General features: G+C 70.4%; 50 protein-coding genes and 1 pseudogene. 24 read left to right on the forward strand and 27 right to left on the reverse strand.

What is annotated here, in order from left to right:
• Window positions 1-331: 331 nt before the first annotated feature.
• From ACFY2Z_RS37055 to ACFY2Z_RS37090, 8 genes are all read right to left on the reverse strand, one after another.
• The gene (locus ACFY2Z_RS37055; protein WP_390748395.1) at window positions 332-685 is read right to left on the reverse strand and encodes a cytidine deaminase; all 354 of its coding nucleotides are present in this window, start codon (window positions 683-685) and stop codon (window positions 332-334) included.
• 101 nt (window positions 686-786) lie between these two features.
• On the reverse strand, window positions 787-2,094 hold the full coding sequence (locus tag ACFY2Z_RS37060; RefSeq protein ID WP_390748396.1) for a hemolysin family protein: 1,308 nt from the start codon (window positions 2,092-2,094) through the stop codon (window positions 787-789).
• The gene (ybeY, locus tag ACFY2Z_RS37065) at window positions 2,091-2,588 is read right to left on the reverse strand and encodes an rRNA maturation RNase YbeY (RefSeq protein ID WP_311698420.1); all 498 of its coding nucleotides are present in this window, start codon (window positions 2,586-2,588) and stop codon (window positions 2,091-2,093) included. The genes ACFY2Z_RS37060 and ybeY overlap by 4 nt, the downstream gene beginning before the upstream one ends.
• A gap of 12 nt (window positions 2,589-2,600) precedes the next feature.
• Complete coding sequence (locus ACFY2Z_RS37070) at window positions 2,601-3,677, reverse strand: PhoH family protein (RefSeq protein ID WP_355919436.1); 1,077 nt, start codon at window positions 3,675-3,677, stop codon at window positions 2,601-2,603.
• Between the two features lie 175 nt (window positions 3,678-3,852).
• A complete protein-coding gene (locus tag ACFY2Z_RS37075) occupies window positions 3,853-5,151 on the reverse strand; it encodes an MFS transporter (protein ID WP_390748397.1) in 1,299 nt (432 codons plus the stop codon).
• Window positions 5,148-6,473 carry a GH1 family beta-glucosidase gene (locus ACFY2Z_RS37080; protein WP_390748398.1) on the reverse strand — a complete coding sequence of 442 codons (1,326 nt, stop codon included), beginning with the start codon at window positions 6,471-6,473 and terminating at the stop codon, window positions 5,148-5,150. The genes ACFY2Z_RS37075 and ACFY2Z_RS37080 overlap by 4 nt, the downstream gene beginning before the upstream one ends.
• A gap of 65 nt (window positions 6,474-6,538) precedes the next feature.
• Window positions 6,539-6,805, reverse strand: a complete 267-nt coding sequence (locus ACFY2Z_RS37085) for a protealysin inhibitor emfourin (protein ID WP_390748399.1) — start codon at window positions 6,803-6,805, stop codon at window positions 6,539-6,541.
• 32 nt (window positions 6,806-6,837) lie between these two features.
• Window positions 6,838-7,905: a M4 family metallopeptidase gene (locus ACFY2Z_RS37090; protein ID WP_390748400.1), complete on the reverse strand. Its 1,068-nt coding sequence runs from the start codon at window positions 7,903-7,905 to the stop codon at window positions 6,838-6,840.
• A gap of 368 nt (window positions 7,906-8,273) precedes the next feature.
• Between ACFY2Z_RS37090 and leuA the strand changes: the two genes are divergently transcribed.
• From leuA to ACFY2Z_RS37105, 3 genes are all read left to right on the forward strand, one after another.
• On the forward strand, window positions 8,274-9,995 hold the full coding sequence (gene leuA / locus ACFY2Z_RS37095) for a 2-isopropylmalate synthase (RefSeq protein WP_390748401.1): 1,722 nt from the start codon (window positions 8,274-8,276) through the stop codon (window positions 9,993-9,995).
• 182 nt (window positions 9,996-10,177) lie between these two features.
• Window positions 10,178-10,882: a TerB family tellurite resistance protein gene (locus ACFY2Z_RS37100; RefSeq protein ID WP_390748402.1), complete on the forward strand. Its 705-nt coding sequence runs from the start codon at window positions 10,178-10,180 to the stop codon at window positions 10,880-10,882.
• A 197-nt stretch (window positions 10,883-11,079) separates the two neighbouring features.
• The gene (locus tag ACFY2Z_RS37105) at window positions 11,080-12,312 is read left to right on the forward strand and encodes an exo-alpha-sialidase (RefSeq protein ID WP_390748403.1); all 1,233 of its coding nucleotides are present in this window, start codon (window positions 11,080-11,082) and stop codon (window positions 12,310-12,312) included.
• A gap of 3 nt (window positions 12,313-12,315) precedes the next feature.
• On the opposite strand, the gene ACFY2Z_RS37110 is transcribed toward ACFY2Z_RS37105, so the two are convergent.
• Genes ACFY2Z_RS37110 through ACFY2Z_RS37130 form a run of 5 tightly spaced genes read right to left on the reverse strand, consistent with a single transcriptional unit; the run spans window position 12,316 to window position 18,946 of the window.
• Window positions 12,316-13,251 (reverse strand): dihydrodipicolinate synthase family protein, encoded by a 936-nt coding sequence (locus ACFY2Z_RS37110; RefSeq protein ID WP_390748404.1) that lies wholly within the window; start codon window positions 13,249-13,251, stop codon window positions 12,316-12,318.
• The gene (locus tag ACFY2Z_RS37115; RefSeq protein ID WP_390748405.1) at window positions 13,251-14,363 is read right to left on the reverse strand and encodes an oligopeptide/dipeptide ABC transporter ATP-binding protein; all 1,113 of its coding nucleotides are present in this window, start codon (window positions 14,361-14,363) and stop codon (window positions 13,251-13,253) included. Before ACFY2Z_RS37115 ends, ACFY2Z_RS37110 begins: the two co-directional genes overlap by 1 nt.
• A complete protein-coding gene (locus ACFY2Z_RS37120; protein WP_390748406.1) occupies window positions 14,360-16,339 on the reverse strand; it encodes a dipeptide/oligopeptide/nickel ABC transporter permease/ATP-binding protein in 1,980 nt (659 codons plus the stop codon). The genes ACFY2Z_RS37115 and ACFY2Z_RS37120 overlap by 4 nt, the downstream gene beginning before the upstream one ends.
• The gene (locus ACFY2Z_RS37125) at window positions 16,336-17,298 is read right to left on the reverse strand and encodes an ABC transporter permease (protein ID WP_390748407.1); all 963 of its coding nucleotides are present in this window, start codon (window positions 17,296-17,298) and stop codon (window positions 16,336-16,338) included. Before ACFY2Z_RS37125 ends, ACFY2Z_RS37120 begins: the two co-directional genes overlap by 4 nt.
• Before the next feature lie 19 nt (window positions 17,299-17,317).
• Window positions 17,318-18,946, reverse strand: coding sequence for an ABC transporter substrate-binding protein (locus ACFY2Z_RS37130; RefSeq protein ID WP_390748408.1), 1,629 nt, complete (start codon window positions 18,944-18,946; stop codon window positions 17,318-17,320).
• A gap of 238 nt (window positions 18,947-19,184) precedes the next feature.
• Between ACFY2Z_RS37130 and ACFY2Z_RS37135 the strand changes: the two genes are divergently transcribed.
• On the forward strand, window positions 19,185-19,934 hold the full coding sequence (locus ACFY2Z_RS37135; protein ID WP_390748409.1) for a FadR/GntR family transcriptional regulator: 750 nt from the start codon (window positions 19,185-19,187) through the stop codon (window positions 19,932-19,934).
• A 69-nt stretch (window positions 19,935-20,003) separates the two neighbouring features.
• Window positions 20,004-20,436: pseudogene (locus tag ACFY2Z_RS37140) on the forward strand (protein phosphatase).
• Window positions 20,437-20,490: 54 nt separating this feature from the next.
• Here ACFY2Z_RS37140 and ACFY2Z_RS37145 read toward each other — a convergent pair.
• Window positions 20,491-21,027 (reverse strand): GNAT family N-acetyltransferase, encoded by a 537-nt coding sequence (locus tag ACFY2Z_RS37145; protein ID WP_388966561.1) that lies wholly within the window; start codon window positions 21,025-21,027, stop codon window positions 20,491-20,493.
• A gap of 247 nt (window positions 21,028-21,274) precedes the next feature.
• Between ACFY2Z_RS37145 and ACFY2Z_RS37150 the strand changes: the two genes are divergently transcribed.
• From ACFY2Z_RS37150 to ACFY2Z_RS37175, 6 genes are read left to right on the forward strand one after another with little or no spacing between them, the layout of a single operon-like run.
• Complete coding sequence (locus tag ACFY2Z_RS37150) at window positions 21,275-22,060, forward strand: SCO2525 family SAM-dependent methyltransferase (RefSeq protein ID WP_390748410.1); 786 nt, start codon at window positions 21,275-21,277, stop codon at window positions 22,058-22,060.
• A 49-nt stretch (window positions 22,061-22,109) separates the two neighbouring features.
• The gene (locus ACFY2Z_RS37155) at window positions 22,110-23,951 is read left to right on the forward strand and encodes an SCO2524 family protein (protein WP_390748411.1); all 1,842 of its coding nucleotides are present in this window, start codon (window positions 22,110-22,112) and stop codon (window positions 23,949-23,951) included.
• A 4-nt stretch (window positions 23,952-23,955) separates the two neighbouring features.
• Window positions 23,956-24,870: an SCO2523 family variant P-loop protein gene (locus tag ACFY2Z_RS37160; protein ID WP_390748412.1), complete on the forward strand. Its 915-nt coding sequence runs from the start codon at window positions 23,956-23,958 to the stop codon at window positions 24,868-24,870.
• Window positions 24,867-25,850, forward strand: a complete 984-nt coding sequence (locus tag ACFY2Z_RS37165; RefSeq protein ID WP_390748413.1) for an SCO2522 family protein — start codon at window positions 24,867-24,869, stop codon at window positions 25,848-25,850. Before ACFY2Z_RS37160 ends, ACFY2Z_RS37165 begins: the two co-directional genes overlap by 4 nt.
• A gap of 1 nt (window position 25,851) precedes the next feature.
• Window positions 25,852-26,817 (forward strand): SCO2521 family protein, encoded by a 966-nt coding sequence (locus ACFY2Z_RS37170; protein ID WP_390748414.1) that lies wholly within the window; start codon window positions 25,852-25,854, stop codon window positions 26,815-26,817.
• Between the two features lie 57 nt (window positions 26,818-26,874).
• A complete protein-coding gene (locus ACFY2Z_RS37175; protein ID WP_355919031.1) occupies window positions 26,875-27,891 on the forward strand; it encodes a DUF6879 family protein in 1,017 nt (338 codons plus the stop codon).
• 44 nt (window positions 27,892-27,935) lie between these two features.
• Here ACFY2Z_RS37175 and ACFY2Z_RS37180 read toward each other — a convergent pair whose 3' ends face one another.
• Window positions 27,936-28,280 carry an N-acetyltransferase gene (locus ACFY2Z_RS37180; RefSeq protein WP_390748415.1) on the reverse strand — a complete coding sequence of 115 codons (345 nt, stop codon included), beginning with the start codon at window positions 28,278-28,280 and terminating at the stop codon, window positions 27,936-27,938.
• Between the two features lie 268 nt (window positions 28,281-28,548).
• Window positions 28,549-29,469, reverse strand: coding sequence for a helix-turn-helix domain-containing protein (locus tag ACFY2Z_RS37185; RefSeq protein WP_390748416.1), 921 nt, complete (start codon window positions 29,467-29,469; stop codon window positions 28,549-28,551).
• A gap of 147 nt (window positions 29,470-29,616) precedes the next feature.
• On the opposite strand from ACFY2Z_RS37185, the gene ACFY2Z_RS37190 reads away from it, so the two are divergent.
• The 3 genes from ACFY2Z_RS37190 to ACFY2Z_RS37200 are packed head-to-tail and all read left to right on the forward strand — an operon-like array spanning window position 29,617 to window position 31,941.
• Window positions 29,617-29,904, forward strand: coding sequence for a hypothetical protein (locus ACFY2Z_RS37190; RefSeq protein ID WP_390748417.1), 288 nt, complete (start codon window positions 29,617-29,619; stop codon window positions 29,902-29,904).
• On the forward strand, window positions 29,843-31,006 hold the full coding sequence (locus tag ACFY2Z_RS37195; RefSeq protein ID WP_390748418.1) for an aminotransferase class I/II-fold pyridoxal phosphate-dependent enzyme: 1,164 nt from the start codon (window positions 29,843-29,845) through the stop codon (window positions 31,004-31,006). Before ACFY2Z_RS37190 ends, ACFY2Z_RS37195 begins: the two co-directional genes overlap by 62 nt.
• Window positions 31,003-31,941 carry a 2-hydroxyacid dehydrogenase gene (locus ACFY2Z_RS37200; protein ID WP_390748419.1) on the forward strand — a complete coding sequence of 313 codons (939 nt, stop codon included), beginning with the start codon at window positions 31,003-31,005 and terminating at the stop codon, window positions 31,939-31,941. Before ACFY2Z_RS37195 ends, ACFY2Z_RS37200 begins: the two co-directional genes overlap by 4 nt.
• 160 nt (window positions 31,942-32,101) lie before the next feature.
• On the opposite strand, the gene ACFY2Z_RS37205 is transcribed toward ACFY2Z_RS37200, so the two are convergent.
• The gene (locus ACFY2Z_RS37205; protein WP_390748420.1) at window positions 32,102-33,061 is read right to left on the reverse strand and encodes a TIGR01777 family oxidoreductase; all 960 of its coding nucleotides are present in this window, start codon (window positions 33,059-33,061) and stop codon (window positions 32,102-32,104) included.
• Window positions 33,062-33,222: 161 nt separating this feature from the next.
• Window positions 33,223-33,930: a hypothetical protein gene (locus ACFY2Z_RS37210; protein WP_390748421.1), complete on the reverse strand. Its 708-nt coding sequence runs from the start codon at window positions 33,928-33,930 to the stop codon at window positions 33,223-33,225.
• Between the two features lie 670 nt (window positions 33,931-34,600).
• Between ACFY2Z_RS37210 and ACFY2Z_RS37215 the strand changes: the two genes are divergently transcribed.
• The 4 genes from ACFY2Z_RS37215 (at window position 34,601) to ACFY2Z_RS37230 (ending at window position 37,489) form a co-directional block, all read left to right on the forward strand.
• Complete coding sequence (locus tag ACFY2Z_RS37215) at window positions 34,601-34,816, forward strand: hypothetical protein (RefSeq protein ID WP_311697374.1); 216 nt, start codon at window positions 34,601-34,603, stop codon at window positions 34,814-34,816.
• Window positions 34,817-34,887: 71 nt separating this feature from the next.
• Window positions 34,888-35,634: a DNA repair protein RecO gene (gene recO / locus ACFY2Z_RS37220; protein ID WP_390748422.1), complete on the forward strand. Its 747-nt coding sequence runs from the start codon at window positions 34,888-34,890 to the stop codon at window positions 35,632-35,634.
• A gap of 38 nt (window positions 35,635-35,672) precedes the next feature.
• Window positions 35,673-36,524: an isoprenyl transferase gene (locus tag ACFY2Z_RS37225; RefSeq protein ID WP_390748423.1), complete on the forward strand. Its 852-nt coding sequence runs from the start codon at window positions 35,673-35,675 to the stop codon at window positions 36,522-36,524.
• Window positions 36,525-36,646: 122 nt separating this feature from the next.
• On the forward strand, window positions 36,647-37,489 hold the full coding sequence (locus ACFY2Z_RS37230; RefSeq protein ID WP_390748424.1) for a glycosyltransferase family 2 protein: 843 nt from the start codon (window positions 36,647-36,649) through the stop codon (window positions 37,487-37,489).
• 45 nt (window positions 37,490-37,534) lie between these two features.
• On the opposite strand, the gene ACFY2Z_RS37235 is transcribed toward ACFY2Z_RS37230, so the two are convergent.
• From ACFY2Z_RS37235 to ACFY2Z_RS37250, 4 genes are all read right to left on the reverse strand, one after another.
• The gene (locus ACFY2Z_RS37235) at window positions 37,535-37,945 is read right to left on the reverse strand and encodes a transcriptional repressor (protein ID WP_355919063.1); all 411 of its coding nucleotides are present in this window, start codon (window positions 37,943-37,945) and stop codon (window positions 37,535-37,537) included.
• Between the two features lie 131 nt (window positions 37,946-38,076).
• Window positions 38,077-38,979 (reverse strand): metal ABC transporter permease, encoded by a 903-nt coding sequence (locus ACFY2Z_RS37240; RefSeq protein ID WP_390748425.1) that lies wholly within the window; start codon window positions 38,977-38,979, stop codon window positions 38,077-38,079.
• Entirely contained in the window at window positions 38,979-39,746 is a 768-nt protein-coding gene (locus ACFY2Z_RS37245; RefSeq protein ID WP_390748426.1) for a metal ABC transporter ATP-binding protein, read from the reverse strand. Before ACFY2Z_RS37245 ends, ACFY2Z_RS37240 begins: the two co-directional genes overlap by 1 nt.
• Before the next feature lie 17 nt (window positions 39,747-39,763).
• Window positions 39,764-40,720, reverse strand: a complete 957-nt coding sequence (locus ACFY2Z_RS37250) for a metal ABC transporter substrate-binding protein (protein ID WP_390748427.1) — start codon at window positions 40,718-40,720, stop codon at window positions 39,764-39,766.
• Between the two features lie 196 nt (window positions 40,721-40,916).
• Between ACFY2Z_RS37250 and ACFY2Z_RS37255 the strand changes: the two genes are divergently transcribed.
• The gene (locus ACFY2Z_RS37255; RefSeq protein ID WP_390748428.1) at window positions 40,917-42,299 is read left to right on the forward strand and encodes a glycine--tRNA ligase; all 1,383 of its coding nucleotides are present in this window, start codon (window positions 40,917-40,919) and stop codon (window positions 42,297-42,299) included.
• A 77-nt stretch (window positions 42,300-42,376) separates the two neighbouring features.
• Here ACFY2Z_RS37255 and ACFY2Z_RS37260 read toward each other — a convergent pair whose 3' ends face one another.
• A complete protein-coding gene (locus ACFY2Z_RS37260; protein WP_390748429.1) occupies window positions 42,377-43,429 on the reverse strand; it encodes a chitinase in 1,053 nt (350 codons plus the stop codon).
• Window positions 43,430-43,626: 197 nt separating this feature from the next.
• Here ACFY2Z_RS37260 and ACFY2Z_RS37265 point away from each other — a divergent pair, with 197 nt between their 5' ends.
• Together ACFY2Z_RS37265 and ACFY2Z_RS37270 are read left to right on the forward strand one after the other, a co-directional pair.
• Window positions 43,627-44,670 (forward strand): aldo/keto reductase, encoded by a 1,044-nt coding sequence (locus tag ACFY2Z_RS37265; RefSeq protein WP_390748430.1) that lies wholly within the window; start codon window positions 43,627-43,629, stop codon window positions 44,668-44,670.
• A 26-nt stretch (window positions 44,671-44,696) separates the two neighbouring features.
• A complete protein-coding gene (locus ACFY2Z_RS37270) occupies window positions 44,697-45,308 on the forward strand; it encodes a TetR family transcriptional regulator (RefSeq protein ID WP_390748431.1) in 612 nt (203 codons plus the stop codon).
• On the opposite strand, the gene ACFY2Z_RS37275 is transcribed toward ACFY2Z_RS37270, so the two are convergent.
• Entirely contained in the window at window positions 45,305-45,763 is a 459-nt protein-coding gene (locus tag ACFY2Z_RS37275; protein ID WP_390748432.1) for a VOC family protein, read from the reverse strand. The genes ACFY2Z_RS37270 and ACFY2Z_RS37275 overlap by 4 nt on opposite strands.
• Window positions 45,764-45,773: 10 nt before the next feature.
• The gene (locus ACFY2Z_RS37280; RefSeq protein ID WP_390748433.1) at window positions 45,774-45,974 is read right to left on the reverse strand and encodes a hypothetical protein; all 201 of its coding nucleotides are present in this window, start codon (window positions 45,972-45,974) and stop codon (window positions 45,774-45,776) included.
• Between the two features lie 200 nt (window positions 45,975-46,174).
• Here ACFY2Z_RS37280 and ACFY2Z_RS37285 point away from each other — a divergent pair, with 200 nt between their 5' ends.
• A complete protein-coding gene (locus ACFY2Z_RS37285) occupies window positions 46,175-46,750 on the forward strand; it encodes a YdeI family protein (protein WP_390748434.1) in 576 nt (191 codons plus the stop codon).
• A 332-nt stretch (window positions 46,751-47,082) separates the two neighbouring features.
• On the opposite strand, the gene ACFY2Z_RS37290 is transcribed toward ACFY2Z_RS37285, so the two are convergent.
• Window positions 47,083-48,510 carry an MFS transporter gene (locus ACFY2Z_RS37290; protein WP_390748435.1) on the reverse strand — a complete coding sequence of 476 codons (1,428 nt, stop codon included), beginning with the start codon at window positions 48,508-48,510 and terminating at the stop codon, window positions 47,083-47,085.
• A 101-nt stretch (window positions 48,511-48,611) separates the two neighbouring features.
• Between ACFY2Z_RS37290 and ACFY2Z_RS37295 the strand changes: the two genes are divergently transcribed.
• Window positions 48,612-49,544, forward strand: coding sequence for a helix-turn-helix domain-containing protein (locus ACFY2Z_RS37295; RefSeq protein ID WP_390748436.1), 933 nt, complete (start codon window positions 48,612-48,614; stop codon window positions 49,542-49,544).
• A gap of 87 nt (window positions 49,545-49,631) precedes the next feature.
• Here ACFY2Z_RS37295 and ACFY2Z_RS37300 read toward each other — a convergent pair whose 3' ends face one another.
• Window positions 49,632-51,077: an MFS transporter gene (locus ACFY2Z_RS37300; protein ID WP_390748437.1), complete on the reverse strand. Its 1,446-nt coding sequence runs from the start codon at window positions 51,075-51,077 to the stop codon at window positions 49,632-49,634.
• A gap of 128 nt (window positions 51,078-51,205) precedes the next feature.
• On the opposite strand from ACFY2Z_RS37300, the gene dusB reads away from it, so the two are divergent.
• Window positions 51,206-52,414 carry a tRNA dihydrouridine synthase DusB gene (gene dusB, locus ACFY2Z_RS37305; protein ID WP_390748438.1) on the forward strand — a complete coding sequence of 403 codons (1,209 nt, stop codon included), beginning with the start codon at window positions 51,206-51,208 and terminating at the stop codon, window positions 52,412-52,414.
• Window positions 52,415-52,578 lie beyond the last annotated feature (164 nt).

Raw genomic sequence — 52,578 nt, forward strand, 5'->3', positions numbered from 1 at the left:
GCTGGCAACTCGCCCCGGCCACCGCATAGCGAACAGGGGCTGCCCGGCCTACGGCCGGACAGCCCCTCACCAAGATCTTCATCAGCCCTCTAGGCGGTGTCCGGCAATTCCCGCCGGGCGCGCGACTCCCCCAGCCTGGCGGCTGGGAGGTGCCCCCAGGCACGGCACCTCGCCGCGTTGTCGGATCACCCGAGTACGTCCAGTACGCGGATGATCCTCCGCCTGGCGATGCACCGCACCGGACGCCGCGCGCTGATCCGGTCGTCAGACCCCCCTAGGGCCGGTCGTCAAACTCCCGCCTGCCTCGCGACGCCATGCACGCCAAGGCTCATCAGCCCGCCGTCACGCTCGCGCGGATCGTGCCGTCCGGGGCCGCCACCAGCACCGGCGTCCCGGGGCCGCCCAGGTCCCGCACCGCCGCCCGGTCCTCCGCGGAGGCGGACTCGGCCTCCGTGACCACGGCCGCCGCCTCCAGTGACTTCGCGCCCGACGCCACCGCCATCGCCACCGCCGTCTGCAGGGCGCTCAGCTTCAGCGACTCCAGGGCGACGGTTCCGGCCACATACGTACGCCCGGTCTCGTCGCGCACGGCGGCACCCTCCGGCACGCCGTTGCGGGCCCGCGCCGAGCGGGCCAGGGTGACGATCTTGCGGTCCTCGGGGTCGAGCGCGCTGTTGTCGGTCATGATCCGAGCATACGGATGCGACCGGACCGGACGGCCCTCAGGGGCGCATGTCCGAAGGGGCCGGGAAACGGGCGACTCCCGCGCTCCCGGCCGCCGAGGACTCACTCCGGCTGCGGCTCCTGCGCCGCGGGCTCGGTCTCGCCCACCGGCTCCACCAGCACGGTCACGATCTTGTTCCTGCGCCCCGCCGCGGCCTCCGCGGTCAGCTGCAGCTCCCGGCCGTCGGGGAGCTCGACCACGGACGACGCCCCGGCGATCGGCACCCGGCCGAGCGCCTTCGCGAGCAGTCCGCCGACCGTCTCCACGTCCTCGTCGTCGTACGCCTCCAGCCCGTACAGCTCGCCGAGGTCGCCGATGTCGAGGCGGGCGGTGACGCGGTAGCGGTCGTCGCCCAGGTTCTCCACCGGCGGCAGCTCACGGTCGTACTCGTCGGTGATCTCGCCGACGATCTCCTCCAGGATGTCCTCGATGGTGACGATCCCGGCCGTGCCGCCGTACTCGTCGATGACGACGGCGACGTGGTTGCGCTCCTTCTGCATCTCCCGCAGCAGGTCGCCCGCGTTCTTGGTGTCGGGCACGAACGCGGCCGGCCGCATGGCGGTGGACACCAGCTCCGACTCGGCGTCCCGGCTGATGTGCGTCTTGCGGGCCAGGTCCTTCAGATACACGATCCCGACGATGTCGTCCTCGCTCTCCCCGGTGACCGGGATCCGCGAGAAGCCCGACCGCAGGGCCAGGGTCAGCGCCTGACGGATGGTCTTGTAGCGCTCGATGACCACCAGGTCCGTCCGCGGGACCATCACCTCCCGCACCAGGGTGTCGCCCAGCTCGAACACCGAGTGCACCATGCGGCGCTCCTCGGCCTCGATGAGGGACTCCTTCTCCGCCAGGTCCACCAGTGCGCGCAGCTCCGCCTCGGAGGCGAAGGGGCCGCGGCGGAAGCCCTTGCCGGGGGTGAAGGCGTTGCCGAGAAGGATCAGCAGGGACGGGATCGGGCCCATGATCCGGGCCAGGGGCACCAGGACGTACGCCGCCACCGTCGCCGTGTTCAGCGGGTGCTGGCGGCCGATGGTGCGCGGGGAGACGCCGACGGCGACGTAGGACACGAGGACCATGACCGCGATGGCGACCAGCAGGGCCTCGGCCGTCCCGGAGAACTCCCGCAGACAGGCGTAGGTGACCAGCGCGGCGGCGGCCATCTCACAGGCGACCCGCACGAGCAGCGCGACATTGAGATAGCGGGTCGGGTCCGCCGCGATCTGGGCGAGCTTGGCGCTGCCGCGCCGGCCGCTGCGCACGGCCTCCTCGGCGCGGAAGCTGGAGACGCGCGCGAGGCCCGCCTCCGCGCAGGCGGCGAGCCAGGCGACGACGACCAGTGCGACGGCGCCGACGACGAGCTGGGGGCTCATGACACGGTGGGGGCCGGGGACGGGCCGGTCAGGCCCTTCTCCGCACGCCAGCCGTCCACGATGGCGGCCTGCAGGCCGAACATCTCGGCCTTCTCGTCGGGCTCCTCGTGGTCGTAGCCGAGCAGATGCAGCACTCCGTGGACGGTCAGGAGCTGGAGTTCCTCGTCCATGGAGTGCTGCGTCGGCGCCTCGGCGCCCTGCCGGGCGGCGACCTCCGGGCAGAGCACGATGTCACCGAGCAGCCCCTGCGGGGGCTCGTCCTCGTCCTTGGCCGGGGGCCGCAGTTCGTCCATCGGGAAGGACATGACATCCGTCGGACCCGGCAGGTCCATCCACTGCACGTGCAGCTGCTCCATGGCGTCGGCGTCCACGACGATCACCGAGAGCTCGGAGAGCGGGTGGATGCGCATCCGCGCGAGCGCGTAGCGGGCGATGTCGAGGATCGCCTGCTCGTCGACCTCGGTGCCGGACTCGTTGTTGACGTCGATCGACATGGTGCTGCTGGTCTACTTCCCCTTGTGCGCGTGCCCGGCCTTGCCGCGGCCGGGCTTGTGCGTGCCGTTCTCGGTGCCGTTCTTGCTGTCGTACTTCTCGTAGGCGTCGACGATACGGCCGACGAGCTTGTGCCGTACGACATCGTGGGACGACAGACGGGAGAAGTGGACGTCCTCGACGCCTTCCAGGATCTCCTGCACCTGCCGCAGACCGCTCTTGGTCCCGTTGGGCAGGTCCACCTGGGTCACATCGCCCGTGATCACGATCTTCGAGTCGAAGCCGAGGCGGGTGAGGAACATCTTCATCTGTTCGGGGCTCGTGTTCTGGGCCTCGTCCAGGATGATGAAGGCGTCGTTCAGCGTACGACCGCGCATGTACGCGAGCGGTGCGACCTCGATGGTCCCGGCGGCCATCAGCCGCGGGATGGAGTCGGGGTCGAGCATGTCGTGCAGCGCGTCGTAGAGCGGGCGCAGATACGGGTCGATCTTCTCGTACAGCGTGCCGGGCAGGAAGCCGAGGCGCTCGCCCGCCTCGACGGCCGGACGGGTCAGGATGATGCGGTTGACCTGCTTGGACTGCAGGGCCTGGACCGCCTTGGCCATCGCGAGGTACGTCTTGCCGGTACCGGCGGGGCCGATGCCGAAGACGATCGTGTGCTTGTCGATCGCGTCGACGTACCGCTTCTGGTTGAGCGTCTTGGGGCGGATCGTCCGGCCGCGCGAGGAGAGGATGTTCTGGGTCAGCACCTCGGCCGGGGTCTCGGGTCCGTCGCCCTCACCGTTCTCGCTCGCCCGGAGCATGGCGATCGAGCGTTCCACTGCGTCCTCCGTCATCGGCTGCCCGGTGCGGAGCACGAGCATCATCTCTGCGAACAGGCGCTGCACCACGGCGACGTCCGCCGGGTCGCCGACCGCGCTGATCTCATTGCCCCGGACATGGATGTCGACCCCCGGGAAGGCCGTCTCGATCACGCGCAGCAGGGAGTCACCGGAACCCAGCACCATCACCATGGGGTGCTGGGCAGGGACGGTGATCTGCGTTTTCGCCTGCCCCTGCGCGGGGGTGTGAGCTGTGGGTGTCTGCGTCATGGGCCGGCTCGTAGGCCTGCGATTCCTCCTCCGTACGGCCGCGTAGCTGAGGGCGGCCTCGCGGTTTCAAGAGTACGACGCGGCACCGACAGAGCCGTAGGACTTTTTTGTGTGCTTGTACGACGCACACTCGGAGCGGGACGCCCCTGACCCGGCTCCCGGACCGCCCCGGCGCTCACTCCACTCCCCGGATCCGCCCCACCAGCACCGCCCCCGCCAGCCCGATCACCGCCGCGACCAGGTACAGCACCCGGTAGCCGCCCAGATGCGTGACGATCGGAGCCGCCAGGGCCGGAGCCGCGACCTGGGGGAGGGCGTTGGCGATGTTGATCACTCCCAGGTCCTTGCCGCGGTCCAGGGCCTTCGGCAGGACGTCCGTCATCAGCGCGAAGTCCACCGAGGTGAACACCCCGAAACCCACCCCGAGGACCGCCGCCGCGACGACCGTGCCCGTCCAGGTCTGCCAGCCCGCCAGGGCCGCCGTCGCCACCGCCATCAGCACCCCCGACCAGACCACGAACGGCTTGCGGCGCCCCACCCGGTCCGACCAGAGCCCGCCGACGACGACCGTGGCGAGCAGGGTGACGCCGTTGACCGCGGTGAGGACGAGGACGCCCTGCTCGGGGTCGTGCACCGGGATCCCCCCTGACCCGGAGCCCCGGGGAAGGACGCGGTCCCGCAGGTAGTACAGGAGATACAGCAGCACCAACGCGTTGCTGAGGTTGATCAGGAAGCGGGTCAGCCAGGCCCACCCCAGGTCGGGATGGCGGCGCGGACCGAGCCAGAACCCGGCCAGGAAGCCCCGCCACGACCAGGCCGGCCGGTCCGTCGCCGACAGCCGCAGGTCCGCGTGCCACAGCACGTACGGCGCCACGCCCACCACGGTGAACATCGCGCACGCCGCATACCCCGCCCCGACGCCCCCGGCCGCCGTCGCCAGGCCCGTCCCGCCGACCACCCCGAGGATCTGCGCCGCCCCCAGCCAGCCGCCCACCGAGCCCCGCTGGAGCCGCGGCACCCGGTCCGGCACCGCCGCCGTCACCGCCGCGAAGGCCGCGTTCAGCGTCAGCTGCACCAGGCACCAGCCCAGCGCCATGGTCCAGGGGCCGTCCGCCCCGGCCAGCAGCAGGAGCGACAGCGCCCCGCCCGCCGCCCCCGCCACGATCCACGGGGTGCGGCGGCCCCAGCGGCCCGTGGTGCGGTCCGAGAGCGCGCCGAAGAACGGGTTCGCGACCAGGGACACCACCGCGCCCGCCCCCGTGACCCAGGCCAGCATCGTCTCCTTGGACATCCCGGAGCCGGGCGCGAAGTCCTTCGCCTGCGAGGCCAGCAGGATCTGCAGCGGGCCGTACCAGCCGACCCAGATCGCCCCGTTGGCCAGCGACAGGGCCGAGATCCAGCCCCGGCCGACCCGCTCGACGGGCTCGGCGAGAGCGTCCACGGGCCGGCCGGCGGCCCGTTTCGCCGTCGTCATCCCCGCGCCCGCAGCAGCTCCCGCAGCCAGGCGTACGACGCCTTCGGGGTCCGCCGAAGCGTCGCGTAGTCCACGTGCACCAGCCCGAAGCGGCGCGCGTACCCCTCGGCCCACTCGAAGTTGTCCAGCAGCGACCACACGAAGTAGCCGCGCACATCGACCCCGGCCTCCACCGCCCGGTGGAGCGCCCGGAGGTGCCCGTCCAGATAGGCGATGCGCTCCTGGTCGTCGACGCCCTCGTAGGAACAGCCGTTCTCGGTGATGACGACGGGCGGGAGCCGGTCGCCGTAGCGCTCGCGGAAGCCGGTCAGCAGCTCGGTCAGTGCCTCGGGGACCACCGGCCAGCCGAAGTCGGTGACCGGGTGGCCCTCGATCTCCCGGACGGAGAAGGGGAGTTCGGCGGGCAGGGAGATGCCGCCGAACTCGATGTCCGCGCCCTGCGGGGCGCCCACCCGTGCCGGTGCGTAGTAGTTGATCCCGTACCAGTCCAGGGGCTCGGAGATGACCTTCAGATCCGACTCCACGCCCTCGGGGCCCTCGGGCATCAGCGCCTCGATGCCGTCCGGGTAGCGGCCGAGCAGCAGCGGGTCGGAGAACAGCCGGTTGAGCAGGACGTCGTAGAAGTCCGCGGCCGCCACGTCCTCCTGCCCCTGGGAGGCGGGCCGGACCGGACCGTGCGAGTTGGCGATCCCGATGTCGCCCGCCCCGGCCGCGCGCAGCGCCCGTACCGCCAGCCCATGGGCCAGCAACTGGTGGTGGGCCACCGGCAGCGCGTCGAACATCAGCTGTCTGCCCGGCGCGTGGACGCCGAGCGCATGGCCCAGCAGGGTGTGCTCGGCGGGTTCGTTGAGGGTGATCCACTTGGCCACGCGGTCGCCGAGCCGCTCGGCGACGACCGACACGTACTCGGCGAACCGGAACGCCGTGTCCCGCTCCAGCCAGTCCCGGGTGACCGGCAGGTCCCAGTGGAAGAGGGTCACGACCGGGCGTACGCCCGCCGCGCACAACTCGTCCACCAGCCGGTCGTAGAAGTCCAGTCCGCCGGGGGAGTTCACCCGGGGCCAGGAGACCGAGAAGCGGTACGCGTCCACGCCGAGGTCCGCGAGCAGGGCCACGTCCTCGCGGTAGCGGTGGTAGTGGTCGCAGGCCACCGCCGCGGTCGAGCCGTCCTTCACCCGGCCCGGCTCGGCGGTGAACACGTCCCACACGGAGGGCTCGCGCACATCGGCCGCGCCCTCGATCTGGTGGGCCGAGGTGGACACGCCCCACAGAAAGCCGGCGGGGAACTGGGGTATGGGGTTCGTCGCCATGCGCCGGATCATCCTTACCCTCGGTAAGGCGCGTCAACGGGCAGGAACGAACTGCCCGTCGACGCAAGGCCCGTGGTTCACGCCCCTTCCTTCAGCACCCGGGAGACCAGCGCCCGCTGGTCCTCCGTGAGCCGGGGATCCGCGCAGTACACGGTCCTGCCGTCCACGGTGATCTCGTAGCTGAAGCCGTCCGGTACACCGGCCGGCGGCGTGCCCCGGCCGGCGGCCAGGACACGCTCGGCCAGGGCGTGCCACTCCTGGGCGTCGGCCCGTCCCGAGGTGTCCACCTCGGCCCGGCGCTCGATGCCCGCGAACCCGCCCGTACGCCTCACCCGAATATGCATGGCACCTGTCTAGTACGGGACGGGCGTCCGGGCTACGAGGTCCGGACCCCGACCTGCTCCCAGGCCTTGAGGACGGCCTCCTGCTCCGCGCCCTCGTGATAGCGGGACAGCGCCGCCGCCACCGTCAGCCTCGCGAAGTCCGCGAAGGTCGCCTGCGAGTCAAGCTCCCCGCCGGTCAGCACGTCGTACCAGATCTGTCCGGCCCGTTCCCAGGCGCGCCCGCCGAGTTCGGTGGCGACCAGGTAGAACGCATGGTTGGGGATACCGGAGTTGATGTGCACCCCGCCGTTGTCCTGGCCGGTGCGCACATAGCCGGCCATGGTCCCCGGCTGCGGGTCCTTGCCGAGCGCGGGGTCGTCATACGCGCTGCCCGGCTCCTTCATCGAGCGCAGCGCCTTGCCGTGGACGCGCGGGGCGAGCAGTCCGGCGCCGATCAGCCAGTCGGCCTCGGCGGCGGTCTGGCCGAGCGTGTACTGCTTGATCAGCGAGCCGAACACGTCCGACATCGACTCGTTGAGGGCGCCCGACTGGCCGAAGTAGGCGAGGTTCGCGGTGTACTGGGTGACGCCGTGGGTGAGTTCGTGGCCGATGACGTCGACCGGGGTGGTGAAGTCGAGGAAGACCTCCCCGTCCCCGTCGCCGAACACCATCTGCTCGCCGTTCCAGAAGGCGTTGTCGTAGTTCTCGCCGAAGTGGACGCTCGCTTCTAGCGGCAGACCCTTGCCGTCGACGGAGTCGCGGCCGTACGCCCGCAGATACAGCTCGAAGGTGGCGCCGAGGCCCGCGTACGCCCGGTTGACCGTGGCGTCCTCGCCGGGCTGGTCGCCCTCGCCGCGGACCTTGGTGCCGGGCAGGCTCTGCTGGTGCCCGGCGTCGTAGACCGTGCGCTGCGGTGTGCCGGTGGCGGCGGTGGGCGCAGTGGCCGCGGGCGCGCCGATGACGGTGGTCAGCCGGCGGCGGGTGCGCTCCATGGCGTCCCGCTCCAGGGTGCGGCGGGCGGGAGTGGCGAGCGCGGTGTCCTCGTGCTGGGCGAGCCTGTCGAGGACGTGCGGTGGCACGATGGTGCAGAAGACGGGCCCAAAGCCCCCGTTGGTGTTCATGTCGGGCACCATCGCACTGCGTGACCGATCTGTCACCACCCGCAACCATGATTGGTGAAAAGCCACGCCATGGAGCTATCCGCTCCACGGCGAGGTGACATGGGGGCGGGATGCGGGGGTGAAATGCGCGGGCGGTGCCGACTGTGAGGTGCCGCACTTTTTGTCCGAATTATCCCCGCGGTCCCGCATACTGATACGGGCCCTCGCATCCGGCGCGGCTGGACTAGCATGCGGAGCATCATGCGTTTCGGGCTGCTCCTCCTTAGCTGCCGCGGCGAGGGCCTGTAGTCGAGGCCGACCCCCTCCCCGCGGAGTTTGGCGTTGCGCCGTCGGCCGTCCTGCCGGACACCTTGAGGAGCCCACGCACCATGGCCAACCGCCAGCAGCCCACGTCCATGCCGGTCCACAAGTACCGCCCGTACGACCAGGTCGACATTCCCGACCGCACCTGGCCGGACCGGCGCGTCAGCCGCGCCCCGCGCTGGCTCTCCACCGACCTGCGCGACGGCAACCAGGCCCTGATCGACCCGATGTCCCCGACGCGCAAGCGGGCGATGTTCGACCTGCTGGTGAAGATGGGCTACAAGGAGATCGAGGTCGGCTTCCCGGCCTCCGGCCAGACCGACTTCGACTTCGTGCGCTCGATCATCGAGGAAGAGGGCGCGATCCCGGACGACGTGACGATCTCCGTGCTGACCCAGGCCCGCGAGGACCTGATCGAGCGGACCGTCGAGTCCCTGAAGGGCGCACGGCGGGCCAACGTCCACCTCTACAACGCGACCGCCCCCGTCTTCCGCCGGGTCGTCTTCCGTGGCTCCAAGGACGACATCAAGCAGATCGCCGTGGACGGCACGCGGCTGGTGATGGAGTACGCCGAGAAGCTGCTGGGCCCCGAGACGGAGTTCGGCTACCAGTACAGCCCCGAGATCTTCACCGACACCGAGCTGGACTTCGCCCTGGAGGTCTGCGAGGCGGTCATGGACGTCTGGCAGCCCGGACCGGGCCGCGAGATCATCCTCAACCTGCCCGCCACCGTGGAGCGCTCGACCCCCTCCACCCACGCGGACCGCTTCGAGTGGATGCACCGCAACCTCTCCCGCCGCGAGTACGTCTGCCTGTCGGCCCACCCGCACAACGACCGCGGCACCGCCGTGGCCGCCGCCGAGCTGGCCGTGATGGCCGGCGCCGACCGCGTCGAGGGCTGCCTGTTCGGCCAGGGCGAGCGCACCGGCAACGTCGACCTGGTCACCCTGGGCATGAACCTCTTCTCCCAGGGCGTCGACCCGCAGATCGACTTCTCCCACATCGACGAGATCCGCCGCACCTGGGAGTACTGCAACCAGATGGAGGTCCACCCCCGCCATCCGTACATCGGGGACCTCGTCTACACCTCCTTCTCCGGGTCCCACCAGGACGCCATCAAGAAGGGCTTCGACGCCATGGAGGCCGACGCGGCCGCCCAGGGCAAGACGGTGGACGACATCGAGTGGGCGGTGCCGTACCTGCCGATCGACCCGAAGGACGTCGGCCGCTCCTACGAGGCCGTCATCCGGGTGAACTCGCAGTCCGGCAAGGGCGGCATCGCCTACGTCCTGAAGAACGACCACAAGCTGGACCTGCCGCGCCGGATGCAGATCGAGTTCTCGAAGATCATCCAGACGAAGACGGACGCCGAGGGCGGCGAGGTCACGCCGACGGAGATCTGGAGCGTCTTCCGGGACGAGTACCTGCCGAACCCGGACAACCCCTGGGGCCGCATCCAGGTGAAGACGGGCCAGACCACCACCGACAAGGACGGCGTCGACACCCTGACGGTCGAGGCCACGGTCGACGGCCGGGACACCGTCCTCACCGGCTCCGGCAACGGTCCGATCTCGGCCTTCTTCGACGCGCTGCAGTCCATCGGCATCGACGTACGCCTGCTGGACTACCAGGAGCACACGATGAGCGAGGGAGCCTCCGCGCAGGCCGCCTCGTACATCGAGTGCGCGATCGACGGCAAGGTCCTGTGGGGCATCGGCATCGACGCGAATACGACACGTGCCTCGCTGAAGGCCGTCGTCTCCGCGGTCAACCGCGCCGACCGCTGACCCTCTGACCGGCACGTTCCCGGCCCCGTCCGCCCTTCAGGGCGGACGGGGCCGCGTCGTGGACCAGCCATTTCGGCCGAAGATCACGGAGAGGTCTCGTCCGGGGTACTGACTCCGCATCAACAATGTGGCTAACATCACGCCAGCGCGGCGATGTTGCCGTGGGGTTACGGAGGTGCGACGTGCTGCCAGGACGGGGACGCAACGGCCGTGGAGTCCGCGGGGCCCGTGCCGCGCAGGTTCTGGGCATCCGTACCGCATGGACCGCCGTGGGGGACGGCGAGTTCTTCTGTCCCGGCTGCGGGGGCGACCGCAACTACCAGCGCCTCACCGGGCGCCGCCGTCTCGCCCTCGTGGGCGTCCCGGTCCTGCCGCGCGGTGAGACGGGCCCGGTCGTGGAGTGCGCGGCCTGCGGCCACCACTACGGCACGGACGTCCTGGACCACCCCACCACGACCCGCTTCTCCGCGATGCTCCGCGACGCCGTCCACACGGTGGCCCTCGCGGTCCTCGCCGCGGGCGGCACCTGCTCCCGTCCGGTCCTGGAGACGGCCGCCACCGCGGTCCGTGCCGCCGGCTTCGAGGACTGCACCGTGGACGGGCTCGACGCCCTGGTCGAGGCCCTGATCGCCGACACCGGCCGGGTCTGCGGCGAACCGGGCGGCGCCAGCCTCGCCATAGAGCTGCACGAGGCCCTGGACCCCCTGGCCCCGCACCTCGCCTCCGCCGGCCGCGAGTCGATCCTGCTCCAGGGCGCCCGCATCGCCCTCGCGGACGGCCCCTACACCCCCGCCGAACGCGAGGTGCTCACCACGGTCGGCGCGGCCCTGACGATCTGCTCGGACGACGTGACCCGACTGCTGGCGGCGGCACGCACACCGTCGTAGTCCCCCCGGGACCGGGGACACCTTCGCGGTCACCCGGACCGCCCACACCTGCGCAGTCACTCGTACGAGGGACACGTCACCGTCACCCGGACCGGTGAGTCACCCCTGCTCCAGGGGTGACGGGCGGCGGCCATGGGGAGCATGAGACCGTCACAGGTCACCGTCCCACGCAGGGACGACACCCCCAAGGGAGAGGGATGTCCCTCCTGACCCGCGCCCTTCTCACCGCCACGGCACTCCTCACCCCGCTCACGGCCGCCATCCCCGCCTCGGTCGGTCCCGAGTCCCTCGGCCCTGCCTCCGCGACCCCCGCCCTGCGGACCCGCGGCTGCCTCTCCTCCGTGCCGTACAAGGCCGGTCAGGGCGGCTACCACACCTACCGGATCCCCGCGGTGGTCGTCACGGGGAAGGGGACCGTGCTCGCCTTCGCCGAGGGGCGGCGGGGCAGCGCGGCGGACAGCGGCGACATAGACGTCGTCCTCAGACGCTCCCAGGACGGCGGCTGCACCTGGGGGCCGCTCACGGTCGTCGCGGCCGGCAAGGGGGACACCCGGGGCAACCCGGCGCCCGTCGTGGACCCGCGAACCGGGCGGATCGTCCTCGTCACGTCGTACAACAGCGGTGCGGTGACCGAGGCGCAGATCATGCGCGGCGAGGTGACGCCCCGCCAGAGCCGCCGGGTCTTCGTCCAGACGAGCGGGGACGACGGACGGCACTTCTCGGCCCCACGGGAGATCACCGCCGAGGTGAAGCAGGCGGACTGGCGGTGGTACGCCACCGGTCCCGGCCATGCGATCGCCCTCACCCGGGGCCCGCACGCCGGCCGGCTCGTCGTGCCCGCCGACCACTCCACCGCGCCGCCCCCCGGCTCCTCGGACACCGGACGGGAGGGCCGGTACTACGGCGGCCACGCGATCTACTCGGACGACGGCGGCGCCACCTGGCACCTGGGCTTCAGCGACGACTCGGCCGACGGCCACGACAACGCCAACGAGACCAGCGCGGCCCAACTCCCCGACGGACGGATCTACTTCAACGCACGGAACCAGAACGGCGGCGGCGCCGGGAACCGCCTCGACGGCTACTCCGACGACGGGGGCAGGACCCTGGAGCGCCCCTACGCCGTGCAGCACACCCTGGACGACGTCCCCGTCGTCCAGGGCAGCGTCCTCCAACTCCGCGGCACACACGCCCCGTTGCTCTTCTCCGGGCCCTCCGTGCCCACCGCGCGCGAGGCGATGGCGATCTGGCGCAGCACCGACGGCGGGAGGCGCTTCACCCAGGTGCTGACGCTGTCCCGGCGGAGGGCGGCCTACAGCGACCTGGTCCAACTGCCCGGCGGGCGGACCGCGATCCTCTACGAGACGGGGGCGAAGGGACCGTACGAGACGATCGAGTTCCGGCGGACCCTGCTCGGCGTCCCGCAGTGACGGCTACAGCAGCCCCGCCGCCGCCAGATACTTGCCCACCTGCTCCGTCTCCGCCTCCGACAGGGCCACCTGCGGTTCGGCCGTCGCCGGGCACGCGATCACGCCCCGCAGGAACAGGGCAGCCTTGAACGCGCCGAGGCCCGACGAACTGCCGCCCATCCGCGCCGGGTTCCCGGCGCCCGTCATGCCGAACAGCGCGCACAGCCGCTCCTGCTCCGCCCGCGCCGCGGCCCAGTCGCCCGCCCGGCACAGCCGGTCCAGGCGCACGTACCCCTCGGGGTCCACATTGGCCAGCCCCGGGACCGCCCCGTGCGCACCCAGGGCCAGCGCCGAGTCCACGACCAGCTCGGAACCCGTCAGCACGCTGAAGCTCCTGATCCCGGGATGCGTCCGGGCACCCGTCACCACCGCGCGGAAGGCGGCCAGATCGCCGCTGGAGTCCTTCAGGCCGGCCAGGGTTCCCTCCCCGGCCAGCTCCAGGACCAGCTCCGGGCTCAGCTTGGTGTGGACGGACACCGGGATGTCGTAGGCGAACACCGGCACGGGGGAGCGCTCGGCGACCAGGCGGTAGTGGCGGGCGACCTCCGTGGGATGCGTGCGGGTGTAGAAGGGCGCCGTCACCACCACCGCGTCCGCGCCCGCCGCGGCCGCGTACGCCACATGGTCCAGCACCCGGGGCGTGGTCATGTCGATCGCCCCGGCCAGCACCGGGACCCGGCCGGACACATGGGACACGACCGTCTCCACCACCAGCCGGCGCCGGCGGTCGGTCAGATACGCGGCCTCCGAGGACGACCCGAGCACGAACAGGGCGTCCACCCCGGCCGACAGCAGATGGTCCACGAGCCTGACGAGCGAGGGGACGTCCACCTCGCGGTCCGGTGTCAGGGGGGTGCAGACGGGCGGTACGACACCGGTCAGCGGGGTGGGCAGGGTCATCAGGGCTCCCGGGCGTGTTTCTGGTCGGGCAGTACGTGGTCCGGCGCCCCCTCGGCCATGGCGGTGGCCGGGGAGGGCCGTGCGGCCTGGCGCACGAGGTCGCGCGTCGGCTCGCCCTCCTCCACAGGATGGTGGCAGCGGAAGCGGTGACCGGCGGACGACGCGCCCGAGAAACCCGGCATCGCCTCGGCGCACGCCTCGTCCGCCTTCCAGCAGCGGGTACGGAACGGGCAGCCGCTCGGCGGCCGGGTGGCCGACGGCACCGGACCGGCCAGCGGGATCGGGTCGATCGGGTCCAGCAGGCCGGGCGTCGCGGAGAACAGGGCACGGGTGTACGGGTGCCGGGCGTGCTCGGTGACCCGCCCGGCCGGAGCCTCCTCGACGATCCGGCCCAGATACATGGTGATCACCCGGTCGCTCATCCGCCGTACCGTCTGGATGTCGTGCGAGACGAAGACGAGCGCCAGGCCCAGGCGTTCCCGCAGATCCAGCAGGAGGTTGAGGATCTGCGCACGGACCGACACGTCCAGCGCGCTCGTCGGCTCGTCGGCCACCACCAGCTCGGGGTCGAGGGCGAGGGCGCGGGCGATCGCCACGCGCTGCCGCTGACCGCCGGAGAGCTGCCCGGGCAGGGCGTCGGCGAGGGCCCGGGGCAGGCCCACGAGCGACATCAACTCCCTTACCCGCTCCTCCCGTTGTTGAGGCGTGCCGCGCCGGTGCACATCCAGCGGGTCGCGCAGGATCCGGCGCACGGTCAGCCGGCGGTTCAGCGCCGTCGAGGCGTCCTGGAAGACCATGCCGGTGCTCGCGCCGACCGAGGCCCGGCGTTCGGCGGGCGGCATCGACCACAGGTCGCGGCCCCGGAAGAGCACCGTGCCCGACGTCGGCCGCTCCACGCCCACCAGCACCTTCGCCAGCGTCGACTTGCCGCATCCCGACTCGCCGACCACACCGACCGTCTCACCGGGCGCCACGGCCAGTTCGGCGCCGGTCAGGGCGTACACCCGGTCGCGGGTGAACAGGCCGCCGCTGCGCGCCTTGTGGACGACATGGGCGTCGGAGAGTTCCACGATCGCGCCAGGGGCACCCGAGGGTTCGACGGTCCCACTCATGTCACGGCCTCGCTCTCCTCCGTCGTCACCAGATCGACCGCCGGGTGGTGGCAGGCCGCCGTGTGCGTCCGGGTGCCCGTGAGGCCGGGCGCCGTGGTCCGGCACACCTCGCTCGCCCGTGGGCAGCGGTCCGCGAAGCGGCAGCCGGCCGGGAAGTCGGCGGGGGCGGGGACGACCCCCTTGATCTGCGTCATCCGCTCGGCGGCCGACTCCAGTGACAGCACACTGCCGAGCAGCCCCCGTGTGTAGTGGTGGGCGGGCGCCTCCACCAGGTCGGCGGTCACCCCGGTCTCCACGATCTGCCCGCCGTACATCACCACCACCCGGTCCGTGACGTCCGCCACCAGCGCCAGGTCGTGCGAGACGAGGATCAGCGCGAACCCCAGTTCCGCCCGCAGCCCGAGCAGCAGCTCGATGATCTGCGCCTGAACGGTCACGTCCAGCGCGGTCGTCGGCTCGTCCGCGATGATCAGCCCGGGGTCGCGGGAGAGCGCCAGAGCGATCAGGACCCGCTGCCGCTGACCGCCGGAGAGTTCGTGCGGATAGCTGCGCAGGGTGCGTTCGGGGTCCAGGCCGACCATCGTCAGCAGTTCGGCGGGGCTCCGGCGGCCGCCGCGCCGTACGACCTGTTTCAGCTGCGCCCGGATCGTCATCGCCGGGTTCAGGGAGGACAGCGCGTCCTGGTAGACCATCGCCATCTCATGGCCGAGCAGTCTGCGCCGTACGCGCATCCGCTCGGCCAGCAGATCCCGCCGGCCGAACCGGACCTGGCCCCGCACCCGGGCCCCCTTCGGCTGGAGCCCCATCACCGTGAGCGCGGTCAGCGACTTCCCGCACCCCGACTCGCCGACCAGCCCGAGGACCTCCCCGGGGTGCACCTCGAAGCTGATGCCGTCCACGATGTCCACGCCCGCGTGCCGGCCGGGGAAGCCGACGGCGAGGTTCTCCACCGCGAGCACGGGCGGCCCGCCCGGCAGGGGGCGGGCCCGCGAGCGCAGCCGCCGCGCCGCCTCGGCCAGCCCCGGCAGCGCCACCACCTCGCCGCTGCCGGGCTGTGGCGTCTGGAGCCGGTCGCCCTCGTCCCGCGCCTCGACGGCCCGGGCCGCGGGCGCCGCCCACGCGTCCGAGACGCCCTCGGACAGGATGTTCAGCGACAGGACGGTGACCAGCATCAGCAGGCCCGGGAAGACCGTGGCCCACCAGCCGCCGGTCAGCACCATGTTCTTGCCGTCCGCGATCACGCTGCCCCACGAGGGGTCCGGGGGCCGTACGCCCGCCCCGATGAAGGACAGCGACGCCTCGAACACGATGGCCTCGGCGACCTGCACCGTGCAGAAGACCAGCACGGGCGCGGCGCAGTTGATCGCCACGTGCCGCAGCACGATATGGGGAGTCCGTGCGCCGATCACGCGTTCGGCGGTGACATAGTCCTCGCCGTACTGGTCCAGCACGTTCGCCCGGACGACCCTGGCGACGGGCGGGGTGAACAGGAACGCGATCGCGCAGATCAGCACGGTGATGCCGCCGCCGAAGACGGAGATGAGGACGGCCGCGAGCGCGATGCCGGGGAACGCCATCACGACGTCCAGACAGCGCATCAGCGTCTCGTCGACGGCCTTGCGCGAGGTCGCCGCGACCGCGCCGAGCAGCGCCCCCGCCACCAGAGCCAGCGCGGTCGCCCCGAGCCCGATCGCGAGCGACCAGCGGGCCCCGTACATCAGCCGGCTGAGGATGTCCCGGCCGAGGCTGTCCTGGCCCATCCAGTGGCCGGCCGAGGGGTGCCCGGTGCCGTCGACCGGCTCCTGCTGGTCGAGCGGGTCGTGCGGGGCGATGACCGGCGCGAGCAGCGCCACCAGCACGACGACCGCCAGAAAACAGACCGCGGCCTTCGACAGCGGCGGCAGCCGGCGCCGGCCGCGCAGCCGGACACCGGGACGGGACAGGGCCCGGGCGAGGCCGCTGCGTGTGGTGATCATCGGGCCGCATCCCTCAGTCGCGGGTTGACCAGCAGATACAGGATGTCGATGACGAGGTTGACGACCACGAAACCGGTCGCCGTGGTCAGGACGACACCCTGGACGACGGCCGGGTCGCCGTTCTTGACGGCGTCGATCATCAGCTTGCCCATGCCGGGCAGCGAGAAGATGGTCTCGATGACGACCGCCCCGCCCAGCAGATAGCCGACCCGCAGGCCCAGCACCGTCAGCGGGTTCATGAGCGCGTTGCGCAGCACGTTCCGGCCGACCACCACCCGCGGCGGCAGCCCGCCGCCGATCGCCGTGCGCACATAGTCCTTGTCCAGCTCCTCCACCACGGCCGTGCGCACGATCCGGGTCAGCTGTGCCGCCACCGGCAGCGACAGCGCGAGCGCGGGCAGGGTCATCGTCCGCAGCCACCCGGTGAAGGAGTCCGCCGGGTTGATGTAGCCGCCGGCCGGGAACCAGCCCCGGTCGACCGCCAGATACTGGATCATCAGCAGCGCCAGCCAGAAACCGGGGGCGGCGACCCCGGTCAGGGACACCACCCGGATGATCTGGTCCGGCAGCCGGTCCCGGTGGATGGCGGCCGTCACCCCGCCCACGAGGGCGAGCACCACCGCGACACCCAGCCCGAGAAAGGTGAGCTGAAGGGTGAGCGGGAGCGCCGTGGTGACCTGGTCGACCACCGGCGCCCGGGTCAGGGCGCTGGTACCCATGTCGCCGTGGAGCAGATCGCCCACGAAGTGGACGTAGCGCACCGGCAGCGGGTCGAGCAGCCCGTTGCGCTCCCGGAAGTCGTGCAGCTGCTGCGGTGTCGGGTTGGCGCCCTGGAAGAACGCGGACGCCGGGTCGACGTCCGAGAACCGCATCACGAGGAACACGAACAGCACGATGCCGAGCATCAGCGGAACGAGCAGCAGGACGCGGCGGACCAGGATCCTGGCGACGGCGACCATGGACCAACTCCTGACGTGACTAGACCCACTTGGCCTGGAGAAGGTTGATGCCCGGGTAGGGCTGCGCCCTTATCCCGGTGAGTTCCCTGGGGTTCCAGGCGGTCATCAGCTCGTTGTGGACGACCGGGTAGAGCACGGCCTGCTCGGCGACGACGTCGATGTAGTCCTGGATCATCGCCGTCCTCCGTGCCGGGTCGGACTCCCGGGTCGCGCGGTCCATGTCCGTGAAGAGCTTCCTGGCGACGGGGTTGTCGGCCCAGCGGGCGTAGCCCATCCACAGGTTCTGCGGGCCGTAGTTGTAGTGCATGATCAGGTCGGCGTCGAGGCCGAACTGGTTGGGGTTCGAGGCGGCGGCGACGACCTGGTAGTCCTGCTTCTGGTCCATCTTGGTGAAGACCGCCGTGGTCTCCTGCGGCGACAGCGTGGTCTGCACACCGATCGCGTCCCAGGAGGCCTTGATGGTGGGCAGGCAGTCGACGATCCAGCTCACGTTCACCGCGAGGACGTCGATCCTCAGCCCGCTGACCCCGGCCTCCTTCAGCAGCGCCTTCGCCTTGTCGGGGTCGTGGTCGTAGACCGTCTTCGCCCGTCGGTAGGCGGGGTTGCCCTCGTTGAGGAAGGAGGACGACGGCTTCCCGTGCCCCTTCAGGGCCACCTCCACCATCTTGCCGGTGTCGATGGCGTAGTGGAGGGCCTGCCGGACCCGGACGTCGTCGAAGGGTTTGTGCCTGGTGTTGAACATCAGGAACAGGTTGTTCATCCCGGCTCCGCCCCGGACCGTCATCCCGCTCGCGGTGAGCTGCCGGATGTTGGCGTACGGGATGTTGTCCGCGATCTGCGCCCCCGCGTCCGCGCCGGAGATCCGCGCGACGCGCGGCGCGGCGTCGACGATCGTCAGCCAGTTCATCTTCTTGAACGCCGCCTTGCGCGGCCCGTTGTAGCCGGCGAACGCCTCGAAGGTCGTGTTGGACTTCGGGTGGTGCGCGGTCTGCCGGTACGGTCCCGAGCCCACCGCCAGCCCCTTGATCGCGTCGTCCCAGGCGCCGGGCCGGGAGAACACGTGCCTGGGCATGACCTTCGCCAGCGTCAGCCGCGAGAGTCCGTCCGGGAAGGGGAACTTGAGCACCAGCTCGACGGTCCGCGCGTCGACCTTGCGGACCTCGCTCAGCCAGCTCGCGAAGAATCCCTTGGCCAGGGTCTGGGTCCTGGGGTCCAGGATCCGGTCGAAGACGAACACCACGTCGTCGGCCGTGACCGGCTGACCGTCGTGGAACTTCGCGCCCTCCCGCAGGGTGAACCTCCACGAGGTGCTGCCGGTGTCCTTCGGCACCTCGGTCGCGAGCGCCGCGTACGGCTCCCGCGTGATGGGGTCGGTGTCGAGCAGACCCTCGTAGATGTGGTTGTTGGCGGCCATGCAGAAGGCCGAGGCGGTCTGGGTGGGATCCCAGCTGCCGTCGTTGCCGTAGCCGATGACCGCCGTCAGCGTCCGGTTCCTGCCGTCCTCGCTGCCGGTGTCGTTGGTGGACTGCGGGCCCGAGGAGCAGGCGGCCAGCGACGAGGACAGGGCGGCGGCCGCACCCAGCGCGCCGGTGTACTTCAGGAACGCCCGGCGGTCCGGCGCCGGTACGTCGGGAATCACGTCGCGCACGGTTCCTCCAGCAAATGGTGGTCCGGATGAGGGCTGCGGGGCGGGGCTCGAGGATGGGGAGATACGACGTCCTACGTCATGGCGGCAGCGTGACCATAGGTGGGGCCGTGGGGGCGGTCAAGGGAAGACACACGAATGGCCGAACCGTCACAGGTGCGACCAATGAAGGCTTGAAATGTGGGTAGTTGGCGTATTCATACCCTCCGAGGGCGGGACGCCCGAGAGGCACGCGCGTACGATGCGGCGCATGTCCGATGCCTCCGGGAACCGACGCAGGACCGAGCGGCGCGTCAGCAGCCGGATCCAGCGCGAGGTCATGCAGCTCATCCTCGATCGCAAACTCCGGCCCGGTGCGCCGCTGCCCACGGAGTCGGAGCTGATGGAGGACCTCGGGGTGAGTCGCAACTCGGTGCGGGAGGCGCTCAAGGCCCTTCAGGCACTGGACATCGTGGAGATCCGGCACGGCTACGGGACCTATGTCGGGCAGGCGTCGCTGACCCCGTTCGTCGACGGTCTCACCTTCCGCACGCTCACCCGGCCCGACGAGGAGATGGACGCCCTGAACGAGATCCTCCAGGTCCGTGAGGTGCTGGAGGAGGGGCTGATCAGACGGGTCGCCATGACGCTCTCCGAACCGGAGCTGGACCGTCTGGAGGCGGTGGTGTCCCGGATGGAGGCGGCGGGCCGGGAGGATCGGCCCTTCGCCGAACTCGACCGCGAGTTCCACGAGTTGCTCTACGGCTCGCTGGGCAACGCGCTGGTGCCGCAGCTGCTGAGCGCGTTCTGGACGGTGTTCCGGCGGGTCGCCCGGGTCCGGGACTGGCCGGACGGCACGACCCCGCAGCTCACGGCGCGCCGCCACCGCGACATCGTCACGGCCCTGCGGGCCCGGGACGTCGAGGGCGCGGAGCGGGCGATGGCGGACCACTTCCGGGGCATCGAGGACCGCACGGCCCGGGAGTACGGCGAACCGTCCGGCGGTTTCTGAACACCGCCGCGGCCCGTCCGTGGGCGAGAACGGTGCGCCCGCGCCCCGGCGCCGCCCGATACTCGGGGGATGGAGGACAGCGGTGGGTGGGAGCCGGACGCGCCCGGAGTGCTGCGGCTGCCGTCAGGCCGGCTCGTGCGCGGGCGGGGGCTGCGGCGACCGCTGCCCGAGGGCCCGCCGCCCGCCTACGGGGTGTACCTCCTCGGCCGACGCCCCCCGGACATGCCCTGGGTGTACGACTGGCTGTACTGGCCCGACTTCCGGCTGCCCGGCAGCCGTATCGAGGCACGACGGCTGTTCGCCGAGGCCTGGACCCGGTCCCGGACCGACCGCGTCGAGATCGCCCGCGGCGGCGGCCGTGGCCGAACCGGCACGGCACTGGCGGGCCGTGCTGGACGGTGTGCCGCCCCGCGAGGCCGTGGCGTTCGTACGCACCCACTACCACCGGCATGCCGTGGAGACCCCCTGGCAGCGGCGCTGTGTGCAGCGCTTCACCGGCTGAGAGCCTCGACCGAGACGGGCGCCCGGCTCGCGACGCGGCCCCCTCGCCCGCCGGTCAGAGGCTCAGGCCTAGCACGAGGCGGTGCTCGCCCGGTCCGAAGTAGTTTCTGCGGAGCCCGCCCTCCGCTGTCGCGGGGGCGAAGCCGGAGGACTTGTAGAGGGCGATCGCCGCCGCGTTGGTGGGGTCGACGGTCAGTCTGACCTCCCGTATGCCGTCGTTGCGCAGCCGCCCCAGGATCTCCAGCATCAGCCGCCGCCCCAGGCCCTCCCCGCGGCGTGCCCGGGCGACGCCCAGTCCCAGCACCCAGCCGAGCCCGGAGTCGTCCCCGGTGCCGGCCAGGACATAGCCCTGGAGGGCCTCGCCGTCGTCCAGGACCAGGAGATGGTCCGCGTACATGTCGAACAGCTGGCGGAGCATGAAGTACGGGTAGGCCACCTCCTGGAAGACCTCCCGGTCGAGGCGGTGCAGCTCCGGCAGATCCGCCTCGGTGACCCCTCTCATCCGTACCGGCCGCTGCCGGGCGGGACGGAACACCTGGCCGGTGAGCGACGCGAAAGGATCTCCTGAGTGTTCCGCTGGATAAGCGGCCATGCCACCCCCTGGTCAAAGGACAGGGCGCACCGGCCCCATATGGGTGAATAAGACTCGGATGGCGCACACCCCGCCGTCAGGGTTGCTTTCGACAGGGTTCGGACCAGCATCACCCGTCAGTGTCCGGCCGCTCAAGGAGGGTTCAGGACCAAGAGCCGATTCTTCGTGATCCCGTGGTCCCGGCACGGGTTCGAGGCATCGAGGCAAAGGGGATCCGTGCCGTCACACCCGTTGGTACCGTGAGTCAATGGACCTGGAAGCCCCGCCGAGGGCACCTAAACTCAACGCTGATGCCCCGTGGGACGCATTCGACCCTCACGCGTACATCGATCGCAATTACCGTGAGCTGCTCGACGTGGACGCGGAGATCATCGCGTATGTACGCGATCACTTCGGCGATCATTTCCACAAGCGTTTCGAACGGCCGGTTCTCGGTATTGACGTCGGTGCAGGTGCCAACCTCTATCCCGCGCTGTGCATGCTCCCGTGGTGCAAGGAGATCACCCAGCTGGAGCTTTCGAGTGCGAACGTGGAGTATCTGAGGGACCAGCGGGTCAACTTCGGTACGGGGTGGGAGAGTTTCTGGCAGGTGCTGCGCAAGGATCCCGCCTACGAAGAGATCCACGAAAACCGGAGGCCGCGATTCACGGACACGGTCCGCGTCGAACCCGGCAACCTGTTCGATCTGGTGCGTCGCCCCGCGCACTGGGCCATCGGAACGATGTTCTTCGTCGCCGAGTCGATGTCCGACTCCCACGCCGAGTTCCGCAGCGCTGTCGCGTGTTTCCTGCGGGCCCTGGCGCCCGGCGCTCCCTTCGCAGCCGCGTTCATGGCCGGCTCCACGGGGTATGACGTGGGCGACGAGTATTACCCGGCGTGCGATGTCGACGAGGCGCAGGTGCACGAGGCCCTGAGGCCATTTGCCGAAAACCCCAGGGTTCTCAGACTGAACAAGCCGACGGACATGGTGCGCCCGGGACACGAGGGAATGATCCTGGCCCTCGGCCACCGGAATTCCACCGTTCATTTCTGACCGGGCGCACGGAATACAGGGCAGCGCGACCTGTGTGAGGGGCATGGGGATGCAGATCAAGCCACGTCAGCACCTGCTGGACATCTGGCAGGCCATGGCCCGCCACTCGTTCGACGGCGGCAAGTGGTCCTGGGGGGAGTGGGGCGGTCTCAGCAGTGTCGCGGACGCCGAACGGCTGCTGTGCCTCATGTACCCCGCCACCGAGATCCCCGCCTTCCGTCTCGACGAGCCCGACACCACCCAGACGGACGTGGAGAAGGCGCTGCGGCGGGTGGGCGGGCGCACCGAGATCCCCGCCGCTCTCGTGGCGGTCCTCGACCAGTTCATGCGCACGCACACCGGCCCGGACGCCACCCCCACCTTCGCCGGCGGCTACTACTTCACCTCCCAGGACCCCAAACAGGAGGTCACCCGGGAGCAGCGCGAGATGGGCGTGGTCGACTCCTTCTCCATGTCGGTCACGCTGTGCCTGGCCACGCTCGGCTTCCTCAAGGTCTACGAGGACCGCACCTCCCGCGGCGACATGCGGAACGCCATCGCGCAGCTGAGGGAGGCGACCAGCACCCGGCTGACCGCCGCGATGGTCAGCCTGCTGCGCTCCTTCACCGTCAACGTCTTCGACGCCGACTCCGGCCAGGGACAGCGACTTCGCCGGCTGGTCGGCCAGGGACAGCTGTCGGAGCGTGCCGTGCTCCAGCAGTTCCAGCGCAGATTCAAACCGCTGCGCGCCACGATCACGGAGAGCTTCGTCCTCGGTGTCGACGTCGAGGAACGCCTCAAGGACGACAACCAGCTCTTCGAGTGCGGCTGGGCCTGGAGCCTGGTCAAGGACGCACCCAAGGTGGAGACCAGCGACCCGATCGGCACCCAGCCGGACGGCGCCGCCGACGCGGTGCCCTATCTCTACTTCACCGTGGTCGCCCTCGACGGTATCCAGGACCTGTTCTCCGACCGCACCCTCACCCTCGGCCTGCTCAACCCCGAACAGCAGAAGCTCGCCGAGGCGCTGCGGCTGCGCTGGGAGATCACCCAGCAGTACTGGTCGGGCATCGCCCGCTTCGACCCCGAGCGCTGGCCGCTGGAGGACCTGCCCTGGCGCACCACCGGCCAGTTGCTGGAGTCCGAGTACTTCTCGCTCTCCGTGGCCGCCATCCTGGTCCACGACCTGGTACGCCGCAGGGCCACCGACGAGGACCTCACCCGCACCGTCACGGTCATGGAACGCCTGGCCGAACGCGGCCGCATCACCAGCCGGATGACCCGCGACGACCCGAACGTACGGCTCCACAACCCCGGCGTCACCCTGCCCCTGCAGGGCAGCGAGGACGCGGGCGGCCCGGCCCTGCAGTGGACCATGACCGACTTCTCGGCCCAGCTGCTCAAGCGCACCATCCAGCTCAGCGAGCTCTCCCGCAACATCACCGCCCAGGACCGCCTGCTCCGGCTCGCCGAGGAGATCTTCGGCCATCTGTGGCAACGCCGCATCCAGGAGGGCGAGGGCATCGGGCTCTGGGACAACGTCCGTGCCGTGTACCCCGGTTCACCCGAGGGCCCGGGGCAGGTGTCCTGGAGCGTCACCGAGCGGGTCACCGAGTGCATGGTGGCCGCCCGCAAGCTGTATGTGCAGCGGCCGATCCGCAGCGCCGAACTGGCCGTCCTGGCCCGGGCGTTGCTCAGCGAGTCCACCCATCTGTTCGGCTACGAGCAGATGGAACCCACCCTCGCCCTCGACGGCGAACGCTCGAAGTCACTGCGGAGCATAGAGATCAGGCTGCGGCGGGCACGACGGATCCTCGACGAACAGCCCGGCACGGCCTGTGCCCTGACCCTGTCCGTGCTCGGTGAACTCGACGTCCTGGCCCAGGCCCGGGACGCGGCCCGGGAGGTGTGACACCGTGCTCGTCTTCGCCGCCTCCGACAAGGGAGGCACGGGCCGCTCCGTGACCAGCGCGAACCTCGCCTACCAACGCGCGCTCGCCGGTGACGACGTGTGCTACGTCGACTTCGACTTCGGCTCGCCCACGGCCGCCGCCGTCTTCGACGTCCCCGGAGAGCTGGGCATCGACCAGGGCGGTCTGCACACCTATCTGGAGGCCGGCACGGTCGAACCCGCCCGCGTCGACATCTGGGCCCACACCCTGCACCCGGTGCTGCGCAACCGGCCCAACGGCTCCGGCCGGCTGGTCCTGCTGCCGGGCGACGCGAGCGGCGGAGAGTTCGCCACCGACCAGGACACCCTGCGCCGCTGTGTCGATCTGCTGCTGCGCCTCAACAGCGAGTTCGACGTCATCATCGTGGACCTCAGCGCCGGACGCAGCTACGCCATGGACATGGTGCTGGAGGCGACGGCACAGCCCGAACTGCGCGGCGTCCAGGCCCGCTGGCTGGTCTTCCACCGCTGGACCCGGCAGCACGTGCTCGCGGCGTCGGGACTGGTCTTCGGCGAACACGGCATCCTCAACGGTGCGGCGGCCGGCCTCCACGACAAGGAGGCGCTGCGCCGGTCGATCCGCTTCGTGCGGGCCGCGGTGCCCGACCCCGAGTCCGCGCTGTGGTCCCAGGTGTCGCCCGCCCAGTCCGTCTGGATGCAGCGGTGCGACGACCATCTGCGGCACCTCGCCTCCGACCGGAAGATCGGGGACAGCGTCGTCCTCGGGACCATTCCGCTGGAACCCGTCCTGCAATGGCGTGAGCAGCTGATCACCGAGGAGGACGTGCTGTCCACCCAGATCGCCAACAAGGAGACGCTGGAGGCGCTGGAACAGCTCGCCCGCAAACTGACCGACGACGCCCACTGGGAGGTGTCGTGACGGAGTCCAGGTTCCGGGAGACCACCGCCGAGCCGCTCACTCGCTCCCTGGCCCTGTCCCATCTCTCCCTGGAGCTGGGGCATCTGTACATGGAGGACTTCGAGGGCGGTCCCGCGCGGCTGCGGCAGCACTTCGAGCGAGTGAGGCCCTGGGCGGACGCGGCCCGCGCCGACGCCGCCGCGCGTGCCGCGGCAGCGGCAACCGGCCGCAGGGGCGGTTCCCGACCCCGTATCAGCACCTGCTTCCTCATCGACGACTACTTCACGCGCTTCTCCACCCCCGCCGAGGTCGTGCCGGTTCTGCTCGACGAGGCCGAACGCGCGGGGCTGGTCATCGACTACCTGGCCAGGGAGTCCGGCTGTGCCGTGGCGGACAAGGTGCCGCTCGCGGAATCGGTCGCCGGCCGGCTGGTCGAGTCCCCGCCGCCCGGCAGCTACGGCCTGCGCCCGCCCGTCGGCCAGACCGGCTGGCTCGCCAACGGGGTGCGCACCCCCGCCCAGCGCGCCCAGGCGATGAAGCGGTCCGGAGCCTGGCAGCCTCCCCAGGAGACCGCCGCCCACCGGCACTCCGTGTTCCTGGACGTCGAACTGTGGGACGACCAGGACGGGCACCGCACCTGGTCCTGCCCCTTCCTCGCCGCGGTCTGGCAGCTGACCCGCCTCGGCCTGCTGCGCAACGAGGGCGAACCCGTGTTCGTCCCGCGCGCCCACACCTCGGGCGGCTTCCCCACCGAGTGGGACCAGCTGGCGCCACTGCTCCAGCTCAACCCCTCCGCCGCCCCCTTCAACGCCTACCGCACCTGCTCCGTGCTGCCGTCACGGTTCCTCCCCGTCGAACACGCCGTGCGCGTCATCCTCGACCAGACCGAGGTGGACGCGGGCGCGCTGCGGAAGGTCGCGTCGCGCTCGGCGGACGAGGGCGTCGCGGTGCCCGACTCCGTGGCGGACCGGGTCTCCTACGTCTTCTACCCGGGGTGGTGACATGGGGATCCCGGGACAGGCGAGGTCCACGACACTCGCCTGCGGCGAAGTGCGCACGTGTCTGCTGCCGACGTCCCAGGCACTGGATCTCCGGGCGTCCGGCCATGTGCTGCGGCTGAGGGCCGACGAACGCGTCCTCGTCTCCGAACGCCCCAACCTGTACGCCCTCTCACCGGACACCCTCGTGGGCGTCGACTGCCCGCTGCCCGCCGCGGGCGGCGCCAAGGTGCGCGCCGTCGGCACGGTGGTCGCCCGGGCGGCGCTCACCGAGGGCCGGGTCCTGCAGGCCGGCTCGTCCTTCAGCGTCCCCGTGACGGGACCCGACCAGCGGCAGCCGTGGGGCTACTACCTGGTGCGCCCGGGGGTGGTGGAACCCCTCGGGAAGCTGCCCGCGCAGGCGGTCGCCGACGGGATCCTCAAGGGCGGCCGGCCCGGGGAACTCGACCCGGGCCTGATCGCCGAGGGGCTGCTGACCAGGCTGCTGCGGCACCCGCTGCTGGACCAGAAGAGCCCGTTCAAGAGCCGCCGTACCCGGCTGCGCTGGGCGGCCCTGCCCGTCCCGGACGGCCAGGCCCCCTTCATCCACTTCACGGTCGTCGACGACGAGCTGCGCACGGCGCGGCTCGGGATCCCCGAGGACACCGAGCCGACCGCCGTCGTACGGCTGTGTGAGGACCTCGCGCTGCACGACTGGCTGCTCACCACGCTCGTACGGATGCTCGACGGCAGCCGTTTCGGGTCGACGGACGGGCCCCTGGCCGTCCTGGCACTGCGCCCCGCCGTCGACCATCTGCTGCATCTGTGGATGCCCCGGGCCCGGCTGGACTGGGCGCTGTCCGCGCTGTGGGAGGCGCTGGAGGAGGAGCCGGGATTCAGCCGCCAGTGGCAGGCACTGGTGCAACGCATCCGGGACCAGCTGGCCCTCCAGGCCATCCCGCTGCTCAGGGAGGCACTCACCGCACGCTGAGCGACCGCGAGCCGCTTCGGCCCGCGTTCCTGAAGGATCCGACGGGGGAGGAAAGGAATGACCGCTACGCAAGGTACGACCAACACGCCACGGCCGGAGGGCCTGCGCGTACCACCGCTCCTGCTGAAGACGCTCGTCACCGTGGTGGTGTCGATCATCGCCTACGTCCTCACCAACGCGCTCAACCAGAAGCAGGACGAGGTCTGGAAGCTGACGATCTCCATCGTGATCGGTGGATCCGCGCTGATCATCCAGTACATGGTCGACTTCGAGCGACGGCTGGAGGCGATGGAGAACGGACAGCGCACCCGCATCCGGGAGATGAAGGACAGCCTGTCGGAGCACCACCGCGAGGTGCACGGGCATCTCAGCGATCACCGCCGGGAGATGACGGACCTGGTCGACGACCGCTTCGCCCGTATCAGCGAGGCGACGGAACTCTTCAGCCAGGTGGACCGTTCGGTACTGCGCTCCGACGGGGTGACCAAGCTCGCCCGCAGCGCCACCAAGGCGGGACTGCTGAACAACGAGCTGGTGAAGACCTTCGCCAGCGAGGAGATCGACCGGCTCGCCCAGTTGCTGGAGAACCTGAGCAACAACATCGCCGACTGCCTGGGGGAGAACCAGGACTGGCTCATCGACCTCACCCGGTGCATCAAGAAGACCCTCGACGCCACCAGCACCTCCGTCGACCGGGACTTCTGGAACAGCGAGCCCGCCAGCCGCTATCTGGAGGCGCAGAGCGACGCGATCCTGCGCGGGGTGAAGATCAGGCGGCTGTTCATCGTCGACACCGAGCAGGAGATCGACGGCAAGCTGACGGAACTGTGCGAGAGCCAGCGTTCACTGGGCATCGACGCCCGTGTGGTGGCCCTGTCCCAGCTGCCGCACCGGGTGCAGCTGGGTACGCACAGCGACTTCATCATCTTCGACAACGAACTCACCTACGAGATCGACCAGGACACGAAGAAGGTCAATGCCAAGACCACCCTCAACGCCCGGGCCGCTCTCGTCGAACACCGGATGAAGCGCTTCAACCGGCTGTGGGAGGCCACCCAGGACCTCTCCGCCTGATCGAGGCGGTCCGGTGCTCCCCTCGCGGACCGGGAGACGAGCCGTCAGCGGGCGGCGAGGTCGTGCTCCTTGGTCCGCGGGGAGTAGCTGAAGTCATGGAACGGCCAGCTCTGCCGCAGCCATGCGCTGACCAGCTCGTACAGCGGCTCGTCCAGTGCGGCGTGATCCTCGCGCACCCATGAGCGGACGGTGGCGTGGCCCGGCCGGCCGGCCGGATAGATGTAGACGCAGCCGATGACGTCGTCGCCGATCAGAACGGAGTAGGTGAAGCCGACACGGTGCTCGAAGTCCTCGCGGTGTCTGCGCAGATCCCGCAGGTTCTCCTCGGGCGACATCGGCACGGGCCAGCCGTACCGTTCGAAGCCCGGGGTCCGCTGAATGTGATCCATGCTCGACGTCCAGGCCCGGTAGTCACGGTCATTGTGCTCCGGGCCGAGCGGAACCAAATGGAAGGTCGCATCCCTGAAACCACGGGGGACGGTGAAGTCGGCCGGTACGAATGAGGCACCGGAATCTCCGGCGCGGCCGTTCCCGTCGTGCACGGTGTTCCTCGGCTCTTCTGCTGCCTGACTCATCTGGTGTCCACTCAGTCCACGTCGACCTGGGCCTTCCTGAGCGCGTCACTATACCAACACCGACGTGTGTGGTCTGCGTGACTCATATGGGTTTCGCGGCCGACCAGTCCCGGCTGAATTGACGAAGCGTCGACCGCAGGTAGACGGGCTCTATGGTCACCCCGCCCTGGGCGTCGGGACGCTCGATCGACAAATAGGCCCAGATACCCTCGGATGAGATGTTGTCCTGGTGCCGTTCCCACAGGATGGGCTCCTGGCGTTTGATCAGGGGGAGATCCAGGTCGAGGATGCAGACGGAACTGACCAGTTCCTGGGACAGCCAGCGGAACTGCAGATTCTCGCGTGACAGCTCGACGGGTACTCCACTGTGGGTGACGAGTTCCCGGAATTTCTCGACCGACGGCCGCCAGGAGTCGCCCTCTCCGTAGAGCAGATACTGATACGGACGGCCCAGCTTCAGATTGTGGATCACCACATCCATGAACGCGCCCGGTTCCCCCTCGTTGACATCGGACTGGAACAGCCGCGTCATGATGCGCATGCCGCGCACACACGCCTCCATACCGATCGCCTCGGCGTCCGTCACAAAGCCGACCGGGCCCTGGTTCTCACCCTGTTCGATGAGCGCCCGGGCCGTTTCGTCGATCTTCGCCTGCAGCCGGCGGCTGATCCGCGTGACCATGTCCAGATGGCGCCCGCTCGCGTCACTGGCCTCCACGACCGCCCTGCGGATCTGCGCCCGCACACCGGCCGGGTCGTCCTCCGCCTGAGCCCGGGGGCGCTCGCCGAACACCAGATAGTCCAGGCTGACATTGAAGTGGTCGGCGATACGCACGAGAGTCTCGAAGCTGGGCCTGATCCGGCCGTTGAGATAGTGGGAGATCGTCGCCTCGTTCACGCCGAGCGCGCGCGCCAACTTTTTTCTGCCTCCGGATATCGCCGGGCTGTCGAGAAGATCCCGCAGAACTGTCTCGAACTCAACGTGACGCTGGCTTGAGACCATGATCGCTACCTCAGCGCAACCGGTGAACGCGATGACCGCGCCCGGGAGTTACCCAGACTATCGGCCGCTGCTCCGTCGGTACAGACGGCCGTTGCCGCACCGTGCCGGTCTCCGTATCGTGGAGGAAACGGGGGAGGAGGAGCGGCCATGACAGTCGCGAAGTTCCGGTTGTTCAGGTCGCGGAAAAGGCGGCGTCAAATCGTCACCGGAACACTAGCTCTCGGCCTGTCCACGGTACTCATCGCACGTCCGGATCTCTGGCAATTCCTCACCGCGGCCCTCGTGGTGCACGATCTGCTCATTCGGCTGCACGGCACCGAGAAGGACGACAGCGGACAAGAACCGGTGGCTGTTGAGAACGGAGGGGGAACCCATGACGCAACCGACCCGGCTGCCGAATCTGACTCAGTACGAGCGGATCGCATTCGATCGTGAAGTCAATCTCGCCGACGGTCACGCCCATCAACGCGGGGACGCGGCACAACGTGAGATCACCCGGCGCCTGCCGGACCTCTATGAGAAAAGCGAACTGAGCCGGCAGCAGGACGTCGAGGACGTCTTCAAGGAGACGTTCTACCGGCTGGCCGGGCAGCACTCCGCGATCCGCCACCCACATGCGCTGCTGTGCTACTCCGCCTCCCTCTCGATCGACCTGGTCGGGGCCTTCCTCGCGAACGCGGGAATCAGGGCGGGCCTGTTGCAGCCGTGCTTCGACAACCTGGCCGCCCTCCTCGTACGCCGCGGCGTCGCGCTCACCCCCGTCTCCGAGGAGTCGGTGACCGGACCGCATCTGGCCCGGCTGCTGGCGGGGGCCGACGCGCCCGGGGCGCTCTTCCTCACGCTGCCCAACAACCCCACCGGCTTCACCCTGGACGCCGCGGACTTCCGGCGGGTCGTCGACGTCTGCGCCGCCACCGGCACCCTGCTGGTGATCGACTGGACGTTCCGCTTCTTCGGCCGGGGCGAACTCTGGGACCAGTACGCGGTGCTGGACCGCTCCGGGGTGAGCTACCTCTGCATCGAGGACACCGGCAAGACCTGGCCCACCCTCGACGTCAAGTGCAGCATCCTCGCAACGAGCGCCGACGTCCACGAGGGCCTCGTGGAACTCCACAACGACGTGCTGCTGAACGTCAGTCCGTTCGTCCTCACCTTCCTCACCGCGTATCTCGACGACTCGGCGCGGCGCGGTCTGGACGCCTCGGTGCGCCGGCTGATCCGGATCAACCGCCGGGCCCTCCACCGGGCCCTCGACGGCTCCGTGCTGGAGCCCGGCGCAGCGGAACGCACCATCAGCGTCGAGTGGATCCGTATCGCGGCCGAGTCGCCGAGCAGCCTGGAGGTCGTCGAACTGCTCGGTGGCCTCGGCATAGCCGTGGTCCCCGGCGACCACTTCTACTGGCACGACCGCGACCTCGGGTCCCGCTACATCCGCATCGCCCTCGCCCGCGACCCCGTCCTGTTCGCCAGGGCCTGCGCGGGTCTGCGCGACGCGGTGCGGACACTGCCGCAGCTACGGGGGAGTGATGTCCCATGAAGATCGTCTACCTTGACGAGCCGACCTATCTGCCCGAGTGGTGGCGGGCCAGGTTCGCCACGCTCGGAGACTTCGAGGTCTTCACCGACCGCCCGGAGCCCGAGACCGCCCTGCGCCGGCTGTGCGAGGCCGACCTCGCCGTCGTGGAATGGACACAGTTGCCCGCCGGCCTGCTGAGCAGGATCACCCGGCTGCGCTATCTGACGATGGTCTCCACGAGTTTCGACGGGGTGGACCTCGATGCCGCCGCCCGTGCCGGGCTCACCGTCGCGCACTGCCCGACGTACTCCCGGCAGGCCGTCGCCGAGCATGTCTTCGCCTCGCTGCTGGCCCTGATCCGCCGGCTGCTCGCCGCGGACCGGGCGACACGGGCCGGAGCCAGCCATCTGTACCGGCCGTTCCTCGGGCTGGAACTGCACGGCAGGACCCTCGGGCTCGTGGGCACCGGCCGTATCGCCACGGCCGTCGCCCGGATCGCGGCCGGGTTCGGGCTGGAGGTGATCGGCGCCAACCGTACGGGCCGCGCGGCGCCCGGCATCACCGTGCTGCCGCTCGACGAGGTGCTGCGTCGCAGCGACGTCCTCTCGCTGCACGCCCCCCTGAACGCAACCACGCGCGGACTGCTGAACGCCGAGCGCCTCGGCACACTCAAGCCCTCCGCCGTTCTCGTCAACACCTGCCGGGGCGCGCTCCTCGACCAGGCCGCGCTCGTCCGGATGCTCACCACCGGGCGGCTGGCGGGCGCCGCCCTGGACGACATGACCTCGCAGGACGCCGAGCTGCTGCGCACGCTGGACAACGTGATCCTCACCCCGGGCACCGCCTGGTACACGGACACGGCCCGGTCGGACAACCTCCAGGAGGTGTACGACAACCTCGCGAGCTATCTCGCCGGCTGCCCGCGCAACGTACTCACCGGACCGGGCGTGCGGTGACGTCCGGGGACAGAACGCGGGGGGCATGGCGGTCATGGCGTCGCAGGTGGGCCGGCGCCGCTGTGCCCGAATGAGGCATCACTCGGACATCTCAGACAAGTTGCGGGTCCGGGTGCCGGGCGGGGAGCAAGGCTGCGTCAGCGCGAAGCTGCTGTTCACGTCATGCTCGCACGCGGCTGCCGCGCCCGCGTACGCGGTGGACGAGGTCGGCGGCGGCTTCCGGCCAGTGCGGGTGGTCGAAGGTGAAGCCCGCTTCGAGTAGGCGGCCGGGGACGACACGGCGGCTCTTGAGCAGCAGTTCGGTGTCGGTGCGCAGCGCCAAGGCGCCGAGTTCGGCCATCCACTTCGTCGCGGGCAGGCCCACCGGGACACCCCAGGCGGTGCGCATCGAGCGCATGAGCATGCGCTGCGCCACCGGGGCGGGCGCGGCGAGGTTCACCGGTCCGTCGATGTCGTCCCGGTCGACCAGGAACTCCACCGCCCGGACGAAGTCATGGTCGTGGATCCACGACACGTACTGGGCACCGCCCGCCACCGGTCCGCCTAGACCGAGTCGCGTCAGCCACAGCAGGACATCGAAGACGCCCCCTCGGTCGGGGCTCATCACCATCGCGGAGCGCAGGGCGACCTTGCGGGTGCCCGGGGTGTCGGCCTTCTCCTGCTCCCGCTCCCAGGCCTTGGCGATGTCGATGCTGAAGGCCCAGTAGCCCGGAACGCCGGGTTCGGCTCCTCCGATGACACCGGTCTTCTCGTCGTTGGGTGCGTCGAAGCGGTGGGCGTAGATCGTGGCCGTGCTCATCTGCAGCCAGACGCGGGGCGGCCGGGCAGCCGCGGCGATCGCCTCGCCCACGGCTCGGGCGGAGTCCACGCGCGAGTCCATCATGGCCTGCAGATTGTCGGCGGTGTAGCGACAGCTGACGCTACGGCCGGCCAGGTTCACCACGACGTCACTGCCGTCGAGTGCCTCGGCCCACGGACCCAGGGTCTTTCCGTCCCACGGGACTTCACCCGGGCGCGCCGGTCGCCTGCTCAGCACCACGACCTGGTGCCCGGCGGCGGTCAACGCGCGATTCAGGATCGTACCGACCTGCCCGGTTCCTCCGGGTATCACGATCTTCATCAGACCTCTCCCCCTCAGTGGAGGGGCCGAGTCTAGCCCAGTTTTGAACGTGTTCAAAATGATGGGCTGGTGTAGGCGCCGGGGGTCGGCTGCTGCCGGCCGGGGGTTGTGGTCCGCCATCTCCCGCAGGAACTCGGCTTCGGCTCGGGCATGAAGCTGGGTCAGTGCGCGCGTTCGCCGCACCCCGCCGGAAACAGGACGGCGCCGGGCGGCAGTTCGCCTGGACGCCTTCCCGTCACCCGCAGGCACGCTTCAAGAGAGCCCTCCACGAGGGCGTATTCGAGGGCAACCTCGTCCAGCACGGTGGTCTCACCGGCGAGGTGCAGTTCCACGGCGTGCACACCGCCCGGGAAACAGCCTGCCAGGGCCCCGAAGGCTGTCGTGTCGTCGCCGTCGGCGACGCACTCTCGGATCTCGAAGCGCCAGTGCTCGGCCGCATCGGCAAGCAGCGCCCTGCCCCGCCTGCCCAGTCCGGTGAGGAGGGCTGTGCGGGCTCGCAGATGATGGGCGATGGCGCAGCAGATCGGGACCGCTGTGCCGTAGGGCGTCGTCACCCGCGTGTACTCGGCGTGGGGATAGGACGTCAGGGCCTCATCGAGCAGCCCCAACGCGGTGTCGCGTGCCGCCGGGTGACCCTGCTGGGCGATGTCCAGGAGTAGAGGGGTCGCGACCGCAGCCGCCGGGAACACCGCGGCGCTGTGGTCATGGACAATTCCGCCGCCGCCGAGCAGCGAGCCGGCCTCGGCCGCCTCCACCGGGTTCGCCGCACCAGCCAGGGCGCGCAGCCCACGGGCGGCACGAGCCGGTTCATACCAGTCGGGATGGCCCGGCACGGCGCCCCAGTCCACCGCATCGACCGCATCGAACACGACAGCATCCTCGCACCTGTCAGTTCATGGCGGCTTACGTAATCGGGGGCAGGGCGCACCCGCACGCAGGTCCCCGTACCCGGGAACGGCCCCCGTGCTCGGTGATTGGCAGTTCTGTTCCAGCTGTGGGGAGAGAAAGCCCCGGAATCCCGGGCCGCCCGCGGTACAGATACTCCGATCATCGCCGGCTGCGGCGCACAGGGCACATGGGCTGGATGGGACGGAAGCCGAGTTCGGAGAGCTCAGGGATGACGCGGTCCAGGTCATCGATTCGCCACCGCCACCGCCACCGCCACCGCCACCGCCACCGCCGCCGGGCCCTGCCCGGCCAACCGTCGCCTCCACTCCCGTCGGCCCCCGCTGCACCCGCGGCCCGTCAGTTTTCCCTTCGGCTCCGCCGGTTTCTCCTTCCGCCCGGCGTGAGCCGACGGCCCCCGTTTCAACAAACCCCCGTTTGCCCGCACTTGTAGGGCGCAGACACCTGTCGAGTGTAGATGCAGAGCGTCACCATGGAGATGCGAAGGGTAAAAATCGGAGGGAGCGGGGAGCACGGTGGCTGCGGTGCACGTATCACTCGGGGGACGACACTCGGCGTGCGCGTCGAAGAGGCGGAGGGCACGGTGAAGCAAGTACCGGCGGTCCCACGGACCCAGCGGGCTCCGGAGGGGGGATGAAGCCGCCGATCGGTTCGTACGCCGTGGACGTCCGCAGCGGGAGGGTGGGCGTGGTGATGGGGCACGAGGGACCGTATGTCCAGTTGAGACCGTACGGCGGGGGCAAGGAGTGGGACGTGGAGCCGGAGGCCGTGCGCCCCGCGACCCCGGCGGAGCGACTGCGCGCCGCGACCGCGTACGCCAATGCCCGCAGCCGTGGCGAGGTGCCGTGACGGGCCGGTGCCCCGTACGGAAACGGACCGGGGAGCCCGGGGCCCGTCCCCCGTAGGCGAGAATGGGGCCCATGAGTCTGTTCCGCGACGACGGCATCGTGCTGCGCACCCAGAAGCTGGGTGAGGCGGACCGGATCATCACGCTGCTCACGCGCGGTCACGGACGGGTGCGGGCTGTGGCTCGCGGCGTGCGCCGTACCAAGTCGAAGTTCGGGGCCCGGCTGGAGCCCTTCTCGCATGTGGACGTGCAGTTCTTCGCGCGCGGCAGTGAGCTGGTGGGGCGCGGCCTGCCGCTGTGCACCCAGAGCGAGACCATCGCTCCGTACGGGAGCGGGATCGTCGCGGACTACGCGCGCTACACCGCCGGGACCGCGATGCTGGAGACCGCCGAGCGGTTCACCGATCACGAGGGGGAGCCGGCGGTCCAGCAGTATCTGCTGCTCGTCGGGGGCCTGCGCACCCTCGCCCGGGGTGAGCACGCCCCGCATCTGGTCCTGGACGCCTTCCTGCTGCGCTCCCTCGCCGTCAACGGCTACGCACCCAGCTTCAGCGACTGCGCGAAGTGCGGTATGTCCGGTCCGAACCGTTTCTTCTCGGTGGCCTCGGGCGGCGTCGTGTGCGCCGACTGCCGGGTGCCCGGCAGCGTCGTACCCTCACCCGGTGCCCTGGAACTGCTCGGCGCGCTGCTGACGGGAGACTGGGAGACCGCGGACGCGTGCGAGCCGCGGTACGTCCGGGAGGGCAGCGGGCTGGTGTCGGCGTATCTGCACTGGCACCTGGAGCGCGGACTGCGCTCCCTTCGATACGTGGAACAGTAGACAGTCACAGCGACAGCAGATCGAGGAGCGAGAAGCACATGGCCGTACGCGGGTTCCTGGGGCGTCAGCGCCGCGAGTACCGGACGCCGGAGCCGCACCCGTCCGGGGCTCGTCCGCCGAAGCTTCCGGGCGAGCTGGTCCCCTCCCATGTGGCGATCGTGATGGACGGGAACGGCCGCTGGGCCAAGGAGCGCGGGCTGCCGCGCACCGAGGGGCACAAGGTCGGCGCCGAGCGGGTGCTGGACGTGCTGCAGGGCGCGATCGAGATGGGTGTCGGGAGCATCTCGCTGTACGCGTTCTCGACCGAGAACTGGAAGCGCTCGCCGGACGAGGTGCGCTTCCTCATGAACTTCAACCGTGACTTCATCCGCAAGACCCGCGACCAGCTCGACGCACTAGGCATCCGGGTGCGCTGGGTGGGCCGGATGCCGAAGCTGTGGAAGTCGGTGGCCAAGGAGCTCCAGATCGCGCAGGAGCAGACCAAGGACAACGACCGGCTCACGCTGTACTTCTGCATGAACTACGGCGGTCGTGCCGAGATCGCGGACGCGGCGCAGGCCATGGCCGAGGATGTGAAGGCGGGCCGGCTCGACCCCGCGAAGATCACGGAGAAGACCCTCACGAAGTACCTCTACTACCCGGACATGCCGGATGTGGACCTGTTCCTGCGGCCGAGCGGTGAGCAGCGCACCTCCAACTACCTGATCTGGCAGAGCGCGTACGCCGAGATGGTCTTCCAGGACGTGCTGTGGCCGGATTTCGACCGCCGTGACCTGTGGCGGGCGTGCATGGAGTTCGCCTCCCGCGACCGCCGCTTCGGCGGGGCGGTCCCGAACGAGGAACTGCTCGCCATGGAACGGGACATGCAGGGCCGGCCGGCCTCCTCGTAACGCGGACGGGGCGGGTCGTCGGCGGCGTCGGAGCGCTGCCTCGGGGTGGGAGCCACGGGAACGGGCCGTGCGCGTGTGCGATTAAGATCGTGAGCGACCGCTCGATCCTACGGGAGTTCCGTGTGTTCGCTTTCGTGATTCCTGCGCACAACGAGGAGGCCACGGTCGCCACGATCGTCGGCCAGGCCCTCGAGGCCGCACAGCCCGGCGACCGTGTGCTGGTGGTGGACAGCGGGTCGACCGACGACACGGCCCGGCGGGCACGCGAGGCCGGTGCGGAGGTGCTCAGCGGTCCGCTCGGCAAGGGCGCGGCCATGCAACTGGCCGTGTCGTCGGTGGACAGCGAGTGGACGTGTTTCCTCGACGCCGACCTCACCTCGTCGGACCGGAACGTCGCCGCGGTGCTCCGCGAGACCGCGGCCGGTGGCACGGCGGACCATGTGGTCGGTGACTACGAGTACGACTATCCGGGCACCATCCTGGCGTCCACGTTCACCATCTACGAGCCGCTCACCGCCCGATTCTTCCCGGAGGTCGGCTTCCACGGGGCCAACGCCCTCACGGGGTACCGCGCCGTCCGCACCCGTCTTCTGCGCACCGCCCCGCTGCCGCGGGACTTCGGTGTCGAGACCTTTCTCAACATCTCCCTCGCCCTGGCCGGCGGGCAGGTGAACGTGTGCCATCTCGGCGTCGTCGGCAGCCGCTTCCGCTTCCACGGGGGCTCGATGGCGACCGAGATAGGCACCAGGATCCTGGACATGGCCGAAGCCCATGGGCGCCTGGACCCGGCCGATCGGCCGGAGTGGGAGCAGTGGCTCCACGTCGGGGTCGCCGCCATCGCGCCGAACACGGGGGACCAGGGACGCTCGGCCGTGCTGGCCCGGCTGTTCAGCACGGTCCGCAGGCCGATGCCGACCAGCAGCACGTCGGCATCGGTTCATATCACCAGCCGGTCCGGGGTCTGAGAACCGGCGGGAGCCGGGGTCCGCAGCGGGCCCCGGCCTCTCGGCTCAGTCCGTGCTGCAGTCCGCGCAGGTGCCGAAGATCTCCACCGTGTGGGCGACGTTGACATAGCCGTGCTCCGCGGCGATGGCCTCGGCCCACTTCTCCACCGCCGGGCCCTCGACCTCGACGGCCTTGCCGCAGATGCGGCAGACCAGGTGGTGGTGGTGTTCGCCCGTCGAGCAACGGCGGTAGACGGACTCGCCGTCGGACGTGCGCAGGACGTCGACCTCACCCGCGTCGGCAAGGGACTGCAGCGTGCGGTAGACCGTCGTCAGGCCCACCGAGTCGCCCTTGTGCTTGAGCATGTCGTGGAGTTCCTGCGCGCTGCGGAACTCCTCGACCTCGTCGAGTGCCGCAGCCACGGCGGCACGCTGGCGGGTGGATCGTCCCCGTACAGGCTGGCCGGCGGTCGTCACCGTTGCCTCCTCCTTGATGGCTTGCTCGCCTGCGGGGCGCTTCGAGCCGGTACCGGCGCGCCCCTTCGGCTCTCTCACGGCTCACGTCTGCGCCCTGCCGGGCCCATTGTGCCAGTCCGGGCCGTGAGCGGTCAGACTCCGACCTCGTCGGTCGCCTCCTGGTTGGCCGGAATCACACACTCCAGTGGGTCGGATGCGGACCGCGCGGCGGCGAGTGCCCGCGCGCGTCGCCGGGCGAGCGGAGTCGCCAGAGCGGTGAGCGCGATGAACGCGGCGATCGTCAGCAGCACGATCGTCGCGCCGGGCGGCACGTCCTGGTAGTACGAGGTGATCGTGCCGCCGAGGGTCACGGTCACGCCGATGGCGATCGCGATGGCGAAGGTCGCCGCGAAGCTGCGCCCGAGCTGCTGTGCCGCCGCCACCGGGACCACCATCAGGGCGGACACCAGCAGCAGACCGACCACGCGCATCGCGACCGTCACGGTCACGGCCGCCGTGACGGCGGTCAGCAGGTTCAGCGCCCGCACCGGCAGGCCCGTCACCCGGGCGAACTCCTCGTCCTGGCTGACCGCGAAGAGCTGGCGGCGCAGACCGAGGGTGACCAGGACGACGAAGGCGGCGAGCAGACAGATCGCGACGACGTCCGACGGCGAGACCGTGGACAGGGATCCGAACAGGTACGACGTCAGGTTGGCGTTGGAGCCGCCCGGCGCGAGATTGATGAACATCACGCCGCCCGCCATGCCGCCGTAGAACAGCATCGCGAGGGCGATGTCGCCGCGCGTCCTGCCGTACCAGCGGATCAGCTCCATCAGGATCGAGCCGAGGACCGAGACGGCGGTCGCCATCCACACCGGGGACGTGGACAGCAGGAAGCCGAGGCCGACGCCGGTCATGGCCACATGGCCGATGCCGTCGCCCATCAGGGCCTGGCGGCGCTGCACGAGGTAGATCCCGACGGCGGGCGCGGTGATGCCGACCAGGACGGCCGCGAGCAGGGCCCGCTGCATGAAGGCGTAGTTCAGGAAGTCCATCAGCTCAGCAGTCCCGTACGGATCGGTTCGGCGCCCGCCGTGTCGTGCGGGTGCACATGGTCGTGGCCGGGCAGGGCGTGCTGGCCCACGGCCCTCGGGGGTGGCCCGTCGTGCAGGACACAGCCGTCGCGCAGCACCACCGCCCGGTCGATCAGCGGCTCCAGGGGCCCGAGTTCGTGCAGCACCAGCAGTACGGTCGCGCCGGCGGCCACCTGTCCCTCCAGGGTCCGCGCGAGCACCTCCTGGCTCGCCAGGTCGACGCCCGCCATCGGCTCGTCCATGATCAGCAGTTCGGGCTCGGAGGCGAGGGCGCGGGCGATCAGCACCCGCTGGTGCTGGCCGCCGGAGAGCGCGTTGACGGAGTCCTTGGCCCGGTCCGCCATGCCGACCAGTTCCAGGGCGCGTCGTACGGCCTCGTGGTCGGCCTTGCGCAGGACGCCGAAGCGGGCCCGGGAGAGCCGGCCGGAGGAGACCACCTCGGTCACCGTGGCGGGCACGCCGCCCGCGGCGGTGGTGCGCTGCGGCACGTAGCCGATGCGCCGCCAGTCGCGGAAGCCGCGGCGCGGGGTGCCGAACAGCTCGATCTCGCCGGCGCTCGCCGGCACCTGGCCGATGATGCTGCGGACCGCCGTCGACTTGCCCGATCCGTTCGCGCCGAGCAGCGCGACGACCTCACCGCGGTGCACGGTCAGGTCGATGCCGCGCAGGACGGGGCGTGAACCCAGGTCGGCGCGCACGCCGCGCAGGCGTATGACGGGCTCGCTCATTGCCGCACCCTCCGGTGTCACTTGGCCTCCAGGGCTGTCTGCAGGGCTTTGAGGTTGGACTGCATGACCTGGAAGTAGTCGCTGCCGCGCGACTTGGCGGTGATGCCCTCGAGCGGGTCGAGGACGTCCGTCTTCAGCTTCGCGTCCTGGGCGACGGTCTTCGCGGTCTTGTCGCTCACGAGCGTCTCGTAGAAGACCGTGGAGACGCCGTCGGCCTTCGCGATGCTCTCGAGCTGCCGCACCCGCGCCGTGCTGGGCTCGGACTCCGGGTCCAGGCCGTTGATGGCCTCCTCGGTGAGGCCGTAGCGCTCGGCGAGGTAGCCGAAGGCGGCGTGGGTGGTGATGAAGACCTTGCCCTTGGTGTTCCGCAGCCCGGTCGCGTACTGCTGGTTCAGGTCGTCGAGCCTCTTGACCAGGGCCGCCGTGTTCTTCGCGTAGTCGGCCGCGTGCTTGGGATCGGCCTTCTCGAAGGCCTTGCCGACGCCCTGGGCGAGCTGGGCGTAGCGGACCGGGTCGAGCCAGATGTGGGGGTCCTTGGCGCCGGACTCCTCGCCCTGGTGCGTGTCGTGTGCGGCCGCGTGGCCGCCGACCTCGTTGCCGTGCTCCTCCAGCGTGGTCAGGGAGGCGGCGTCGATCTTCGTCTTGATCTCGGACTGGGCGACCGCGTCGTCGACGGAGGGCTGGAGGTTCTTGAGGTAGAGCACCGCGTCGGACTCCTGGAGCTGCGCGGTCTGCCGGGCGCTGATCTCCAGGTCGTGCGGCTCCTGGCCGGGCTGGGTGAGACTGGTGACGTGGACGTTCTTCCCGCCGATCTGCTCGGCGAGGAACGCCATCGGATAGAACGACGCGACGACGTCGAATTTCCCGGTGTTGCCCTCGGCACTGGTGAGGGAGCAGGCGGAGAGGGCTCCGAGGCCCAGTGCGGTGACAGCGGCGACCGCGGTCCCGGGTATCAGACGTCGACCTATGTTCATGACAGTCATTTTCAACAAATATGGAAACCGTTGTCAACAATCCCCGGGTAACGGCTCGGTACACCCGGGGACCCGCTCCAGGTGCCATACCGATTTGATTGGAGGGGAGCCCCCGCCGGTAACCTGAAGCATTCGCTCTGAAGCAATGCTCTGAAGCAGTCGCTTCGTCGCCCGTCGTCGTAATGAAGAGAGCACCGTGGCCGCCGACAAGATCGACACCATCGTCAGCCTGAGCAAGCGCCGTGGCTTCGTATTCCCGTGCAGCGAGATCTACGGCGGACAGCGCGCCGCCTGGGACTACGGACCGCTGGGTGTCGAGCTCAAGGAGAACATCAAGCGCCAGTGGTGGCGCTACATGGTCACGTCCCGCGAGGACGTCGTCGGTATCGACTCGTCGGTGATCCTGGCGACCGAGGTCTGGGTGGCCTCCGGCCACGTCGCCACCTTCACCGACCCGCTCACCGAGTGCACCTCCTGCCACAAGCGCTTCCGCGCCGACCACCTGGAGGAGGCATACGAGGCCAAGCACGGCCGTCTGCCCGAGAACGGCCTCTCGGACATCAACTGCCCGAACTGCGGTAACAAGGGCATGTTCACCGAGCCCAAGCAGTTCTCGGGTCTGCTCTCCACGCACCTCGGCCCGACGCAGGACAGCGGCTCGATCGCCTACCTGCGCCCGGAGACCGCCCAGGGCATCTTCACCAACTTCGCCCAGGTCCAGCAGACCTCGCGCCGCAAGCCGCCGTTCGGCATCGCGCAGATGGGCAAGTCGTTCCGCAACGAGATCACGCCGGGCAACTTCATCTTCCGCACCCGTGAGTTCGAGCAGATGGAGATGGAGTTCTTCGTCAAGCCGGGCGAGGACGAGAAGTGGCAGGAGTACTGGATGGAGCAGCGCTGGAACTGGTACACCGGCCTGGGTCTCCGTGAGGAGAACATGCGCTGGTACGAGCACCCGAAGGAGAAGCTCTCCCACTACTCCAAGCGCACCGCCGACATCGAGTACCGCTTCCAGTTCGGCGGCAACGAGTGGGGCGAGCTGGAGGGTGTCGCCAACCGCACGGACTACGACCTCGGCGCCCACGCCAAGGCCTCGGGCCAGGACCTGTCGTACTTCGACCAGGAGGCCGGCGAGCGCTGGACCCCGTACGTCATCGAGCCCGCGGCGGGTGTCGGCCGCGCCATGCTGGCGTTCCTGCTGGACGCCTACGTCGAGGACGAGGCCCCGAACGCCAAGGGCAAGATGGAGAAGCGCACGGTGCTGCGCCTGGACCACCGCCTGGCGCCGGTGAAGGTCGCGGTGCTGCCGCTGTCCCGCAACCCGGAGCTGTCCCCGAAGGCCAAGGGGCTCGCCCAGGCGCTGCGCGCGAACTGGAACATCGAGTTCGACGACGCGGGCGCCATCGGCCGCCGCTACCGCCGCCAGGACGAGATCGGCACGCCGTACTGCGTCACGGTCGACTTCGACACGCTCGAGGACAACGCGGTGACGGTGCGTGAGCGCGACTCGATGAAGCAGGAGCGCGTCTCGCTGGACCAGATCGAGGGCTACCTCGCGGGCCGTCTGATCGGCTGCTAGCCGCTGCACGAAGTACCGAACGTCGGGCGGGCTGGATCATTCCGGTCCGCCCGGTGTCTTTTGCCCGGCTCGCGGCCTCAGCGGCCCTGGAGCGCCCTGACGTTGTCGCCGAACGTCCAGTTCTTCGAGCCGTCCCAGTTGATCGACCAGGTCATCAGGCCCTTCAGGCTCGTGCCGTAGTGCTTCCACGCCTGGGAGACCAGGGACGGTGACATATAGCCGCCGCCCGCTCCGGACTGGGCGGGCAGGCCCGGGACCTGCTTGTCGTACGGCACCTTGACCGTCGTGCCCTGGATGCTCAGGCCCTTGTTCAGACAGTCCGTCTGCGCCACGAAGCCCGCCACCGTGCCGGCCGCGTAGGAGTCGCCGGAGCAGCCGTACATGCTGCCGTTGTAGTACTGCATGTCGAGCCACCACAACCGGCCGTTGTCCGCGTACTTCTTGACGATCGGCAGGTACGCGCCCCAGATCGAGCCGTAGGTGATGCTGCCGCCGGTGACGTACGCCGTCTCCGGGGCCATCGTCAGGCCGAAGTTCGACGGCATACGGGCCAGGATTCCGTCGATGATGCGGATCAGGTTGGCCTGGGACGTGGACAGTCGGCCGATGTTCCCGCCGCCGACCAGGCCCGTCTCGATGTCGATGTCGATGCCGTCGAAGTTGTACGTCTTCAGGATCGGGACGATCGTCGAGACGAACCGGTCCGCGACGGCCGTCGAGCCGAGGTCGATGCCGGCCGTCGCCCCGCCGATGGACAGCAGGATCGTCTGCCCCGCCGCCTTGGCCGCGCACATCTCCGCCGGGGTCGCAACCTTCACTCCCGAGTCCATGCCGTCCTCCCACAGCGCGGTGCCGTCGGAGCGGATGACCGGGAACGCCGCATTGATCACGTTGTAGCCGTGGGCGGCGATACGGGAGTCGGTGATCGGGGTCCAGCCGAAGGGTGGGTGGACCCCGTTCGAGGAGCCGTCCCAGTTCTCCCAGTAGCCCTGAAGGACCTTGCCGGCGGGGCGGGACTTCACGGCGCAGGTGTCGGCCGCGGACGCGGTGGGGGCGGTCGCGACCGAGAGCGGGACGAGGAACGCCGCCGTCAGGGCGGCGGCGAGCAGGCGGAGCCTGTGGCGGATCATGCGGGCCTCCCGGTGGGGGTGCGGTGAGGTGTCCTAGGCATGACAGTGCAATGGTCCAGACCTTCCGTCAATAGGTCTGGACCAAATCGAGGCCTGTGGGCATGTGGGCATGCGGGTCGCGGTGGTGGCGGGTGGCAGGTAACAGATAACAACTGACAGATATTGAAAACTGTCAGTTGTCATGCCATGCTGGGCGCATGCTCGAAGAGAACCAGGGAGATTTCATGCGCACCCTCCAGCTCGGGACCACCGGCCCCCAGGTCTCCGCCCTCGGCCTCGGCTGCATGGGCATGTCCGCCCTCTACGGCGACGCCGACCGGGCCGAGTCGATCGCCACCGTCCACGCGGCCCTGGAAGCGGGTGTCACCCTGCTCGACACCGGCGACTTCTACGCCATGGGCCACAACGAGATGCTCATCGGCGAGGCCCTGCGCGCCGCCCCCGCCGCACGGCGTGAACAGGCGCTGGTCAGCGTCAAGTTCGGGGCCCTCCGCGACCCCGACGGAGGCTGGACCGGGTACGACGGCCGCCCCGCCGCCGTCAGGAACTTCGCCGCGTACTCGCTGCAGCGCCTCGGCGTCGACCACATCGACGTCTACCGCATCGCCCGTCTCGACCCCGACGTCCCGATCGAGGAGACGGTCGGCGCCATCGCCGAACTCGTCGAGAAGGGGTACGTCCGCCACATCGGCCTCAGCGAGGTCGGTGCCGACACCATCCGCCGGGCCGCCGCCACCGCGCCGATCGCGGACCTCCAGATCGAGTACTCGCTGATCTCGCGCGGCATCGAGGACCGCATCCTGCCCACCGTCAGCGAGCTGGGCATCGGCGTCACCGCCTACGGAGTGCTGTCCCGCGGTCTGATCTCCGGCCACTTCACCCGCGACCGGCAGCTCGGCACCAACGACTTCCGCGCCTTCTCGCCCCGCTTCCAGGGCGCGAACCTCGACCACAACCTCGGTCTGGTCGAGGCGCTGCGCAAGATCGCCGAGCAGAAGGGCGTCAGCGTCGCACAGCTCGCGATCGCCTGGGTGCTCTCGCGGGGGCCGCGGCACGGTGCGGCCATCGTGCCGCTGATCGGCGCCCGCACCCGGGAGCGGCTGTCCGAGGCGCTCGGTGCCCTCGAGGTGACCCTGGACGAGACGGACCTGGCAACCATCGAGGCGGCCGTGCCGGCGGACGCGGCGGCCGGCGCCCGCTACCCCGACATGCAGATGTCTCACCTCGACAGCGAGCGCTGACCACGGCGCCGGGTACGGTCTGAGTCATGTCACCGACCACCGAGACCCTGACCGCCGAGCGCATCCTCGAAGCGACCGAGGAGGTGCTGCGCCGCCACGGCCCGGCCAAGGCCACCGTGGTGGACGTGGCCCGCGCGCTCGGGGTCAGCCACGGCAGCGTCTACCGCCACTTCCGTACGAAGGCGGCGCTGCGTGAGGCGGTCACCCAGCGGTGGCTGGACCGCGCGTCCGGCAGACTCGCCGGGATCGCCGCGCGGGACAGCGACCCGGAGGCGCGGCTGCGCGACTGGCTGTCGGCCCTGTTCGAGGCCAAGCGGCACAAGGCGGGCGACGACCCGGAACTGTTCGCCACGTTCTCCGTGCTGACCGGGGAGAACAGCCGGGTGGTGGACCAGCACATCGCGGACCTCCTCGGCCAGCTCACGGAGATCCTCCGGGACGGTGCCGCACGCGGCGTCTTCGCGACGGCACTCGACCCGGCGGTCACGGCCCGGGCGGTCTTCGACGCGACGGGACGCTTCCACGACCCCTTCTACGCGAGGGAGTGGGGGCGTCCCGGGATCCAGGCGGAGTTCGACGCGGTGGTGGACCTGCTGCTGCGCGGACTGCGGGCGACAGGCCCGTCGGGGACGTCCTAAGCCACGCAGAACTCGTTGCCCTCCGGGTCCCGCATCACCCACCAGTGGCCGGCCGGACCCTTGTCCCGCTCCTCGACGCGGGTGGCGCCCAGCGACTCCAGCCGCGCCACCGTCGCGTCACGGTGCTGCGGTCCCGCGTGCACGTCCAGGTGCAGGCGGTTCTTCGTGTTCTTGGGCTCGGGGACGTCCTGGAAGAGGATGCGGCGGCCCCGGCCGATGCCCGTCGCCTCGTCGTAGGGGTCCTCGGGGTGCCGGATCGCCGCGAAGCCCCGGAAGACGCGGATCCCGTTGTGCTCGGCGACCGCCGCCTCCGGCAGCCCGCCCGCCGCCAGCAGGCGGTCGATCAGCGCGCTGTTGTTCTCCACCGTGTATCCCAGCGCCGCCGCCCAGAAGTCGGCCAGGGCGGGAGCGTTGTCCGTGTCGACGACCAGTTTCCAGTCCAGTGCCGTTGCCATGCGGACAGTTCTACCGCGGGTCAGGCGTCGCCTGGTGGGCTTCCGCGAGGTGCTCCTCGGCCTTCAGCCACGGCAGGAACGGCGTGTCCCTGCGCCAGCCGCAGGTGTCGCAGGTGATGGTGCGCTGCATCCCGGCCCGTCGCACGCGCACCACGTGCTCACGTCCGTTCCGGTCCCGGCCGCTGACCTTGCTCGTGTTGATCTGCAGCATGACGCCTCCAGGGAGTGCCTCTCCGCTCGCGCAGCAAGGAGTGTGCAGCAATCGGAAGATCAACGGTGGTGGATGGGCGCTTTCGTACGGCGAGTTGACGGACCCGCCGCCTGCCGGTCACCGTCCGGACGGGACGGAGACCATGACGCAATCGCTCGAATGCGGCACGGCCGCCGTCCGCCGAATGGTTGGCTGCCGGTGTGGCAGAAGACCTGGAGATCGTCGCGTTCGCATCCGCCGAGGCCTTCGAGGAGTGGCTCGGCGAGCGGCACGCGTCCTCGGCCGGTGTGTGGCTGAAGATCAGGAAGAAGACGCCGGGAGTGGCGGCCCTCGACTATGCCCAGGCGCTCGACGTGGCGCTCTGCTTCGGCTGGATCGACGGGCAGAAGAAGAAGTTCGACGACGAGTACTGGCTGCAGCGCTTCAGTCCGCGCACGCGCGCGAGCAGGTGGTCCAAGATCAACCGGGACAAGGCGGCGGCCCTGATCGAGCAGGGGCGGATGCGCCCGGCGGGGCTGGCCGAGGTGGAGCGGGCCAGGGCGGACGGTCGCTGGGACGCCGCCTACGACGGTGCGAGGACGGCTTCGGTACCCGAGGACCTCGCCCGCGCCCTGGCGGCCGACCCGGCCGCGGCGGACTTCTTCGCCACCCTGGACAGCAGGAACCGCTATGCGGTCCTGTATCGCGTGCAGGACGCCAAGAAGCCCGAGACGAGGGTGCGCCGGATCGAGAAGTACGTGGCGATGCTCGCCGAAGGGAAGAAGATCTATCCCTGAGGAGTGGCGGCAAGGCCTCGATGCCTGATCGGCCCCGGGCGAGCGGGGCCCGGGGCGTCCGGCCGCGAGTTGCGGAGGGGGTCGTCCGTCGTATGCGCGCGTGCTGGTGCCCGGGCAAGCAACGTTCGCCCGTCAAGGAGCGGAGTCATGGGGGCCCCTGCTCGAGCGAAGCCGAGAGCTCGGGGGAGCGTGCTCTGGGGGTATCCCCTGCTCGAAGAGCTTGGGGGAGTGCCGTCCGGAAGCCCTCGTACTGGATGTACTTGGGCTTTCGGCCGGTGCGGCGAGAGGGCGTGCCGGACGCCGCGACGGGGCGAACGTCGCCTGTTGGGGCACTAGCTGATCGTGCGCGGCAGCCGCAGGCTCAGCGCCACCGTCAGGGCGATCCCGGCCAGCTGGACCAGGAGCGTGGTCACCAGTGCGTCCCGCATGCCCCAGTCGGACACCAGGGACAGGAAGAGGGAGCCGAGCGTCGCCACGCCCAGCGCCAGCGCCGACTGCTGGGTGGTGATCATGACACCGCCGCCGACGCCCGCCCGAGCCGGCGGCACCTCGGACAGGATGATCCGCAGCAGGATCGGGAGCTGGAGCGCCTGGCCGGCACCGGCCACCGCCGCGCCCGGCAGCAGCTCCACCGTGCCCAGATGGGGCCAGGAGTGCCATGCGGCGAGCGCCATCAGCGCCACGCCGACCCCCTGGACCAGTCCGCCGGCCGTGACCACCCGGGTGCCGAAGCGGGCCACGAGCCGGGGCCCGCAGAGCGAGACCGCGAAGAACGCCGCCGCCATCGGCGTGAGGGCGAGACCGGCCGGGACCGGCCCGAGCCCGGCACCGCGCTGCAGCGCCACCGCGATCACGAACATGAACCCGCTGAAGCCGAGCGAGAACGGCACCAGCAGGACGAGCCCGCGTCGCAGCGAGGTGAGCGCGAGCAGGCTCGGCGGTACCAGGGGCGTCCGGCCCTGTCGGTCCGCCCGGCGCTCCACCGCGTAGAACGCCCAGGTCGCGAAGGGGAAGGCGGCCAGCGAAAGCCAGGTCCACAGCGGCCAGCCCGTCGCCCGGCCCTCGGTGAGCGGGGCGAGCAGCGTCAGCAGCGAGACCGCGAGCAGCGCGGTGCCGGGGCCGTCCACCGGCTCGGGGTGCTGCGAGCGGGTCTCGGGGACCGCCCGCACGGCCAGGACCAGGCCGACGATCACGACCGGGACGTTGACGAGGAACACCGAGCGCCAGCCGGTGCCCGCGATGTCCGCGGCCACGAGCACACCGCCGAGGATCTGCCCGGCGACCATGGAGAGCCCGGCGGTCGCACCGTACAGGCTCATCGCCCGGGCGCGCCGCTGTCCGCTGGTCGCCGCCTGGATGGTGGCGAGCACCTGCGGGAGCATCGCCGCCGACGCCGCTCCCTGGGCGGCGCGCGCCGCGACGAGCGTCCAGGCGTTCGGGGCGAGTCCGCACGCCAGCGAGGTGACGCCGAAGGCCGCCATCCCGGCGATGAAGAACTCGCGCCGGCCGAAGAGGTCGCCCAGCCTGCCGCCGAGGACGAGCAGGACGGCGTACGCCAGTCCGTACCCGGAGACGACGAGTTCGAGGACGGGCTCGCTCGCGTGCAGGTCCCCGCCGATCGTCGGGAGGGCGACGTTGACGATGAAGAAGTCGATGAGAGGCAGTGCCGCACCCAGCAGCACCGTGAACAGTCCGAGCCCGCCCAACTGGGGTGTCGCCACCGGGGAGCGGACGGTGCGGGAAATCAGAGTCTCGGTCACGACATAGAGCCTGCGGCAACTCCCAGCGTGGTACCAGAGTCCCTTTATCCTGGTAGCAGCGCTACCTGGCAACAGGGTCCGGTGGGCGGCAGACTGGAGGCATGACGACCATGGTGCAGCAGTCGGCGGCGGCCCGGGAGACCGACGGCCAGGACGATCTGAGAGCGACGCCCGCCTCCGACATCCGCCGGTCCGAACTGGCGGCCTTCCTGCGCCACCGCCGCGAGCACATCACCCCCGAGCAGGTCGGGCTGCCCCGCGGCCGCCGCCGTCGCACCCCTGGGCTGCGCCGCGAGGAGGTCGCCCAGCTCTCCGCGGTCGGCGTCACCTGGTACACCTGGTTGGAACAGGCCCGGGACATCCAGGTCTCCGTCCAGGTCCTCGACGCCCTCGCCCGTGCGCTGCTGCTCGACGTGAGCGAGCGGGCGCATCTGTTCAATCTGGCCGGGGTCGTCGACCCCGCGCCCGGCGCGCACTGCCCGTCCGTCACCGAGGCCCAGCGGGCCCTGCTGGAGCAGCTGGAGCCGATTCCGGCCTGTATCCAGAACAGCCGGTACGACATCCTCGCCCACAACCGCACCTATGGGCTGCTGCTGTGCGACCTCGACGCGATCGCGCCGGCCGACCGCAACTGCATGGTGCTCTGCTACACCAACCCCGACTGGCAGGCGTCGATCGTGCTGCTGGAGGAGACCATGCGGCTGATGGCCGCCAAGTTCCGCGCCTCGATGGCCGGCCACCTCGGCGAGCCCGCCTGGAAGATGCTGCTCAAGCGGCTGTCGGCGGAGTCCGCCGAGTTCCGTGAGGCGTGGGAGCTGCACGAGGTGGTGAGTGCCCGAAGCAAGCGCAAGCAGTTCCGCAACGCCCATGTGGGTCTGCTGACGCTGGACCACACGGACCTGTGGCTGGGGCCGCACGACGGGCCCCGGATGGTGACCTACGCACCCGCCGACGCCGCGTCCCGCGCGGGGCTCGAACGGCTGCTCTCCCTCGCCCGGGAACGGGAGAAGGAGCGGGAGCGGGTCGCGGTCTAGCCGGGGCGGCACGCGCCCCTCGCGGGGCGGGTGCCCACCACTGCTGTGCCGGGCGTCGCGTGCCGGTGGAGCTCTCCGGTCGCAGTCCTAGGCGCTGACTCCGGCTGCCTCGCGCACCTCGGCCGCCTGGAGCCGCTCCGCCGTGCGGTCCGCCGTCCGGCGGCCCCAGCGGCCCGTGGTCAGGGCGCCCAGGGACAGCACCGCGACACCGCACACGGTGAGGACCCACCAGCCGGGTCGGGCGGCGGAGACGAAGGTGTCCCTGTACGCCCCGGAGCCCACGCCCGCGGCCAGCAGCGCGCCGACCACGGCGACGCCGAGGGTCTGGCCGAGCTGGCGGCTGGTGGAGGCGACGGCGGCGGCGACACCGGCCTGGGCGCGCGGCATACCGGAGACGGCGGTGTTGGTGATGGGCGCGTTGACGAAGCCGAAGCCGATGCCGAAGAGGACGTAGCCGACGAACAGCGTGACGTTCGAGGTCTCCGCCTCGAAGGCCGCGAACAGCACGGCGCTCGCGGTCATCGCGCAGCCCGCGATCAGCAGTGGCAGCCGCGGTCCGCGACTGCCGACCAGCCGACCGGACAGGGGCGCGCACAGGAACGTCGGGGCCGCCATCGGGAGCATCCACAGACCTGCGTGCAGGGCGTCCAGGCCCCGTACGTTCTGCAGATAGAGGGTGGACAGGAAGAGGAAGCCGCCCAGGGCCGAGAATGCGCTGATGGCGATCACAGTGGCCCCGCTGAACGGCGCCGAGCGGAAGAACCGCAGGTCGATGAGGGGTTCGGTGCGCCGGGGCTCGTACCGGAGCAGGGCGAGCAGGGCCACGAGCGCGAGCGCGGCGAACGGCACGACACGAGCGGCGCCGGCGTCCGGGGCCTCGATGATCGCGTACGTCAGCGAGCCGAACAGGGCGATGACGAGCAGCTGGCCGACCGGGTCGGGGCGGCGGGCCTTGGGAGCCCGGGACTCGGGGACGAAGCGCAGGGTGAGCAGGAGCGCGGCGAGGCCCACCGGGAGGTTGACCCAGAAGATCGAGCGCCAGCCGACCGACTCCACCAGCAGCCCGCCGACCAGCGGGCCCGCGGCCATCGATATGCCGACGACGGCACCCCACACACCGATCGCGCGGGCCCGCTCCCGGGCGTCGGTGAAGGTGTTGGTGATGATCGACATGGCGACCGGGTTGAGCATCGAGCCGCCGATCGCCTGCACCATCCGGAACACGACCAGCAGTTCCAGGTTCGGGGCGAGGGAGCACAGCAGCGAGCCGACGCTGAAGACGACGAGGCCCGCCATGAAGACGCGCTTGCGGCCGATCCGGTCGGCTGTTGAGCCCGCCAGCATCAGCAGCGAGGCCAGGACGAGGGTGTAGGCGTCGATGGTCCACTGCAGCCCCGACGTGGTCGCGTGCAGTTCGTGCTGCATCGAGGGCAGGGCGACGTTCAGGACGGTGTTGTCGAGGCTCACGATCAGCAGGCTCATACAGCAGATCGCGAGCACCAGCAGACGCCGGCGATGGCTCAGCTCGGGCATGGGAACATCGTACGACGATTTCGATAGTGCGGCTAACTAATGACCGATGCATCGTGACCCGATCACCGGGCCACCCGTGCCGGGTACCCGCCGGCGTGCGTGACAATGGGGAAATGCCCACGTCCACGATGACCCCGACGAACCCGACGACCTCGGCGGATCCGACGACCCCGACGAACCCGGGGGGCCCGGAGAGCTCGCCGACGGACTCCGCGGTGCGGGTCGGTCCGCACGCCCTCCGGGCGCCTGTCGTGCTCGCGCCCATGGCCGGGATCACCAACGCGCCGTTCCGCACGCTGTGCCGGGAGTTCAGCGGTGGCAAGGGCCTGTTCGTGAGCGAGATGATCACGACCCGGGCGCTGGTCGAGCGCAACGACAAGACCATGCAGCTGATCAAGTTCGACGCGAGCGAGCAGCCGCGCTCGATCCAGCTCTACGGCGTCGACCCGGCGACCGTCGGCAAGGCCGCCCGCATGATCGCGGAAGAGGGCCTGGCCGACCACATCGACCTGAACTTCGGCTGCCCGGTGCCCAAGGTGACCCGCAAGGGCGGCGGCGCCGCGCTGCCGTACAAGCGGAACCTGCTGCGCGCGATCCTGCGCGAGGCCGTCGGCGGAGCCGGTGACCTCCCGGTCACGATGAAGATGCGCAAGGGCATCGACGACGGCCACCTCACCTACCTGGACGCCGGCCGGATCGCCGTCGAGGAGGGTGTGCAGGCCATCGCGCTGCACGGCCGCACCAGCGCACAGCACTACGGCGGCACGGCGGACTGGGACGCGATCGCGCGGCTGAAGGAGCATGTGCCGGAGATCCCCGTGCTCGGCAACGGCGATGTCTGGTCGGCCGAGGACGCGCTGCGCATGGTGCGCGAGACCGGCTGCGACGGGGTCGTGGTCGGCCGTGGCTGCCTGGGGCGGCCGTGGCTGTTCGCGGATCTGGTGGCGGCCTTCGAGGGGCGGACCGGGGAGCCGGTGCGGCCGGCCCTGCGCGAGGTGGCCGACGTCATGGTCCGGCACGCCACCCTGCTCGGCGAGTGGCTCGGCGACGAGTCGCGCGGAGTCATCGACTTCCGCAAGCACGTGGCCTGGTATCTGAAGGGCTTCTCGGTCGGCTCCGAGATGCGCAAGCGGCTCGCGATCACCTCCTCGCTCCAGGAGCTGCGGGCCGGTCTCGACGAGCTCGACCTCGACCAGGCCTGGCCGGTCGGCGCCGACGGCCCGCGCGGCCGGACGTCCGGAAACAGCCGTGTGGTGCTGCCGGACGGCTGGCTCAAGGACCCGTACGACTGCTCGGGCATCAGCGAGGACGCGGAGCTGGACACGTCCGGGGGCTGAACACCGGAGCGGAAAACCGAGGGGCGGGACCCCCCCCCCCCCGGGGGGGGGGGGGCCCCCCGGGGGTGGGGGGGGGGGGGCGCCCCGCCCCCGGGGGGGGGGGGGGGCCGCGCCCCCCCCGGACCCGGCGCGGGAGGCGCGCCAAATACAAACCCCCCCCGGGT

Source organism: Streptomyces sp. NPDC001222, assembly GCF_042896945.1.
Taxonomy (GTDB): Bacteria; Actinomycetota; Actinomycetes; order Streptomycetales; family Streptomycetaceae; genus Streptomyces; species Streptomyces gibsoniae.

Bases quoted from the DNA above. Each gene is read 5' to 3' on its own strand.
- ACFY2Z_RS37055 (WP_390748395.1), bottom strand. From the start codon at position 685: ATGACCGACAACAGCGCGCTCGACCCCGAGGACCGCAAGATCGTCACC.
- ACFY2Z_RS37060 (WP_390748396.1), bottom strand. From the start codon at position 2,094: ATGAGCCCCCAGCTCGTCGTCGGCGCCGTCGCACTGGTCGTCGTCGCC.
- ybeY (WP_311698420.1), bottom strand. From the start codon at position 2,588: ATGTCGATCGACGTCAACAACGAGTCCGGCACCGAGGTCGACGAGCAG.
- ACFY2Z_RS37070 (WP_355919436.1), bottom strand. From the start codon at position 3,677: ATGACGCAGACACCCACAGCTCACACCCCCGCGCAGGGGCAGGCGAAA.
- ACFY2Z_RS37075 (WP_390748397.1), bottom strand. From the start codon at position 5,151: ATGACGACGGCGAAACGGGCCGCCGGCCGGCCCGTGGACGCTCTCGCC.
- ACFY2Z_RS37080 (WP_390748398.1), bottom strand. From the start codon at position 6,473: ATGATCCGGCGCATGGCGACGAACCCCATACCCCAGTTCCCCGCCGGC.
- ACFY2Z_RS37085 (WP_390748399.1), bottom strand. From the start codon at position 6,805: ATGCATATTCGGGTGAGGCGTACGGGCGGGTTCGCGGGCATCGAGCGC.
- ACFY2Z_RS37090 (WP_390748400.1), bottom strand. From the start codon at position 7,905: ATGAACACCAACGGGGGCTTTGGGCCCGTCTTCTGCACCATCGTGCCA.
- leuA (WP_390748401.1), top strand. From the start codon at position 8,274: ATGGCCAACCGCCAGCAGCCCACGTCCATGCCGGTCCACAAGTACCGC.
- ACFY2Z_RS37105 (WP_390748403.1), top strand. From the start codon at position 11,080: ATGTCCCTCCTGACCCGCGCCCTTCTCACCGCCACGGCACTCCTCACC.
- ACFY2Z_RS37110 (WP_390748404.1), bottom strand. From the start codon at position 13,251: ATGACCCTGCCCACCCCGCTGACCGGTGTCGTACCGCCCGTCTGCACC.
- ACFY2Z_RS37115 (WP_390748405.1), bottom strand. From the start codon at position 14,363: ATGAGTGGGACCGTCGAACCCTCGGGTGCCCCTGGCGCGATCGTGGAA.
- ACFY2Z_RS37120 (WP_390748406.1), bottom strand. From the start codon at position 16,339: ATGATCACCACACGCAGCGGCCTCGCCCGGGCCCTGTCCCGTCCCGGT.
- ACFY2Z_RS37125 (WP_390748407.1), bottom strand. From the start codon at position 17,298: ATGGTCGCCGTCGCCAGGATCCTGGTCCGCCGCGTCCTGCTGCTCGTT.
- ACFY2Z_RS37135 (WP_390748409.1), top strand. From the start codon at position 19,185: ATGCGGCGCATGTCCGATGCCTCCGGGAACCGACGCAGGACCGAGCGG.
- ACFY2Z_RS37145 (WP_388966561.1), bottom strand. From the start codon at position 21,027: ATGGCCGCTTATCCAGCGGAACACTCAGGAGATCCTTTCGCGTCGCTC.
- ACFY2Z_RS37150 (WP_390748410.1), top strand. From the start codon at position 21,275: ATGGACCTGGAAGCCCCGCCGAGGGCACCTAAACTCAACGCTGATGCC.
- ACFY2Z_RS37155 (WP_390748411.1), top strand. From the start codon at position 22,110: ATGCAGATCAAGCCACGTCAGCACCTGCTGGACATCTGGCAGGCCATG.
- ACFY2Z_RS37170 (WP_390748414.1), top strand. From the start codon at position 25,852: ATGGGGATCCCGGGACAGGCGAGGTCCACGACACTCGCCTGCGGCGAA.
- ACFY2Z_RS37175 (WP_355919031.1), top strand. From the start codon at position 26,875: ATGACCGCTACGCAAGGTACGACCAACACGCCACGGCCGGAGGGCCTG.
- ACFY2Z_RS37180 (WP_390748415.1), bottom strand. From the start codon at position 28,280: ATGGATCACATTCAGCGGACCCCGGGCTTCGAACGGTACGGCTGGCCC.
- ACFY2Z_RS37185 (WP_390748416.1), bottom strand. From the start codon at position 29,469: ATGGTCTCAAGCCAGCGTCACGTTGAGTTCGAGACAGTTCTGCGGGAT.
- ACFY2Z_RS37190 (WP_390748417.1), top strand. From the start codon at position 29,617: ATGACAGTCGCGAAGTTCCGGTTGTTCAGGTCGCGGAAAAGGCGGCGT.
- ACFY2Z_RS37195 (WP_390748418.1), top strand. From the start codon at position 29,843: ATGACGCAACCGACCCGGCTGCCGAATCTGACTCAGTACGAGCGGATC.
- ACFY2Z_RS37200 (WP_390748419.1), top strand. From the start codon at position 31,003: ATGAAGATCGTCTACCTTGACGAGCCGACCTATCTGCCCGAGTGGTGG.
- ACFY2Z_RS37205 (WP_390748420.1), bottom strand. From the start codon at position 33,061: ATGAAGATCGTGATACCCGGAGGAACCGGGCAGGTCGGTACGATCCTG.
- ACFY2Z_RS37215 (WP_311697374.1), top strand. From the start codon at position 34,601: ATGAAGCCGCCGATCGGTTCGTACGCCGTGGACGTCCGCAGCGGGAGG.
- recO (WP_390748422.1), top strand. From the start codon at position 34,888: ATGAGTCTGTTCCGCGACGACGGCATCGTGCTGCGCACCCAGAAGCTG.
- ACFY2Z_RS37225 (WP_390748423.1), top strand. From the start codon at position 35,673: ATGGCCGTACGCGGGTTCCTGGGGCGTCAGCGCCGCGAGTACCGGACG.
- ACFY2Z_RS37240 (WP_390748425.1), bottom strand. From the start codon at position 38,979: ATGGACTTCCTGAACTACGCCTTCATGCAGCGGGCCCTGCTCGCGGCC.
- ACFY2Z_RS37245 (WP_390748426.1), bottom strand. From the start codon at position 39,746: ATGAGCGAGCCCGTCATACGCCTGCGCGGCGTGCGCGCCGACCTGGGT.
- ACFY2Z_RS37250 (WP_390748427.1), bottom strand. From the start codon at position 40,720: ATGAACATAGGTCGACGTCTGATACCCGGGACCGCGGTCGCCGCTGTC.
- ACFY2Z_RS37260 (WP_390748429.1), bottom strand. From the start codon at position 43,429: ATGATCCGCCACAGGCTCCGCCTGCTCGCCGCCGCCCTGACGGCGGCG.
- ACFY2Z_RS37265 (WP_390748430.1), top strand. From the start codon at position 43,627: ATGCTCGAAGAGAACCAGGGAGATTTCATGCGCACCCTCCAGCTCGGG.
- ACFY2Z_RS37270 (WP_390748431.1), top strand. From the start codon at position 44,697: ATGTCACCGACCACCGAGACCCTGACCGCCGAGCGCATCCTCGAAGCG.
- ACFY2Z_RS37275 (WP_390748432.1), bottom strand. From the start codon at position 45,763: ATGGCAACGGCACTGGACTGGAAACTGGTCGTCGACACGGACAACGCT.
- ACFY2Z_RS37280 (WP_390748433.1), bottom strand. From the start codon at position 45,974: ATGCTGCAGATCAACACGAGCAAGGTCAGCGGCCGGGACCGGAACGGA.
- ACFY2Z_RS37295 (WP_390748436.1), top strand. From the start codon at position 48,612: ATGACGACCATGGTGCAGCAGTCGGCGGCGGCCCGGGAGACCGACGGC.
- ACFY2Z_RS37300 (WP_390748437.1), bottom strand. From the start codon at position 51,077: ATGCCCGAGCTGAGCCATCGCCGGCGTCTGCTGGTGCTCGCGATCTGC.
- dusB (WP_390748438.1), top strand. From the start codon at position 51,206: ATGACCCCGACGAACCCGACGACCTCGGCGGATCCGACGACCCCGACG.